At 28.0% G+C, this 57,671-nt stretch carries 52 protein-coding genes, 1 tRNA gene and 3 rRNA genes (2 of these 56 only partly in view); 35 read left to right on the top strand and 21 right to left on the bottom strand.

Annotated features, from left to right (window positions below; translation table 4 throughout):
- Nucleotides 1-529, top strand: the 3' portion of a protein-coding gene (locus NPA10_RS02555) for a RelA/SpoT family protein (protein ID WP_256547154.1). It extends 1,619 nt beyond the left edge of the window; only the last 529 of its 2,148 coding nucleotides appear in the window; the start codon falls outside the window, past its left edge; its stop codon occupies nt 527-529.
- Nucleotides 530-597: 68 nt separating this feature from the next.
- Here the strand turns inward: NPA10_RS02555 and NPA10_RS02550 are convergent.
- Nucleotides 598-672 (bottom strand) — tRNA-Trp (locus NPA10_RS02550).
- 184 nt (nt 673-856) lie between these two features.
- On the opposite strand from NPA10_RS02550, the gene NPA10_RS02545 reads away from it, so the two are divergent.
- A complete protein-coding gene (locus NPA10_RS02545; protein WP_256547153.1) occupies nt 857-1,849 on the top strand; it encodes an aspartate--ammonia ligase in 993 nt (330 codons plus the stop codon).
- Nucleotides 1,850-1,931: 82 nt separating this feature from the next.
- Here the strand turns inward: NPA10_RS02545 and NPA10_RS02540 are convergent, their stop codons facing one another.
- The gene (locus tag NPA10_RS02540; RefSeq protein WP_256547152.1) at nt 1,932-2,312 is read right to left on the bottom strand and encodes a TM2 domain-containing protein; all 381 of its coding nucleotides are present in this window, start codon (nt 2,310-2,312) and stop codon (nt 1,932-1,934) included.
- Nucleotides 2,313-2,523: 211 nt separating this feature from the next.
- Here NPA10_RS02540 and NPA10_RS02535 point away from each other — a divergent pair, with 211 nt between their 5' ends.
- The 4 genes from NPA10_RS02535 to NPA10_RS02520 are packed head-to-tail and all read left to right on the top strand — an operon-like array spanning nt 2,524 to nt 5,757.
- On the top strand, nt 2,524-4,122 hold the full coding sequence (locus NPA10_RS02535) for an ATP-binding cassette domain-containing protein (RefSeq protein WP_256547151.1): 1,599 nt from the start codon (nt 2,524-2,526) through the stop codon (nt 4,120-4,122).
- Nucleotides 4,113-4,469 (top strand): hypothetical protein, encoded by a 357-nt coding sequence (locus tag NPA10_RS02530; protein WP_256547150.1) that lies wholly within the window; start codon nt 4,113-4,115, stop codon nt 4,467-4,469. Before NPA10_RS02535 ends, NPA10_RS02530 begins: the two co-directional genes overlap by 10 nt.
- Complete coding sequence (locus tag NPA10_RS02525) at nt 4,433-5,251, top strand: ABC transporter ATP-binding protein (RefSeq protein ID WP_256547149.1); 819 nt, start codon at nt 4,433-4,435, stop codon at nt 5,249-5,251. Before NPA10_RS02530 ends, NPA10_RS02525 begins: the two co-directional genes overlap by 37 nt.
- A gap of 38 nt (nt 5,252-5,289) precedes the next feature.
- Complete coding sequence (locus NPA10_RS02520; protein ID WP_256547148.1) at nt 5,290-5,757, top strand: ATP-binding cassette domain-containing protein; 468 nt, start codon at nt 5,290-5,292, stop codon at nt 5,755-5,757.
- 64 nt (nt 5,758-5,821) lie between these two features.
- Here NPA10_RS02520 and ruvB read toward each other — a convergent pair whose 3' ends face one another.
- Both ruvB and ruvA read right to left on the bottom strand, forming a co-directional pair.
- Nucleotides 5,822-6,763, bottom strand: coding sequence for a Holliday junction branch migration DNA helicase RuvB (ruvB, locus tag NPA10_RS02515; RefSeq protein ID WP_256547147.1), 942 nt, complete (start codon nt 6,761-6,763; stop codon nt 5,822-5,824).
- Nucleotides 6,764-6,775: 12 nt separating this feature from the next.
- The gene (ruvA, locus tag NPA10_RS02510; protein ID WP_256547146.1) at nt 6,776-7,432 is read right to left on the bottom strand and encodes a Holliday junction branch migration protein RuvA; all 657 of its coding nucleotides are present in this window, start codon (nt 7,430-7,432) and stop codon (nt 6,776-6,778) included.
- A gap of 292 nt (nt 7,433-7,724) precedes the next feature.
- Between ruvA and NPA10_RS02505 the strand changes: the two genes are divergently transcribed.
- From NPA10_RS02505 to NPA10_RS02455, 11 genes are all read left to right on the top strand, one after another.
- Nucleotides 7,725-7,931 (top strand): hypothetical protein, encoded by a 207-nt coding sequence (locus tag NPA10_RS02505; protein WP_256547145.1) that lies wholly within the window; start codon nt 7,725-7,727, stop codon nt 7,929-7,931.
- Nucleotides 7,932-8,258: 327 nt separating this feature from the next.
- Entirely contained in the window at nt 8,259-9,545 is a 1,287-nt protein-coding gene (locus NPA10_RS02500; protein ID WP_256547144.1) for a class III lanthionine synthetase LanKC N-terminal domain-containing protein, read from the top strand.
- A gap of 17 nt (nt 9,546-9,562) precedes the next feature.
- Nucleotides 9,563-10,129: a glycoside hydrolase family protein gene (locus NPA10_RS02495; RefSeq protein WP_256547143.1), complete on the top strand. Its 567-nt coding sequence runs from the start codon at nt 9,563-9,565 to the stop codon at nt 10,127-10,129.
- A gap of 353 nt (nt 10,130-10,482) precedes the next feature.
- Complete coding sequence (locus NPA10_RS02490) at nt 10,483-10,947, top strand: hypothetical protein (RefSeq protein WP_256547142.1); 465 nt, start codon at nt 10,483-10,485, stop codon at nt 10,945-10,947.
- 35 nt (nt 10,948-10,982) lie between these two features.
- A complete protein-coding gene (locus tag NPA10_RS02485) occupies nt 10,983-12,077 on the top strand; it encodes an ATP-binding cassette domain-containing protein (RefSeq protein WP_256547141.1) in 1,095 nt (364 codons plus the stop codon).
- The gene (locus NPA10_RS02480) at nt 12,068-12,925 is read left to right on the top strand and encodes an ABC transporter transmembrane domain-containing protein (protein ID WP_256547140.1); all 858 of its coding nucleotides are present in this window, start codon (nt 12,068-12,070) and stop codon (nt 12,923-12,925) included. The genes NPA10_RS02485 and NPA10_RS02480 overlap by 10 nt, the downstream gene beginning before the upstream one ends.
- Before the next feature lie 24 nt (nt 12,926-12,949).
- Nucleotides 12,950-13,414: an ATP-binding cassette domain-containing protein gene (locus tag NPA10_RS02475; protein WP_256547139.1), complete on the top strand. Its 465-nt coding sequence runs from the start codon at nt 12,950-12,952 to the stop codon at nt 13,412-13,414.
- Complete coding sequence (locus NPA10_RS02470; protein WP_256547138.1) at nt 13,399-13,710, top strand: ATP-binding cassette domain-containing protein; 312 nt, start codon at nt 13,399-13,401, stop codon at nt 13,708-13,710. Before NPA10_RS02475 ends, NPA10_RS02470 begins: the two co-directional genes overlap by 16 nt.
- A 394-nt stretch (nt 13,711-14,104) precedes the next feature.
- The gene (locus tag NPA10_RS02465) at nt 14,105-14,800 is read left to right on the top strand and encodes an ABC transporter transmembrane domain-containing protein (protein WP_256547137.1); all 696 of its coding nucleotides are present in this window, start codon (nt 14,105-14,107) and stop codon (nt 14,798-14,800) included.
- 59 nt (nt 14,801-14,859) lie between these two features.
- Nucleotides 14,860-15,699 (top strand): ABC transporter ATP-binding protein, encoded by an 840-nt coding sequence (locus NPA10_RS02460; RefSeq protein WP_256547136.1) that lies wholly within the window; start codon nt 14,860-14,862, stop codon nt 15,697-15,699.
- Between the two features lie 289 nt (nt 15,700-15,988).
- Nucleotides 15,989-17,308 carry an ATP-binding cassette domain-containing protein gene (locus NPA10_RS02455; protein ID WP_256547135.1) on the top strand — a complete coding sequence of 440 codons (1,320 nt, stop codon included), beginning with the start codon at nt 15,989-15,991 and terminating at the stop codon, nt 17,306-17,308.
- A 143-nt stretch (nt 17,309-17,451) separates the two neighbouring features.
- On the opposite strand, the gene dnaG is transcribed toward NPA10_RS02455, so the two are convergent.
- From dnaG to hrcA, 12 genes are all read right to left on the bottom strand, one after another.
- Complete coding sequence (gene dnaG, locus NPA10_RS02450; RefSeq protein ID WP_256547134.1) at nt 17,452-19,641, bottom strand: DNA primase; 2,190 nt, start codon at nt 19,639-19,641, stop codon at nt 17,452-17,454.
- A gap of 5 nt (nt 19,642-19,646) precedes the next feature.
- Nucleotides 19,647-21,083, bottom strand: a complete 1,437-nt coding sequence (locus NPA10_RS02445) for a glycine--tRNA ligase (protein WP_256547133.1) — start codon at nt 21,081-21,083, stop codon at nt 19,647-19,649.
- A complete protein-coding gene (locus tag NPA10_RS02440) occupies nt 21,076-21,501 on the bottom strand; it encodes a DNA repair protein RecO C-terminal domain-containing protein (RefSeq protein WP_334304521.1) in 426 nt (141 codons plus the stop codon). The genes NPA10_RS02445 and NPA10_RS02440 overlap by 8 nt, the downstream gene beginning before the upstream one ends.
- A gap of 44 nt (nt 21,502-21,545) precedes the next feature.
- Complete coding sequence (locus NPA10_RS02435; RefSeq protein WP_256547132.1) at nt 21,546-21,779, bottom strand: recombination protein O N-terminal domain-containing protein; 234 nt, start codon at nt 21,777-21,779, stop codon at nt 21,546-21,548.
- Between the two features lie 5 nt (nt 21,780-21,784).
- On the bottom strand, nt 21,785-22,675 hold the full coding sequence (gene era, locus NPA10_RS02430) for a GTPase Era (protein ID WP_256547131.1): 891 nt from the start codon (nt 22,673-22,675) through the stop codon (nt 21,785-21,787).
- A 2-nt stretch (nt 22,676-22,677) separates the two neighbouring features.
- A complete protein-coding gene (locus tag NPA10_RS02425) occupies nt 22,678-23,067 on the bottom strand; it encodes a diacylglycerol kinase (RefSeq protein WP_256547130.1) in 390 nt (129 codons plus the stop codon).
- The gene (gene ybeY / locus NPA10_RS02420; RefSeq protein ID WP_256547129.1) at nt 23,060-23,494 is read right to left on the bottom strand and encodes an rRNA maturation RNase YbeY; all 435 of its coding nucleotides are present in this window, start codon (nt 23,492-23,494) and stop codon (nt 23,060-23,062) included. Before ybeY ends, NPA10_RS02425 begins: the two co-directional genes overlap by 8 nt.
- A gap of 39 nt (nt 23,495-23,533) precedes the next feature.
- Nucleotides 23,534-23,896 (bottom strand): hypothetical protein, encoded by a 363-nt coding sequence (locus NPA10_RS02415; RefSeq protein ID WP_256547128.1) that lies wholly within the window; start codon nt 23,894-23,896, stop codon nt 23,534-23,536.
- Entirely contained in the window at nt 23,883-24,431 is a 549-nt protein-coding gene (locus NPA10_RS02410) for an ATP-binding cassette domain-containing protein (protein WP_256547868.1), read from the bottom strand. Before NPA10_RS02410 ends, NPA10_RS02415 begins: the two co-directional genes overlap by 14 nt.
- Nucleotides 24,432-24,441: 10 nt before the next feature.
- Complete coding sequence (locus tag NPA10_RS02405) at nt 24,442-25,887, bottom strand: cysteine peptidase family C39 domain-containing protein (RefSeq protein ID WP_256547127.1); 1,446 nt, start codon at nt 25,885-25,887, stop codon at nt 24,442-24,444.
- A gap of 77 nt (nt 25,888-25,964) precedes the next feature.
- A complete protein-coding gene (locus NPA10_RS02400; RefSeq protein WP_256547126.1) occupies nt 25,965-26,522 on the bottom strand; it encodes a hypothetical protein in 558 nt (185 codons plus the stop codon).
- Complete coding sequence (gene hrcA / locus NPA10_RS02395) at nt 26,509-27,597, bottom strand: heat-inducible transcriptional repressor HrcA (protein ID WP_256547125.1); 1,089 nt, start codon at nt 27,595-27,597, stop codon at nt 26,509-26,511. Before hrcA ends, NPA10_RS02400 begins: the two co-directional genes overlap by 14 nt.
- Nucleotides 27,598-27,939: 342 nt before the next feature.
- Here hrcA and NPA10_RS02390 point away from each other — a divergent pair, with 342 nt between their 5' ends.
- The 6 genes from NPA10_RS02390 (at nt 27,940) to NPA10_RS02365 (ending at nt 34,105) form a co-directional block, all read left to right on the top strand.
- Entirely contained in the window at nt 27,940-29,133 is a 1,194-nt protein-coding gene (locus NPA10_RS02390) for an HDIG domain-containing metalloprotein (protein WP_256547124.1), read from the top strand.
- 286 nt (nt 29,134-29,419) lie between these two features.
- Nucleotides 29,420-30,658, top strand: coding sequence for an MFS transporter (locus tag NPA10_RS02385; RefSeq protein ID WP_256547123.1), 1,239 nt, complete (start codon nt 29,420-29,422; stop codon nt 30,656-30,658).
- An 877-nt stretch (nt 30,659-31,535) separates the two neighbouring features.
- Nucleotides 31,536-32,153: a 30S ribosomal protein S4 gene (gene rpsD / locus NPA10_RS02380; RefSeq protein WP_256547122.1), complete on the top strand. Its 618-nt coding sequence runs from the start codon at nt 31,536-31,538 to the stop codon at nt 32,151-32,153.
- A 76-nt stretch (nt 32,154-32,229) separates the two neighbouring features.
- Nucleotides 32,230-32,907: a tRNA (adenine(22)-N(1))-methyltransferase TrmK gene (locus NPA10_RS02375; protein ID WP_256547121.1), complete on the top strand. Its 678-nt coding sequence runs from the start codon at nt 32,230-32,232 to the stop codon at nt 32,905-32,907.
- Nucleotides 32,888-33,664: a Nif3-like dinuclear metal center hexameric protein gene (locus NPA10_RS02370; protein WP_256547120.1), complete on the top strand. Its 777-nt coding sequence runs from the start codon at nt 32,888-32,890 to the stop codon at nt 33,662-33,664. Before NPA10_RS02375 ends, NPA10_RS02370 begins: the two co-directional genes overlap by 20 nt.
- 9 nt (nt 33,665-33,673) lie before the next feature.
- Complete coding sequence (locus NPA10_RS02365; RefSeq protein ID WP_256547119.1) at nt 33,674-34,105, top strand: GNAT family N-acetyltransferase; 432 nt, start codon at nt 33,674-33,676, stop codon at nt 34,103-34,105.
- A gap of 2 nt (nt 34,106-34,107) precedes the next feature.
- On the opposite strand, the gene trmD is transcribed toward NPA10_RS02365, so the two are convergent.
- From trmD to rpsP, 4 genes are all read right to left on the bottom strand, one after another.
- Entirely contained in the window at nt 34,108-34,806 is a 699-nt protein-coding gene (gene trmD / locus NPA10_RS02360) for a tRNA (guanosine(37)-N1)-methyltransferase TrmD (RefSeq protein WP_256547118.1), read from the bottom strand.
- Nucleotides 34,807-34,812: 6 nt separating this feature from the next.
- A complete protein-coding gene (locus NPA10_RS02355; protein WP_256547117.1) occupies nt 34,813-35,985 on the bottom strand; it encodes a YitT family protein in 1,173 nt (390 codons plus the stop codon).
- 186 nt (nt 35,986-36,171) lie between these two features.
- Nucleotides 36,172-36,561, bottom strand: coding sequence for a 50S ribosomal protein L19 (rplS, locus tag NPA10_RS02350; protein WP_265745429.1), 390 nt, complete (start codon nt 36,559-36,561; stop codon nt 36,172-36,174).
- A gap of 22 nt (nt 36,562-36,583) precedes the next feature.
- Nucleotides 36,584-36,847 (bottom strand): 30S ribosomal protein S16, encoded by a 264-nt coding sequence (gene rpsP, locus NPA10_RS02345; protein WP_307291916.1) that lies wholly within the window; start codon nt 36,845-36,847, stop codon nt 36,584-36,586.
- A 516-nt stretch (nt 36,848-37,363) separates the two neighbouring features.
- Between rpsP and tsf the strand changes: the two genes are divergently transcribed.
- From tsf to NPA10_RS02320, 5 genes are read left to right on the top strand one after another with little or no spacing between them, the layout of a single operon-like run.
- On the top strand, nt 37,364-38,281 hold the full coding sequence (gene tsf / locus NPA10_RS02340; protein WP_256547116.1) for a translation elongation factor Ts: 918 nt from the start codon (nt 37,364-37,366) through the stop codon (nt 38,279-38,281).
- A gap of 30 nt (nt 38,282-38,311) precedes the next feature.
- Nucleotides 38,312-39,031, top strand: coding sequence for a UMP kinase (pyrH, locus tag NPA10_RS02335; RefSeq protein ID WP_256547115.1), 720 nt, complete (start codon nt 38,312-38,314; stop codon nt 39,029-39,031).
- A gap of 58 nt (nt 39,032-39,089) precedes the next feature.
- The gene (locus NPA10_RS02330) at nt 39,090-39,644 is read left to right on the top strand and encodes a ribosome-recycling factor (protein ID WP_256547114.1); all 555 of its coding nucleotides are present in this window, start codon (nt 39,090-39,092) and stop codon (nt 39,642-39,644) included.
- Nucleotides 39,645-39,653: 9 nt separating this feature from the next.
- Nucleotides 39,654-40,748, top strand: a complete 1,095-nt coding sequence (locus NPA10_RS02325) for a phosphatidate cytidylyltransferase (protein WP_256547113.1) — start codon at nt 39,654-39,656, stop codon at nt 40,746-40,748.
- A gap of 59 nt (nt 40,749-40,807) precedes the next feature.
- The gene (locus tag NPA10_RS02320) at nt 40,808-45,154 is read left to right on the top strand and encodes a PolC-type DNA polymerase III (RefSeq protein WP_256547112.1); all 4,347 of its coding nucleotides are present in this window, start codon (nt 40,808-40,810) and stop codon (nt 45,152-45,154) included.
- On the opposite strand, the gene NPA10_RS02315 is transcribed toward NPA10_RS02320, so the two are convergent.
- Nucleotides 45,151-46,182, bottom strand: a complete 1,032-nt coding sequence (locus NPA10_RS02315) for a hypothetical protein (protein ID WP_256547111.1) — start codon at nt 46,180-46,182, stop codon at nt 45,151-45,153. The two genes, NPA10_RS02320 and NPA10_RS02315, sit on opposite strands and share 4 nt — an antisense overlap.
- 561 nt (nt 46,183-46,743) lie before the next feature.
- On the opposite strand from NPA10_RS02315, the gene dnaE reads away from it, so the two are divergent.
- The 7 genes from dnaE to NPA10_RS02280 all read left to right on the top strand — a co-directional run.
- Nucleotides 46,744-49,713 carry a DNA polymerase III subunit alpha gene (gene dnaE / locus NPA10_RS02310; protein ID WP_256547110.1) on the top strand — a complete coding sequence of 990 codons (2,970 nt, stop codon included), beginning with the start codon at nt 46,744-46,746 and terminating at the stop codon, nt 49,711-49,713.
- A complete protein-coding gene (locus NPA10_RS02305) occupies nt 49,697-50,596 on the top strand; it encodes a 5'-3' exonuclease (protein ID WP_256547109.1) in 900 nt (299 codons plus the stop codon). The genes dnaE and NPA10_RS02305 overlap by 17 nt, the downstream gene beginning before the upstream one ends.
- Before the next feature lie 2 nt (nt 50,597-50,598).
- Nucleotides 50,599-51,456: a DNA-formamidopyrimidine glycosylase gene (gene mutM / locus NPA10_RS02300; RefSeq protein ID WP_256547108.1), complete on the top strand. Its 858-nt coding sequence runs from the start codon at nt 50,599-50,601 to the stop codon at nt 51,454-51,456.
- Nucleotides 51,457-52,008: 552 nt separating this feature from the next.
- Nucleotides 52,009-53,520: ribosomal RNA gene (locus NPA10_RS02295) — 16S ribosomal RNA — on the top strand.
- 349 nt (nt 53,521-53,869) lie between these two features.
- Nucleotides 53,870-56,790, top strand: a 23S ribosomal RNA gene (locus NPA10_RS02290).
- A 113-nt stretch (nt 56,791-56,903) separates the two neighbouring features.
- A 5S ribosomal RNA gene (gene rrf, locus NPA10_RS02285) occupies nt 56,904-56,995 on the top strand.
- Together the 16S, 23S and 5S rRNA genes form the textbook arrangement of a ribosomal RNA operon.
- 304 nt (nt 56,996-57,299) lie before the next feature.
- Nucleotides 57,300-57,671, top strand: partial view of a hypothetical protein gene (locus NPA10_RS02280; protein WP_256547107.1) — the 5' end (the start) only. The gene runs 648 nt beyond the window's last position; 372 of the gene's 1,020 nt are visible here — the first part of the coding sequence; it begins with the start codon at nt 57,300-57,302; its stop codon lies off the right edge, out of view.

The raw sequence follows: 57,671 nt of genomic DNA, 5'->3' as shown, positions 1-57,671 counted from the left end.
CAATTTATTTTCTAATAAAGAAGAAGATTGGAAAAAATCATTTCACTTCATTAAGAAAGTTTTTTCTAAAAAAATCTTTTTAAACACCTATTTCGAACCACCTAGTGGAATTTTTCCCGATAAAATTGTGATTACGGATTGTTGTTCAAAATTTCCTGATTTACAATTAATTGGGATTTTAAAAAATAACATTTTAAAGGTTCATCGTTTTGATTGTCCTAAGGCTAATGTTAACCAAGGTAAACGAGTTGTTATTAACTGAGACAAAAAAGAATTAGCTAGTGAACCCCGACTTTTTAAAGTTAAAATGAAAATTTTTGGAAAAATGACCCAAACAATTACTAATCAGATTTTGCACACAATGTTGCAACATAAAGTTTTAATTTTAAAAATTGAAGTTGAACCAGGATTAAATGATTTGGACTTTAAAGCTAATGCAATTATTAGAATTAATGACCATAATCAATTAAGCCGTTTAATTAATAATTTAAAAATTAAGGGCTTTGCTAACGAAGTTGAAATCATTTAGTTGATATATAAATAAGTGACCAAGAAAAAAGCAACAATTTTAGATTGTTGCTTTTTTAATTAATATACTGGCAGGCGTGATAGGAATCGAACCCACAACACATAGTTTTGGAGACTATTGTTCTACCATTGAACTACACGCCTATTTAATAAAATTATAAATTAAAAATAAAAACTTCAGCCTTTAATTAGTTTAAATAGTTTAAAATTTGGGTGTCTATGTAAATTTTGATTTTCATTATTATGAAATTTTTTCTTATAGTTTCTTAATAATTAAAATATTGCTCAAAATTTAGACTTTTTATTACGAATATATTTAATACATGATATGTACCATTCAAAACTAAATATCACCTTAACCCAAAAAGCCATTGGTTTTCTTAAACACCATTTTCAAATTGAATTAGCTAAAGCACTTAATTTAGTTCGGGTTACTGCACCATTATTTTTAGATCCAGAAACTGGATTAAATGATGGGTTAAACGGTGAAGCTCCGGTTCATTTTTCTGTAGTGACCCAAGAGCAAAAAAACAAAAAATTAGAAATCGTGCATTCACTTGCTAAGTGAAAACGATTTGCATTAACAGAATATTGCTTTCAAATTGGTGAAGGAATTTATGCAGATATGAATGCCATTCGAAAAGAAGAAGTGCTTTCACCTTATCATTCTTATTATGTCGATCAATGAGATTGAGAAAAAGCTATTGCTTCGTTTGAACGCACTGAAGGTTATTTAGAAAAAGTTGTTAAAACAATTTTCGAAGTTTTTAAAAGAATTGAAACTTTAGTTAACCAGGAATTTAAAGGTTTAAGTCGCAAGCTACCAGATGAAATTTTTATTATTGATTCCCAAGTTTTAGAGGATATGTTTCCTAATCAAACCCCTGAACAACGCGAATATTCAATTGTTAAACAGAAAAAAGCGGTCTTCATTAAACGAGTTGGTCATAAATTAAAATCAAATGTACCCCACTCTAAACGGGCTTTTGATTATGATGATTGAAATTTAAATGGGGATTTCATCTTTTATCATGAACCAACTGATGCGGCTTTAGAATTATCATCTATGGGCATTCGGGTTGATCGGGAAGCTTTAATCGCACAAAGTGATAAAAATTCAGAGGATCTACGTAACTTATCGCCTTATCATAAATCAGTGATTGATGAAACAATTCATTTTTCAATTGGTGGTGGTATTGGTCAAAGTCGGGTTTGTATGTTTTTTCTAGAAAAAGTACACATTGGCGAAGTTCAAATTGGTTATTGGACTAAAGAAATGCGCGAACAAGCTAAAACTAAAAATATTTATTTACTTCAATAATAAGAATTAATTTAAACAAAAAACCATACTCATTATTTGAGTATGGTTTTTTGTTTTTCTGTAATATGTTAAAAATAATAAATTAAAGTGGTTTAATTACCAATCCGTTGCCATCACGGTAAGAAGAAGTTACTAAAAGTACCAAATCTATAAGTCATCAAAGTCCAAACCCGGCTCCAGTAAACAATTTTAAAATTCCTAAAAAGATTTTGCCTGAATAAAAACGGTCAAATCCTGGTAAAAAAATTGCAAGCAAAAGAGTAACAATAAAACTTTTAGAGCTAACTTGTTCTAAAGCTTGAGTTGAATTTAAAGGTCTTGTATCATTTACAATTTGTTTGGGTTGAACAGTTGGTTCTACAACGGTTTTTGGTTCTGATTGATCGGTTGGATTAATTTCATTCTTTTGGTTTGAAGAATCTTCTTGATCATTGATGGGTAAGTTTTTATTTGTGTCTGTCATGAATAGTAAAAATGATTTTATATTTTCTAAATTTTTAATGATTCAATCCCAAAAAGATGATCATTACCAAAATTCAAAATACAATTTTTTGATACAATTAAACTTAAAAAACATTTAATAAAAAATAAATGAATAAATAATCATTCACAATATGTTTATCATGTTTTAATTTAATTTTGCAAAAAATATCTATGAATTCGGAGGGTCGAGTATGTTTTATATTAAACAACATAAAACTGTGTTTTTGTTTTATTTTTGTTTGTCAATAATAACAAGTGGAATTGTTATTTTTGAAGGTTATTTAACTTATTTGACATACCAGTACATTTTAGCAAAAGAACCCGATAAATATAACACATTAATTGTTGTTCAAGCAGTTTTATTTTTTGTGGGGTTGGTCTCCTATATTATCAAAACAAAAATAAAAAATAAAACCGCTGAACAAATAATCAAAGATTTAAAAATTAATACTATTGCTAGAATTTCTCTAGTTAAAAATTTAGAGTTTAAAACCAATAAAAAAGGATTTTATGTTGCTCAATTAACTGAAAAATTAGATTTCTTTTTTTCAAGAAGACCAGGGACCCTTTTTAGTTGAGTTGATGATTTTAACCTTTTTTGAATTTCTTTTCCAGTATTGATTTTTATGGATTGAAGAATAGGTTTGATTTCAATTGCTATTTCGATCATTAATATGATTGTGCCTTTGATAATGGGACGAGTATCCACTAAATATAATACTTCAGCAGTTAAAGAAATTGAAAAATTTAATGCTAATTTATTAATGATGGTTGATGCTTTTTCGTCTTTTTATTGTTTTAATAAAGAAGAAGAATTTAATGATCAAATTATTGAAGCAAATAATTTGTTTATTAAAAGATTCATGAAAAATATGAAGTTCACTGTAATGTCAGAACTTTTTATTAGCGGATTATCTCTTGGTGTTAAATATTTGATTATTTTCTTAATGGGTTATTTTGTTTTGTTTGTTTATAAGGGTTCACCAGAAGTTATTGGAATTATTGCTGCAGTTCCAATTATTTTAGATTTCTTAATTTCAGGAATTAGATATATTGGAATATATATATCAAACTACAAATCTGCAAAAGAACTAGCTCAAAATTATGAAACTCTTATAGCTAAAGCAAGAACAACTAGTACTACTAAACCTAGTTATGAATTTAACTCTCTAGAAATTCGCAATTTAAATTTTAGTTATGAAGATGAGAAACCTTTTTTTAAAAATTTAAATTTATCTTTTGAAAAGGGTAAAAAATATGCTCTTATTGGTCCTAGTGGTTCAGGAAAATCTACACTGTTAAATTTAATTACTAAACAATTAGAAAATTATCAGGGTGAAATTATTTTGAACGGAATCAATATTAAAAATATTGAAGATTCAGATTATAAAAATACTTTCACTTTCTTAGATTCTGAAGAATTTGTTTTTAACGATACAATTTATAACAACATTAGTTTATGAACTCCTGATCAAGAAGATAAAGCAGAAAAAGCTTTAAATTTAGCTTCTTATTCAGTTGAGGATTTAAATTTGAAATTAAACAACGAAAATTCAAATATTTCATCTGGACAAAAACAAAGAATAAATTTTGCGCGTTTCTTTTTTGATGAAAAAAACTTATTAATTTTAGATGAAGCACTTGCTAATCTTGATAAAAATAATGTTGCTAAAATTGAACAAAATTTATTTAATAATTCAGAATTAACTTTGATCAATGTAACCCACCACTTAAAAAATCCTGAAAAATATCACAGAATTTATAAAATGGAGGAGTTAACATGAAAATAGCTTGAAAATACATCAAAAAAGAAATTATTCTTTTATTTTTATCAACATTTTTTATGGTTTTTTTTGAAGCAGGAATAATTTTTCTCTCTGCAAAAATGACTCAATCTATTTTTGATGCAATTCAAATTGAATTAGAAAAGTACTATTTATTTTTTCTTTATTACTTATTGGGAATTGTTGGTTTTCTTATTTTAGATTTTATAAGTGTTTGATTTTATTATTTATCATTTAATAAAATTCATTTCATGATTTTAAATGGAGTTAGTTCCATAATTTTTGATCAATACAGAAGAACTACAAATAAGACTTTTTGCAATATGATCCAACTAATATTTATACTTTGTTAACTAAAGATGCAAATATGTATCTTAATTACAATATTTTCACTTTAAATAATATTTTCCATATTGTTTTGAATGTTGTTTTTTCAATAATTGTAGGTGCAGCTTTTAGTTGAATTTTGATTATATTTATTTTAATAGTAATTTCATTTTCTTTTATAGGATCATTTCTTTTTAAAAAAACTCAAAGGAATGCTTTTGACAAATATTCAGAAGCTAATCATCAATTCCAAACAAAAATAAATAACCTATTAGATGGTTATTCTCGATTATATTTTGCAAATAAACAAAACTTATTAAATGAACAATTAAGTAGTGAAATTAATAGTGTTTATGAAACAAGTTTAAAGAAAAATAATATTGTTTCATTTGTACAGTTGGGTTCTCAACGCATTTATGAATTTATCGGTGGAGCATTAATTATCGGTTCTGCAATTTTGATTTTTCATTTTTCAAATCAATCAACATTTTTAGGAGTTATTGATATTGCTTTTTTAACATTAATAACTGCTTTTGTTGGTAGATTAAAATCATTTGGTCCTAATTTATTAGCAAGTATTAAAAATTATTTATCTAACCGGAATATTGTAAAAAAATTCAATCTAAATTTAGAACCTGAAACTAATGCATCAACAATTGAAAGAGTTGAAAACATTAAACTTTTAAATTTAGATTTTAAATATCCTGAAAGTGATAAAAAACTTTTTCAAAATTTGAATTTAGACTTGAAAAAAGGACAAAAATATGCAATTATTGGTGAAAGTGGTTCGGGAAATCAACTTTATTAAAATTATTAAATGGTTCATACGAACCTGATAAAGGTCAAGTGTTAGTGAATGGACAAAACATTAACGCCATCAAATCAAGTTCTTTAAGAAAACATTTAACTTTCATTGATTCAAAAAATTTAGTTTTTCCAACAAATATCGCTAATAATGTTACTTTTTATGAAAAAAATTTTGATCAAGCTAAATTAGAATATGCTTTGGACAAAGTGAATTTATTGGATGAGTTAAAGGATAATTATTTGAATTCTGAATTTGATGTGACCAATAATTTATCATTAGGTCAAAAACAAAGATTAGTTTTAGCTAGATTGTTTTACTTAGATAAAAAATGAATTGTATTAGACGAATCATTATCAAATTTAGATGATCAAAATTCAACTGATATTCAAGGAAAAATTATTAACGATCCTGATTTAACTTTAGTTTTAGTAACCCATCACTTGAAAAAAGAAAATCATCATTTATTTAATCAAATAATTAATTTAGATCAAATTACAAATTTATAAAATAACAAAATAGCACAACAATTAATGTTGTGCTATTTTTATGTAATTTAAAAAAATTAATGAATTATTTTGTAAATAAATTCTGATTATTAACAATTAAACTAATTGCTTTATAACTTAAAGTTCTTCCTTTGCTTGATTTAAATAAGTACTTTGATTTAATTAAGTGAGATTCAATTTTTTCTAAAATGGTTTTTTCATCCAAATTAATTGCTTGAGAAATGGATTTTAAACCAGCAGTTCGAGTTGGAATTTCGTATAAATACTTCAAATACTTCAAATCAATTTCAGTTAAACCATCAATAAAATAACCAGAATCTTCAATAATTTGACTCACGTTTATTTTTTTATCAACCACTGAATAATTGTAGATATGATTAATGATTTTATTAGCAATTCGGGGAATACCACGAGAATTATTAATTATCATATCAATATCGGTAGAATTTAGTTTTAGTTGATAGTGCTTTAAACTTTGATTAATGATTTTTCCTAATTCTTCTTTGTTATAAGAATCAATAAAAAAATTATAAGTGAATCGATCTTCTAATGCTTTAGTGAGTAAACCTAAATTAGTAGTTGCCCCGATTAAAGTAAATTTGGCTAATTTCATTCTGATAACTTTAGAATTAAAAGATTTGCCAATAACTATATCTAAAACACCATCTTCTAAAACTGGATATAAAATTTCACAGATATTTTTATTTAAACTGTGAATTTCATCAATAAATAAAATTTCACCATCTTTAATCCCACTTAAAATTGAAATTAAATCGGCAACATTTTGCAAATTAACTGATTGAATAATTTTAATTTTAGTTTTTAATTCATTAGCAATGATTAAAGCTAATGTTGTTTTTCCAACTCCAGCTGGACCATAAAAAAGACAATGATTTAATGGTTTTTGTAATTTATGACAAGCTTGAATTGCTATTTTAATTGATTGAATGATTTTAGGTTTACCAATAAATTGATCAAGACTTTTGGGGCGTAATTTTGCATTCATCAGAGTCTTGGTTTAGATGTTGTCAGTAACATCTTCTTCAATTGGTAAAGTATTTTTATTGGCAATAATCTTGACGCATTCAGCTACAGCAGTACTAATATCAGCATTTGCAGAATTTTCGTCAGATTCAAATGCATTAATTGCATTTAAAATATCATCTTTGCTATATCCTAAAACTGATAAAGCTTCATTAAGATCACCTAAAGAATATTTACTTTCTAAATCGGGTCCATTATTTTTTTTATCATTGTTTTTAGTGTTGTAAGTTAAATAAACTTCATTTAAAGAACTACAAATAGCACTTGCTAAATTACTATTTAAACCTGGTAATCTTGATAACTCTTTATCATCATTTTGACGGATTAAGTTAATTAAATTTTTAGAACCATTTTTCAAAATATTCATTGCAGTTTTAGGGCCTACTCCAGAAACATTTTGTAGATAATTGAATAAAATTTTAGATTCTAAGTCTTTAAAACCATAATATTCTTTAGAAATGAAGGTTTGTTTATTTAATTTAATAACTTCATTAATATAAATTCGTTTTGTAGTATTAACTTCGAAATCTTGGGGATTACTAATATTAATGTGATAACCAATTCAATTAGACTCTAAAATAATGAATTTGGAATTCACATAACAAATTTTGCCAGTAATGTAATTAATCATGAATAAATGCTCCATAATATTTTTTAATAAAATTTAAGTCTTGATAAAGATTATTTACTTAATCTCTGACTCATTCATTTATTAAAAAATAAAATTTAAAAAAGAGAATTTATTTATTGATTTATTGGATATTTCACATGAAATAGATAATTTTTAAGGTAATTATTGAATTCCCATTTAATTAAATATTAAAAAATAATAAATATATTTACATTTTCATAATTTATGGTACTATATTGGAAATTTAAGAATGATTCTTAAATTTTGTAAAAATAATGGAGGTTTCAATATCATGAACCACTTATATAGTTCTTTAGATTTTGTAAATTTAAATTCAGGTCATGGAATTAATTCTTTAATTTATTCAAAAAAATCCAATAATGAATATTTTTATTATGAAAACACTGACTTTGATGTTTTACTAGCAAGTGAAGAAAATGTTCCAGATGTAGTAATTGTCAATACTTCTAAATGTAACGTTAACACAGTTGTTTGTTAATATAAATATCTTTTAATAATAAAATTTATATAATTTCTCATTATAAAAAACCACTTATTTAATTTTTTATTAAATAAGTGGTTTTTGTTATTTGGATAATAAATATTTCATAAAAATTATTATTAATCTGAAAATGACAATATAAATATTTAAATAGAAGATATTTACTTAAAATAAATAAAAATCCTTTTTAAATAATATCTAAATATATTTATGAAATGTTGCGACTTAAAAAATACAACAAAAAAATTTTTTTCAAAATCTTAATAATGATCTAAAGAAAAAAATAAAAAAATTGATAATTAAAAAGAAATATTCAATCATGTAGTGTTTGATTATGACATTCCTAGCCCTGCTTGAAAAATTCATGTTTCTTCTAATTTTTATGATTATCAAAAAATATTAGACATTGTCTGTTCTTATTGTTATTTCAATAAAATAAGTTTTAAATTTATTAATAATTATCAATTTTTTTATCAATCCATAATGGAATCTAAAAAAATAAATAATTTAACCGGGAAATTTATAACTATTTATCCTATAGATGAATCGCAAGCTAGAAAAATAATTAAAGAATTACATCAATCCCTATCATTTTTTAAAGCTCCTTCAAACTATTCTGACAGACAATACAAAAATGGTATTGTGAGTTATAGATATGGAGATAATTATTTAGATGATGAGCAAAAACAAAAATACCAAATAATTCAAAAATATAAACCAGATAATATAGAGGATTTATTTAAAAAGAGAGAACTAGAAATAAAATATCTATGTAAAGATATAATTCCTATAGGTTTAATAAAAATTAATGCTTTTGGTGCCATAATATTAGCTAAAAATTCGAATGATAAAAAATATATTTTGAAAGAAGCTAAAAAATATATGGGTAATAAAAATTTTAATCCAATTATTTTAAGAGAAAATGAAAGAAGTATAATTAGAAAATTTTCAAAATCTAATTTTTTTCCAAGAGAAATTTTAAAATTTAAGAAAAAACAAAGTATCTTTTATGTTCAAGATTATATTGAATTACCCAATTTAGATTATTATGCGAATATAAAACTACTTACTATTGAAAAACTTGAAGAAAAAATAAACTTCTATAATAATTTAACAAAAGAATTAAAAAGATTTATTTATTTTTTGAAAGAAAATAAAATTGTAATTAACGACATTAGCAAAAGTAATTTTTTATATTCTGAAAGAGAATCTAAAATTTATTTTGTGGATTTAGAATATTCCGCAATCAATAACAAAATTTTGAATTTTGTTCATTCTGAATATGAATATAAAAAATTCCATAATCATAAGTCTAATTATCAAACTGATTGTAACAAAATTGCAATGATGATTTTAGACATGGCTTTTGACATAAAAAATTATATTCACTATAAAAAAAATAATATTCAAGTTTTTAAATTTTTGAAATATATAATTTTAAATCTAAATTATTTTCCTGAAAAGCAAAAAATGTATTTAGAAACAATTAATTCTATTTTGGAAATAATTGATAAAAAAATAGGTTTAAATTTAAAATTTGATAAAAATAAATTATTAAAAATTTATGAACAATTATCTTCTTATAAAAGTAAAACAATCAAAAAAAGATAGATTTAATATGAGAAGGTTTGTTAAAAAATAAAAATATAAAAGAGCCAGATTTAACAACGAAAGTTTATGACCATATTTTGGAAATTGAAAAAGAAATTTTAAGAATAATTTTTAAAATTAAAAATGAAAACAATATTCAAAAATTAATTATTTTTTTCAAAAATTGAATAAAAAAATTTCTAGAAAAATATAAAGTTGAAAATGATACACATATATATTTGAAATTTTTAGAAAATGCTGTTTCTCCATATTTACAAAATGGAACAGCAGGCCTTTTATATGTATTATGTTTGTATTATAGAAAAACTCAAGATAAGTCATTTATAGACTTGACGAATAAATTGTTTTATTCCATAAAAATTCTCTTTACAAGAAAAATGTCATTAGGGTTTGGTATTAGTGGTATAGTCTATTGTAAAAAATTTTATTTTGATACTTTTCAGATAACTTATGATAAGAAAGAATTAATTAATCAATTAGCAATTTTAGACATTAATAAAATAAAAAATGTTTTTTACAACTATAAAAATGAAAAAATTGATGAAAGCTTTTTGTTGGGAAAAAGGTTTATTATTTGTAATTAAAGAAGTAATTTAAAAATTATAATTTCTTTATATACTAATTTTTAAATTTTTATTTTTTGTTTAAATTCAATTTTTAATATAAAAAACCATGTTTATTTATGAACATGGTTTTTTTATATCAAAATAAGATAAGTAAGAGAAAATTTAAATATATTTACTTTTAATGTTTTATTTATATTAATATACAAGTAAAAGTAATTATAAATTTAAATTGATAAGTTTTTGATAAAATTCAACTAAAAAACATTTCATTTACATATAAATAATGAATCAAATCATTTAATTATTAATAATCTTCATATGTTTTTAACTTAAGTTTTTTAAAAAGATTTCAATAAATTTAGAGGTCAGATATGTTTTATATTAAGCAACATAAAATTGCATTTCTGTTATATTTGTGTTTGTCAATAATAACAAGCGGAATTGTTATATTTGAAGCCTATTTAACGTATTTGACATATCAATACATTGCTAAAAATCAAGCAAATGAATACAATATATTAATTATTGTTCAAGTAGTTTTGTTTTTAGTTGGTTTGATCTCTTATATATTTAAGACATTACTTGAAAATAAAACATACGAACAAATAATTAAAAATTTAAGAACAAATACTATTGCCAAAATTTCATTGGTTAAAAGTTTAGAATTTAAAATTAATAAGAAAGGTTTTTATATTTCTCGATTAATAAATAAATTAGATTATTTTTTTCACGAAGACCAGGAAACCTTTTTATTTGAATTGATCGATTTAATACTTTCTGAATTTCTTTTCCGGTATTGGTTTTTATCGATTGAAAAATTGGCTTGATTTCTTTAGCTGTTTCTACTGTTAACATTATCATTCCTTTGATAATGGGTAATATTACTATCAAATACAACACTTTAGTTGGTAAAGAATTTGAAAATTTTACCGCCTATTTGTTAGTTATGATTGATTCATTTTCTTCTTTTTATTTTTTTAATAAACAAAAAGAGTTTATTCAGCAAATTATTAAAAAAAATAATGAATTCATCAAAAGATATTTAAAAAATGTCAAATTTAATTTAATGTCTGAATTTTTCATTAGTGGTGTATCTATCATAATTGACTATTTGATGATTTATTTGATGGGTTATTTTATCTTATTTATATACATCGATGGAGCATCATCAATTGGTCTAATTGCTGCAATTCCAGTAATTTTACAATCATTAATCTATAGTATTAGATGAATTGGTTTATATATTTCACAATATAAATCTGTAAAAGAACTAGCTGATGAATATGAGATTCCTGCAAAAAATATAAATACAATTAGTATCGAATCTAACTATAAATTTGATTCTTTAAAAATTTGTAATTTAAATTTTAGTTACAAAGACAATAAACCACTTTTTAAAAACTTGAATTTATCTTTTGAAAAAGGTAAAAAATATGCGCTAATTGGTCCTAGTGGTTCTGGTAAAACCACTTTACTAAATTTAATCACTAAACAATTGGATAATTATCAAGGTGAAATTATTTTGAATGGAATCAATGTGAAAGATATTGAGGATTCAAATTATAAAACCACTTTTACTTTTTTAGATTCTGAAGAATTTGTTTTCAATGACACAGTTTATAACAATATTAGTCTATGAACTCCTGATCAAGAACCTAAAGTGAAAAAAGCTTTAGATTTGGCTTCTTATTCAATTGAAGATTTAAATTTACAATTAAACAACGAAAACTCAAATATTTCATCTGGACAAAAACAAAGAATAAATTTTGCACGTTTCTTTTTTGATAATAAAAATTTATTAATTTTAGACGAAGCTCTTGCTAATTTAGATAAAGAAAATGTTGCTAAAATTGAAAAAAATTTATTTGATAATCCTGAATTAACTTTAATTAACGTAACTCATCACTTGAAAAATCCTGAAAAATACCATAAAATTTATAGAATGGAGGATTTGACATGAAAATAGCTTGAAAATATATCAGAAAAGAAATTATTTTATTAACTTTATCAATAATTTTCTTACCCCTAACAGAAGCTTTAATAAGTTTTTTTTCTGCAAAAGCGATGCAATCTGTTTTCGATGGAGCTGAATCTAGAATAAATTTAATGGAAAACTATTTATTGTTTGTTTATTGAATATTGGGAATTTTAGGTATTACTGCTGTTAGTTTTTTGTTTAGTTGAATTTACTATTGATTTGTAAATAAATTAAGTCTGTCAATTTTAAATGGATTGAGTTCTATGATTTTTGATCAATATAGAAGAGCTACAAATCAATCTTTTTTAAAATTTGATCCGGCAAATACTTATGCTATGTTAACTAATGATGCATCGATGTATCTTGATTATAATGTTCATACTATACTAGATATTATTCAAGTAGTTTTGAAAGTTATTTTTTCAATAATTATTGGAGCTGTTTTTAGTTGAATTTTAGTTTTATTTATTCTAGTAATAATTTTATTTTCTTTTTTAGGATCATTTATTTTTAAAAAAACTCAAAGCAATGCTTTTGAAAATTTTTCAAAAGCAAAACATGATTTTCAAGTAAAAATAAATAATTTATTGGATGGTTATTCTCGATTGTATTTTGCGAATAAACAAAATTTTTTAAATAAACAAATAAAAAATGATATTCATAATGTTTATAAGGTAAGTTTAAGAAAGAACAATATTACTTCATTTGTTGATCTTGGTTCGCGATATGTTTATGAACTTATTGCTAATATACTAGTTATTGGTTCTGCATTGTTGATTTTTCGTTTTAAGAATGAATCAACATTTTTAGGTTTTATCAATATCGGTTTTTTATAATTAATAACTCATTTTGTTTCTAGCTTGAGTGGGGTTGGTACTAGTTTGTTATCAAACATCAAGAAATATCTTTCTAACCGAAATATTGTTAAAACATTTGATTTAAAATTAGAATCTGATACTAATGAATTAACAATTGATGAAATCAATCAAATTGATATCAAAAATTTGAGTTTTCAATATCCTGAAACTGATAAACAAATTTTTCGGAATTTAAATTTAAAGTTTAAAAAAGGACAAAAATATGCCATTGTTGGAGAAAGTGGTTCTGGAAAATCAACTTTATTAAAGTTATTAAATGGTTTATATTTTTCTGATAGTGGTGAAATTTTAATAAATAACTATAATATTAATGCGATTAATTCTAATTCTTTGCGAGAACATTTAACTTTTATTGATTCAAAAAATTTAGTTTTTCCAACAAATATTGCTAATAATGTTACATTTTATGAAGAAAATTTTGATCAAAAAAATTGGAAATTGCTTTAAAGAAAGCTAATTTATCAAAAGAGTTAAAAGATAATTATTTGGATCCTGATTTTGATACAATTAATAATTTATCTTTAGGACAAAAACAAAGATTAGTTTTAGCTCGTTTATTTTATTTAAATAAAAAATGAATTATTTTAGACGAATCACTATCTAATTTAGATGATAAAAATGCAATTGATATACAGGAAAAAATTATAAAAGATCCTGATTTAACCCTAATTTTAGTGACTCACCACCTGAAAAAAGAAAATTATAATTTATTCAATCAAGTTATTAATTTGGATGAACTTTAAATTTTAAAATTTAGATAAAAAACAACGCAACATTATGTTGCGTTGTTTTTTATTATTAATATTTTATCTAAAATAAAATCATTAAATTATATATTAAATTATAGTTTGCTAAATTCTCAGCATAATTAACTTTTTTGTTTATATAAAATTAATTTAATTTTTTAACTACTAATTAAATAATGAATGAATTCAATGAAATTAAATCAAATTAAATAATAAATAACATTTTTTAATTATCCTTTATGAAGAAGAATTACATTTTTCAAATATAATTACTGCTTTTTCATTTCAATATAACTATAAAACTATTTATTTAATATACAATAACTTTAAAAAATATTTTTATTATTTTTTTAGTTTTATTATTTAAAAATTTTAATAAGCGGAGTTAAATATGTTTTATATAAAGCAATATAAAATAGCATTTTTGCTATACATGTTTTTGTCGTTAATAACAAGTGGAATTGTTATTTTTGAAGCATATTTAACATATTTAACTTATCAATATATTCTGATGAGTCAGCCTGATAAATATAATACATTAATTATTATTCAAGCAGTTTTGTTTTTAATTGGATTAATTTCTTATATTTTTAAGACATTAATTCAAAATAAAACTAATGAAAAAATAGTTAAAAATTTAAAAATTAATATTGTTGCTAAAATTTCGCTTACTAAAAGCTTAGAATTTCAGACCAATAAAAAAGGTTTTTATATAGCCAAATTGATTGAAAAATTAAATTATTTTTTTGAAAGAAGACCTGGAAATCTTTTTAATTGAATTGATCATTTAAATTTATTTTGAATTTCTTTTCCAGTATTAATCTTTATTGATTGAAGAGTTGGATTAATTTCATCAGCTATTTCTGTTATCAATATTATTATTCCTATAATAATGGGTCATGTTACTATCAAATACATGACTTTAGCAGGTGAAGAAATGGAAAACTTTGATGCAAATTTATTAATGATGATTGATTCTTATCCTTCTTTTTATTTCTTTAATAAACAAAAAGAATTTATTAAAGAAACCATTGATGAAAATAATAAAATTATTAAAAAATTCTTAAAAATATTAAATTTAATTTAATATCTGAATTTATTATTGCAGGTTCGCAAATTCTTGCTTATTACTTGATTATTTATGTAATGGGACATTTTATTCTACTTGTGTATGAAAAAGCATCTGCATCTGTTGGTTTAGTTGCTGCAGTACCAGTAATTTTACAATTTTTAACTCAGAGCATTAAAAACATTGGCCTTTATATTTCACAATACAAATCTGTAAAAGAATTAGCTATTGAATATGAAACTTCAGTACCAACAACAAAAATAATTAACTCTCAATCAAATTATCAATTTGATCATTTGGAAATTCGTAACTTAAATTTTAGTTACGAAGATAATAAACCACTTTTTAAAGACTTAAATTTGTTTTTTGAAAAAGGCAAAAAATATGCACTTATTGGTCCTAGTGGTTCAGGGAAATCAACTTTATTAAATTTAATCACCAAACAATTGGAAAATTATCAAGGTGAAATTATTTTGAACGGAATAAATGTTAAAAACATTGATGATTCAGATTATAAGGAAACTTTTATTTTTTTAGATTCCCAAGAATTTGTTTTTAATGACACAGTTTATAACAATGTTAGTTTGTGAACTCCTGATCAAGAACCTAGAGCAAAAAAAGCTTTAGATTTGGCTTCTTACTCAATTGAAGATTTAAATTTACAATTAAACAACGAGAACTCAAATATTTCATCTGGGCAAAAACAAAGAATAAATTTTGCACGTTTCTTTTTTACAAGGAAGAATTTATTAATTTTGGACGAAGCTCTTGCTAATTTAGATAAAGATAACGTTGCTAATATTGAAAAAAATTTATTTGATAATTCTGAATTAACTTTAATTAATGTAACTCATCATCTTACAAATCCTGAAAAATACCATAAAATCTATAAAATGGAAGATTTAGTATGAAAGTAGCTTGAAAATATACAAGAAAGGAAATTATTTTATTGATTCTATCAGTGATTTTTACATCCTTATTAGAAGCAGTGAGTAGTTTTTTTCAGCGACCATAATTCAATCTATTTTTGATGGTGTAAAAGCGACTGATTCAATAAACAATTATTGAGTGTTTATTTACTGAATATTGGGAATATTAGGAATTTTTGTATTTAGACTTGTATTTACTTGAATTTATTATTGATTTTTAAGTAAACTTAATCTTTCAATTTCGAATGCTTTTATTCCTATAATATTTGATCAATATATGAAAGCAAAAAATAAAGCTTTTTTACAATATAACTCGTCATCAACATATGCTACATTGACTCGAGATAGTGGAATGTATCTTAGTTACAATATTATTGCTATATTAGATATTATTCAAGTTATTTCAAGTATTATTTTTTCCATGATTGTTGGCGCAGTTTTCAGTTGAATTTTAGTTTTATTTATTTTAATAATAATTTTATTTTCTTTTTTGGGAACATTTATTTTTAAGAAAACCCAAAGCGATGCTTTTGAAAATTTTTCAAAAGCAAATCATGAATTTCAATCCAAAATAAATAATCTGTTAGATGGTTATCCCCGATTATATTTTGCAAACAAACAAAAACTTTTGAACGAACAAATTAGCAATGAAATTAATAATGTTTATAAGGCAAGTCTAAAGAAAACAAATGTTATTTCATTTGTAAATCTTGGATCTAGATATGTTTATGAACTTATTGGTAATATATTAATTATTGGTTCTGCATTATTAATTTTTCATTTTACAAATCAACGTACACTTTTAGGTTTTATCGATATTGGTTTTTTATGATTAATAACTCATTTTGTTTCTCAATTAAAAGGAGTTGGACCAAGCTTGATTTCAAACATTAAAGGTTATTTATCTAATCGAAATATTGTTAAATCATTTGATTTAAAATTAGCACTTGAAAATAATGAAATAGTAATTGATGAAATTAGAGAAATTAAAATCCAAAATTTAGATTTCAAATATCCTAATGAAGATAAACAAATTTTTCAGAACTTAAATTTAAAATTTAAAAAAGGAGAAAAATATGCCATCATTGGTGAGAGTGGTTCTGGTAAATCAACTTTATTAAAATTATTAAATGGTTTATATGTTTCTAATAGTGGTGAAATTTTAATAAATAATCACAATATTAATGCAATTAGAGCTAATTCTTTACGAGAAAATTTAACTTTTGTTGATTCAAAAAACTTAGTTTTTCCAACTAATATTATTAATAATGTTACATTTTATGAAAAAAATTTTGATCCAAAAAAACTAGAAAATGCTCTAGATAAAGTTAATTTGTTGAGTGAATTAAAAGATAATTATTTGAATCCAAATTTTGATGTAACAAATAATTTATCATTAGGTCAGAAACAAAGATTAGTTTTAGCTCGTTTATTTTATTTAAATAAAAAATGAATTATTTTAGATGAATCATTATCTAATTTAGATGATAAAAATACATCTGATATTCAAGAAAGAATTATTGAAGATCCGGATTTGACTTTGATTTTAGTAACCCATCATTTAAAAAAGAAAATCATCATTTATTTCATCAAGTAATTAATTTAAATCAACTTTAAATTTAAACAACAAAAAAACAACACAACAATTATGTTGTGTTATTTTTTATGCATAGAATGAAATTTTAATTAATAGCAATATAAAGCTTATTTTATAATTTCAGTTTTTTGTTCAATACAAAATTAACTTTTCTTTTGTTTTCTAAAAATTTGATTATTAATTGTTGTATCAATTTTTCGTCGAATTTCTAATTCCTTTTGAAATAAACTAGTAATTTCTTGATTATATTGAGTTACTAATTTCATTTGTTCTTCAATAGAACCATTTTTTTGAAATACTTTTTCAATTTTTGTTCTAAAAAATTGACGTTCAATTTCAATTATGCATAATAAAAAATTGAAAAGACAGTCATAAAATACGTTGTAAAGGGTTTCAGGTATGGATAGTTCTTCTAAATTACAATGTTTAAAAATCAAGAAATCACTTCTTACAAAATGTAATTTTTTTAAAAAATCAACTCTTTTTTGACCAAAAGTAATCACAGATAAATCAGAATCCAGATAATCATCTAATTGTTTTTTATTCACAATTGTTAAAGGATCTAATTCATTGGCAGGATCCATTAAAAGATTTCGAACATAAATATTAGCATACAAATTTGCTACAGGATCTTGAAATTCTTTTAAATTAATTTCGCAATCTAATTTATCTTCAAGAACTTCTTGACTAAAGCTATTTCAATTATTAATTAATAATAAAAACAAGATTTTAGTGTATTTTTGAATGGATAAATAAGGATAATGGTTATTTTTTTTGGGTAGTTTTTTTTGTAAAATTCGGGGAGAAATTCTGCTATTTAGTTCCTGAGGTTCTCAAAGTTGTTCATAACTATCTTGAAATTCTTCATTAACCGAAACGATATTTGGTGTTGAAATTGAGTTAATGAAAACGTTTTTGGGTTTTAAATAAGAATTAGTATCGTATAAAGCTTTTAAAAAAGCTGCTTTTTGATGATTTTTTTGCTCTTGTAAAATGGGATTATTAAACATTTTGAAAATATCATAAATACTTTCAATTGTTTCTTCTGCATAATGTAAGGAAACTAAATTTTTAAATCGAATTTCATTTGTTGAAATTTGAAACAAATATTCTAAAAAATTGTCACAAGCACTTACAGCATCATCAACAGTAAAATTTTCTTGGTGTTTTATTTGTTGAAGATAATATTGAAAAAAATTGACAGGATTTTTTAGTAAATGAATGTTGACAGGATTATTATCGTTAATAATATCGTCAATATCTTTTAATACTTTATCAGAACTTTGTAATTGGCTAAAATCAATGATTCGAACTTCAAAACCTTTTTCTAAAAAAGTAAACGCAGTTTTTTCACTAAAATTTTTACCAGCTTGATCATTATCAAAAGCAATTACAATTTTTTTAGGTTGCTGAGATTTTTTTTCTAAATAATCAGAAAGAGCTTTAATTTGCTGATTAGAAAAACTAGTTCCCATTGAAGCGACAACATTGAAAACATTTATTTTATAAAAAGCAATAACATCCATGAATCCTTCAACCAAAATGATTTCATCATATTTTTGATTAGATTTATAAAAATTATTTAGATTATATAAAATTTCGTGTTTTTTAAAAACAACACTTTCACTACTATTTAGATATTTAGGTAAATGGGAATTTGTTTTATAAATTCTGCCAGAAAAACCAATAACTCGATCATCTTTATTACTAATTGGAAAAATAATTCGATCACTAAAAAAATCATTAACTTTATCGTTATAAAGATTAATGAGTTTCAATTCAGCTAATTCTTCAATTTTGTAGGAATAAGAATTATTTTCATTATTACTATTAATAAGTCGTTCAAGAACAGATTGCCGATCAGGAAACTGCGGTGCAAAACCAATCTTAAAAGTTTCAAGAATTTTAGGATCCATTTGTCGAACTTTAATTAAATAATTTTTTACTTCTTGATTAGAATCAAGAAATTCAATATATTGTTGAGCTACAAAATCATTTAAATTCAATAATTTTTCAAAGGGATTTTCATTTCTTTTATTCAATAAAAATTGGTATTCAGTTTGATCAATGCCAGATAGTTCTAATGCTTGTACTAAAGCATCTCTATAGTTAATTTTTAAATGTTTCATTAAAAAACTAACTCCATCTCCTCCGACACCACATGAAAAGCATTTAAAGATGTTTTTAGTTTCAGACACATTCATAGAAGGAGCATTATCAGAATGAAAAGGGCACAATCCCAAATGATTAGTGCCGTGTTTTTTTAAGGAAACATATTTTTGCACTACATTTAAAACTTTAACACGATTACGTAAGTCATTATTAAAATTCATAGGGTCTAAATATTATTGTTTACAAAAGGATCTAATTCTTTAATTAAAAAGGTTTTTAAATCTTTATACAAAATTTTAGTTTGCTTCATACTATCACGATATCTAATAGTAACAGTTGCATTATTTAAATTGAATGTTGTTAAATCTTGTTTGGTTGCATCAAAAGTTTCAAAATCACAAGTAATGCAAAAAGGAGTTCCAATCGCATCATTTCGACGATATCTCTTACCAATACTACCAGCTAGATCATAAGTAACTGAAAAACCATATTGAATTAAATTTTGAAAAATTAAACGAGCTGCTAATTCTTGTTTTTTTGTTAAAGGCAAAATTGCAATAGAATAAGGGGCTAAATATGTTGGCAGTTTTAAAACGATTCGTTGATCGGTTTCACTTATGGTTTCTTCTTGATAACAATCAGTTACTAGTGCTAACAATAATCGATTTAATCCTACTGATGGCTCTACTACGTAAGGAATAAATTTTTCTTTGGTTGTTTCATCAAAATAAGTTAAATCCCTTCCGGATTTTTCTTGGTGGTTTTTTAAATCAAAATCCGTTCGATTTGCCAAACCTCATAATTCTGATCTGCCTTGAGCAAATTGATATTCAATATCAACTGTTCTAGAACTATAGTGGGCTAAATCTTCACTGGGAATTTCATTAAAAAAAATTTTAGATTGATCCAGTTTTAAAAAGAAAAAAAGAAAATTTTTAATTTTAGCTAATTGATCTTCAAAAATGTCATTAGCTTTTTCAGGATGACAAAATCATTCAATTTCCATTTGTTCAAATTCACGAGTTCTAAAAATTCCATTCCCAATGGTAATTTCGTTGCGGAAAGCTTTACCAATTTGTCCAATTGCAAATGGTAACTTAGTTCGCATTGTGCGTTGAACAGTTTTGTAGTTGATAAAAATATTTTGAGCAGTTTCTGGTCGTAAGTACAAACCATCATCAATTTGACTATGGTCAAATTTAGTAGCAGTTTTGTACATTAAATTAAATTTTCTAGCAGGAGTAAAATTGTGTTCTTTACATTTAAGACATTGAATTTTAGCATCAGCATTGATGATTAAATCAATTTCACTTGGACTTTTATTTTCAATATTGTTATAATGAAAATTTGCTAAAAAATGATCAACTCGAAAACGATTTTGACAATTTTTACAATCAATTAGTAAATCATTAAAGTTATCTAAATGACCTGAAGCTTGTCAGACTTTAGAATTCAACATAATAGAAGAATCCATAGGAAAAACATTTTCTTGACGTTTAATGAAGTAGTTTCACCATAAATCACGAATATTATTTTTTAATATTACTCCTAAAGGACCATAATCTCAAGAATTAGGTAAACCGCCATAAATTTCACTATTAGCAATAATAAAACCATAGGTTTTTAAATAATCAATAATGATTTCATTGAAATTTTTATTCATAATAACTAAATTTTACACCTACTAGTTTTAAATATACTTCTTGCATGAAAGCAAAAAGCAAACGACTGCCTGTTTGATACTCTAAAGCTTTTTCTAGTTCATCTCTATTTAAATATAAAAATAATAAGATGGCTTCTTTAGTTCAACTGGGATTTTGAGCTAATTGAGAACACAAATAACAAAGAATCCCATAATCATCTTTAGAAACTGAATAAATTCTTTGAGTTGATCCACATGTGCTACATTTTTGATAATTTAATTTAAACCCAAAAATAATTTGACACTTAATTAATAAATAATTTACTAAAAATAAGTCAGGATATTTTTGTGATTTAATTAATTCTAAAAATTTTTCATAAATTTTTAGTAAGTTAACATGGGATTTTTCAGTTTCAATTTTTTCAAAAACCTTATTTAAAAAAATTAAAGTTTTATTTTCTATTAAATCCTTAGATAAAGCTTCTAATAAATAAACTTTTTTAATCGAGATAATTTTTTTTCCAAGCGGGCTTCAAAAAATTGAATTTCTGTCAAATGGCCAATAAATAAATTTCTAGAATTTTTACTATTAATTTTTTTTAATCCCATGCCAATACAACTAATAATTTTTTCTTCCGTTAAAAATGTGAGAATCTTATCAAAATCTTTATAGTCATATTCAGAAATTAAATAACCATTTAAAATTTTTTCAGCCATTTTATTTATATATATTTTTTAATAAAATTTTTGTTGTTTCTTCAATCTTTAGAAACTTTAACTACTAATCCTAAATAAATTTGTGTATCAAAAATTTGATTTAGTTTCTTTCGCGAACGAATGCCAATTTCTTTAATTTTTTCACCTTTGTTACCAATAATAATTTTTTTCTTACTTTCAGATTCACAATAAATAAATGCTTCAATTGAAAATAATTTTTTGATTGGATCATAGTGTTTATCTTCAATTTGTACATGAATACCATAGGGTACTTCTTGTCTTAATAAATTTAAGGTAACACCACGAATTGTTTCACTAATTAAAAAATTATCATCATCTTCATTTTCAAAATCGATGTAATTATCAGTTAATAATCCGTATTTAATCATTGATAATAAATTGTCAATAAAATTTAAATCATCAATGGATGTGAAAAAATAATTGTTAAATTGTAAATATTGAGAAATTTCTTTGATTTTTATTTGTTGTAATTCAGATTTTTGATTAGCAGATAATAAATCATTTTTGGTAAAAATGACTGTTAATTTATTGGGAGAACGTTTATTAACTTCTTGCATGAAATAAATTGCTTCATCATTGAATTGTTTAGTGATATCACAGACATAACAAACAACATTAGCATCACGAAAATTTTTATAAATTTCTTTATTCATAAAATGATCTAATTCATTTTTAGCGAAGTGAAAACCAGGAGTATCTTTAAATAATATTTGATGGTTCTCATCAGTATAAAGAAAACGAGATTCTTTTCTGGTTGTCTGAGGTTTGCTATTAATTAAAGCAAATTCGTATTTACAAATTCTGTTAATGAGAGTTGATTTACCAGCATTCGGAATGCCACAAAAGAAAACATTTCCCGTTAATTTAGCATTCATTCTTATTGCACCACTTTAGAAATGAATAAAATTAAATAAACAATAATTGCCCCTAAAATCATTAATAAACTAGCAGCTGAAGCAATATTCTTAATTTTTTTAGCATTGATACCATACCGAAAATTAATTAAATCAACAATATTTTCGATTGCTGTATTGATTACTTCAACTACTAAAATTAAGGTTCCTGTAATGACAACCACAATTCATTCTAATGCAGTCATTTTGGTGTGTAAAATTCCAGCTGTAATGTAAGAAATAAAAATAATGATAAAAATGACAACAAAAGAATTTTCTTCTTTTAAAACAGTATACAAACCTTTAAAAGCATTAACTGCTCTAATGTAATAAGATCTAAAACTTTGGTTTTTTATTTTGTTAAATTTATTCATAAATCTTTGCTAAAACCAAATCCTGAATTTTAAACATTTTTACTTCATCTTCTTTTTCAATGTGATCATAACCTAAAAGATGAAGTAAACCATGTAAAAACATAAAAGATACTTCTCGATCTAAAGTTTTGTCATAAAGTTTAGCTTGAGTAATGCATTTGTCATAACAAATAAAGATTTCGCCTAACAAGTTTTGATTAAAAGGTTGGTCTAAAAAACTGAAACTAATAACATCAGTTATTTTATTCTTTTGACGGTAATCATTATTTAGTTTTTTAATAATGTATTTGGAAACAAAATTAACTTCAAAAAAATAATCTTGCTTTAATTTTAAAATTTTTTGGACTTCATTACTAATAATTTGAAAATTCTTTTTCATCTTATTGGTAATGAAATAATTGTTTTTATTGTTAATGACAAACTTCATGATTGAATAGACTTTTTATGCTTAGTATATTATAAAGGTTTAGCTAAAAATTTCTTTTCAATAATAGTGTTGATATAAGTAATATTTGATTTCATTAAAAACAGGATCGGTTTTCATACTTTCAATTCTAAAAAATAATTCAACTCCTTTTTCATTATTAATTTTGCGAATAATTTTAGCTTGATGATTTTCGTTATTCCTTTTGTAATAAAAAATATTTTTATCAATGGCATTTTTTAAATACTCATATGATTCATTACTAATCATCACTTTTTGAAAAGTTTTATAGTTTTGAATAATATTATTTTCATATTTTTTCACTTTTAAAATAAAACCTGATCCAATTAGTAAACCTAAAAATAATAAAAAAATAACAAAAACATTAATTTTAATATTTCGCATATTGATGCTCTTTCAAAATAATTGTCTCTCTAAAAAAATCAGCAATATCTAAATCGTGTTCGGTACAAATTAAAAAATTATTTTCACCAATTTTAGCAATGATTGTTTGATAGAGAATATTTTTGATTTGCTTGTCGATGTGACTGGTTGCTTCATCTAAAATAATTAATTTATTATGATATTCAAGTAGTAATAATAAGTTAAGAAACTGAGCTTGGCCAGAACTTAATTGTTGAATTTTTAAATTATCTTTTAACTCTAAATTCATAAGTTCAGCAACAGCAATAATAGTGTCTTTTTCTTTTTGGTTTAAATTTCTCAAAATTTTCTTTCAACTATAATCAGGAATATAACTAATATTTTTTTGATAAATAACGTTTACATTAAATTCATTCATATTGAAAAAATCAGTATTAATGTTGTTGAATTTAATTAAACCCTGACTAGGAATTAAAGTTCGACAAATTAATTTATATAAAGTTGATTTTCCTGATCCTGAAGGACCTTGGATGAAAGTATTATTTTTGATCTTTAAATTTAAATTTTTAAATACTTTTTATCATCATTAAAAAAGCAATATTTTCTAATTTAATTTCTTTAATATTTTCTCATGCTAATCCTTGATTATTGTTATTTGCTACTGATAGAAAATTTAAATAAATTTTTTGAGAAAAATTAAAGTCAACAGTATAAAAATAAAAATCAACTAGTTTAGCAAATGAATTATTAATATAACCATAAAATGTGGTAGCCATAATTAGATTACTAAACTTAATTTCACTTCTTATTAATAAATAAGCACCAAGAGAATACAACATTAAATTAATTAGACTAGTAAAAAAATTGTTCACCTTATCAAAATAACCATTATATAAAGATCACTTATAGTTAAAAGCCGCTTGATGAGCGGCATTATTTTGAATTTTTTGTAACAAGAGAATCAATTTTTTATTATTAATTTCATCTTGCATGAATTTTTTTAAATTAAAGTAATTTTCTTTACTTTGATCAATTAAAAATTTAATTTTAGGATATTGTTTCTTATTAAATTTATATGCAAAAAAAGTATAACCCATTTGCACTACAACTGATGTAAGAATGATTGAAATGATTCTTCAATCTAAAATTAAAACAAAAATAAACAGAACAATAACATTCAATAAGTTGACAAAAAAAGAATGAAAGTAACGACTGTAATATTTACTAATAATCTCAACATGATAATTCAACATGACAAATTGATGTTGTGAAATCTTATGAAAGAAATTATTGTTTTTGTGAGCTAATCGATTAAGTAATTCATGTGATAATTGCTTGTAATATTTTTGTAACTGATTGGCTTCTAGAATTTCAATTAGAAAATTACCAAAATTATTGGTCAAATATCCAAAAACAGCAATAAAAATGATGATTCCTAAATTGGATATTTCATTTGAAGCAATCACGCTATCAAAAATTGTTTTAATAAAATAACCAGAAATAACAGTTAAACTTAAAACAATAATATTGATAATAAAAATTTTAGAAAAAGCAACCCAGTCAATTTGAATTTTTTGTTCTAGTTGTTGGTTAATTAATTTAAGACTAGTTGTTTGTTTTTTAATTTCAATAAAAATATTGGCATAATAAGGTTTGAGCTGTGCATAACTTAACTTCTTTTTTCCAGCTACTGAATCAAACATTACAATCCCATCGTGAACTTTTTTAGCAATCACATAATGATTGCCTGATTGCAAATCTAATAATAAAATGAAATAATCTTTAGTTTTATATTCGATGAATTCTTCAAAACTTAATTCATATGAGTCTAAGAGAATGCCATATTTTTGATTGATTTTTTCTAAATCTAAGATACTCATGCCATCTTGGGAAACATTAGCATTAGAAATCAATTCTTCACGGGAAATTTCTTTTTTATAAAAGAAATTAATTAATGATTGAGTAACACAAATACCACAATCAAAAATCTCTTGTTGCTTGTAAATTTTCATTCTAGTTACCTTTCTCAATAAGTAATTAAATGAAAATTAGCAAAAAAGAGATTTATTTTGTAAATTTAGAGCAAAAATTATGATTGATGAAATAAATTCATGAAATAAATATAGACTAAGTAATTAGTGGAATGAACAAATAAATTTTCTAGAATACTTTTCAATTCATCAACTTGGGTAACCAAAGATAATACTTCTTGTTTATTATCTTTAATACGTTCAGCTAAAATTAAATTGATTTCATCAATGATTGGTAATAATGGTTCATATTCTAAATATTGGTTTTTGACGCTAGGAAAAAGAATGTGTCGTTCTTCAAAAGTATTCAGAATTGAACGATAAAACTGTTTGCGTTCGGAATATTGAGATAAATAAATTAATACAGTTAGATAACTGCTGTTAATTAATTTTGGTTTTAATAATTTTCAGAAAATTTTAGGATTTCGTAAAATTTCTTCAGAACGATTTTGTTTTTTTTGCTCAAGTTTGCGAAAAGCAAAAATAATTGAAGTGAATAGAACTAAATTCAATAACTTATTATCATCACTGCCATCTTCAAATGCACATTGTTTTAATTGTTTGCTTAAAAAAATTTTGATAAATGATTTAATGAGTTTTAAATTATTTCTTTTCATGAATAGAACGTTTTTTGACTTCTTTACCAGATAATTTTTCGCCTAAAAATCCTAAAATTTGATTCAATAATTTATAGTCCATTCGGACTGGTCCTAAAAATCCAATTTGATGTCGCATTCCACTGGCATCTTCAATCTCTGTTGCAGCAATCGATAATCCTTCAACTGAATTATCAAAGTTTATTAAGGTTTTTCCAATTCGTTCGTGATTAAAATTAATTTGATCAAAAATAGAAGTTTTTTCCAAAATTTCCATAATTTTTTCTAAATTAATATTATTATTTTGCACTTCTGGTTTGTTAATCAAAGAACGCATATTATAAACTTTGGGTTTGGAATTACGGTAATTTGCTTCAACCTTTAAAATTAATTGATTAATAATGTGTTGAAACACAAATTCGTACTCATGAACTTTAGAACGAATTAAGTCGGTTAATTGTTCAATTTGTTGGGTAATTTGATTAACGGGAACATTAATTAATTTCTCATTAAAAATTTTGATACATGCAGCAATATCTTGGTATTGATTTTTATTTTCAATTTCAAAAAAGTGCTTAATAACATTTGTATATGAAGTAATTAAAAACAACATATACTGATTAGCAACAATTTCAACGATATCGATTCTTTTTAACAATTCATTGTCATCAGCAACTTTGGCAATGACAATTGGTAGTTCCACAAATTTTTCCAAGATTTTAACCGTACTATCAATGGTTTCATCAATAGAATCTAATCTTTTTTTAAATAATTGGTTAATTTCATTGTGAATTTTTTGAAATTCTTCACTGGTAGTTTCATCCATCAAATTATTTACATAATATTGATAGCCCATTTTGGTAGGAATTCTTCCTGAAGAACTATGTTCTTTAGTTAAAAAACCAGCTTTTTCTAAAGAAACCAGTTCGTTACGAATTGTGGCTGAAGAAACTTCGTTTAAAACCTTTTCTTTTAATTGATTACTAGCAACAGCTTCAGGATTTTCAGTGTGTGATTCAATGATATACTTCAAAATTTTTTTCTGACGTTCTGAAAGAATCTTAACAGATAGATCATTTTTGCAATTTTCAGTCATATGAAGCAGTTATTTCTAATAATCAATTTAAATGTTTTAATTATATAATAATAACATTTATACTAGATAACATTTCCAATTCTGTTGTTTTCGTACTGAATTGGCTATTTGAATTTGGAAATGATTTTTGGAGTGAAAATGGTTGATTTTCAGCCGTTTTTACCCATTAATTTTGAAGGTATAGGGTCAATTTTAGAAAGTTTGATTAATTAGTTAATGCGAGATAAAATAAAATCTAAATCTATCCAAAATCATAAAAATCCTAAAAAAGCTTCCAAAAAAATTAGAAGTTTTTTAACCCAAAAGATTTTGAATTTTTTCGGGGATGAAATCGTTTTTCACTTGAGTCGAAAATATGTTCAACAACTGAATGCCATTAAGGCTGAAAAATTTAAAGAACTAATGATTCAAGCAGCGTATAACATTCGTCGCAATGATGTTGATCAAATCATTATTAAAAATTGAAGGAATCCACTTTTTTTAAATCAAATTCCTAATTTTGATTCTCGCACCACAGTTGGTAAGCTTTTAGGAAAACACAATACAACCATTTCGTTAATTGCTGCTGCATTTGATTTGAAATCAATCAAAGTTTTTACTAAAGGTGATCAAGGTAGTGAATTAGTTTTTTTGTTATTTAATCGAATTCCAGGCAATCAACACTGATTAAATGTCCAAGCCGCTAAAATTTTTATTTATGAAATTATTGCCAATAAAAAAAGTTATGTTGATTTAGATTCTTTAGAACAAAATCGTAAACGAATTCATGATCATTTAAACAAACTGATTTTAAGTTATGGGCAAAATTATTTGAAACGTTATTTAAAATATGATCAAGTTGATGATGAATTAGCCATGAAAGTTGGTAATCTAGTTTTTTGTTCTTCGTATGATCAAAATATTTTGGAACATTCTGATGAAATGGGACAAATGGCAGCTTATATTGCTGAAAAATTAGGTTTAAATCCCTTAACTGCAAAACGTTCAGCTTTTTTTCATGACATTGGTAAAGCAATTGGAGAGCCAATTGATCATGTCAAACACGGATTAGAAATTGCTAAAAAATTTGATTTAGATGAAGAAATTTACCGAACGATCCGGTTTTCGCATTCACATAAAAAATTGCATCATAACGAAATTTTAGATTATGCTTATCCAATTATTTCTCGCGCTTTAGATAAATTTTCGGCATTTAATAACCGAATTGAAGAAACTGAATTTTGAAATAACATTAGAAAGTTTATTCAAGACCGTATCCAGCAAATCCAGTGAATTAAAAGCTTTCATATTTCTGTTGGCGAATGTTTATTAGATATTCATGTTGACCCTAATTCACCTAAATTTAGAAACAAACAAAATGCTCGTAGACCAATTATTCAAATTTTGGATGAACTAGGAATTCAGAAAGATTTTGTTCGAAAATTTCAGATTAATTTTTATTACCGATTACCTCGCAATAAAAAGCATTTATTAGTTTTAGATTCATTCCAATATGAATTTCAATCTTCCAAAAAAACCAATAAGAATTATTCATAATTCTACAGAAGCTAAAAATTTCACCATTTTCTTTATTATTAAATGACGCTAAAAATTAATTTTTAGCGTCATTTTTTTATTAATAATCATTTAACAAAAAATCTTGTAATTTATTATTCTGCACGAATCAAGTGTTTGGTATAATCAAAATATCGGTATTTGAGTTGCAACTAATTTTGATTCAAAATTTTAAGCCAATATGAACAAATTATTAAGACCTAGAATTAGTAAAAATCAAGCTATAACCATGTGTTTGGTTTTGTTATTTTCTTATGTATTGTTCATTTTGAATTGATTCGCTTTAGGACGTTTACAAGGGAATGAATTAATTGGTTGAATTAGTCATTTTTTTGGAGTTCAGGGTACTTCTATCATTGTTACTCAAGCAATTAATTATGGGTCAACTTTTATCAGGGGTATCGTCACCATTTTAGCTTCTTGGCTTCTAGTTAAATTAACTCACCGTTATGCTTCGCTAATTTCATTACTTTTAATGATGTCCAGTTTAGTTGCGGTTTATTTACCTAATTTTGTGCTTTTTGTTATTGGAATTATGGTTATGGCCATGGGTGGGACAACAACAATTATGTTTGTGAAACCAATTATGGCTCAATTTTTACCCAAAAAGACTCAGTCAATTATTTCCTTATTCATGCCCTGAGCATATTCATCTGGGGCCTTAGTTGCGTTTGGTTTATTTGTTTATGAGCCATGAGAAACAGTTTTAATTCAAAACTGACAAATCACAGCCGGAATAATTGCAGCTTTAAATTTTATTCCTTTGGTCTTATACTTTTTTTTGGGACGAAATTTTAGCATTAAAAAAACAGAAATGGAATTAGAAGATCCTAATTTAAAACCATCAAGTTATTTGGCAATTATTAAAGAAAAACAAACATGGATTTGAATTTTGTTGTATGGGTTATGATTAGTTTTAGCTGTTTTGTTAGTTTTTTTAATTTTTCCAACTTTAACAGACTGAAAAAGTGATTTAAATGGCGATCATTTAAATAATTTAGATTGAAAAAATTTGGTTGCTGTTAGCTTTTTTGTTGGTTCATTTTTTGGAATCTGAGTTGGGTTTTGATCATGAACTTCAAATAAATTTAAACATTATTTATCTTTAATCATTTTATTGATTCTAATTAGTTTTATTGGCATGGTTCTATCGGTTCATTATGGCATCATTTGATTAAGTATTGTAATGGCGTTTCTTCTGGGAAACTTAATTATTGGAGTTCAAGCAATTTTGTTGTATATTCCTTATTTGTACAAAAATTGAACTTCAAAACGTTTGAGCATTTTCTTTGGATATTTGTGAGGTTTTGGTTATATTCTTTATTCGTTTATTAACATTTTTTCAGTTTTAATTATCACTAATTGGGGCTATTTAGCAATCATTGTTTTTGTTGGTATTTTAATTCTTTTGTTCTTAGGTTGCTCTTTAGTGATTAAAGAACCCCGTCCCCAAGGTAATAATTGAAAATTAAGCTGATCCGAAATCAAAAGTTTTTTAACAAAATAAAACCCTTTCTTTCTTCAACATTTTTACAAAAGTTGAAAAATAAGAAAGGGCTTTTTATTTTTACATGATCTTAACTTATTGACATGAATGGCAACAAGCTTTGTGATCGTTGTTGTGTAAGTTACATTGACAATGTATTTCATCGCTTACACTAGATTCAGTTTTGCAACTGTTAGTAGCTTTACTTGCGCAAGTACATGCTGCTTCTTGTTTAGAAACACATGTACAATTAGCGCAGGTACAAGTATCGCAACATTTTTTGTTCACTTGTGAATCTCCTTTCTTATTATATTTGTTTGATAAAAGGGTTGTTCTTGCAATTAGATTAGTTTGTGATCTATTACAAGAACAATTGGAATTATAAAACAATTTCAACTAGATTTAACAGTAGAAATTTTTTGAAAATTCCTATTTTATTTTTTCTAAAAATGTAAACTTATTTTCTGGGTTTTCAGCAAAAATGCCTAATTTTATTTATATTATTTCTATCACGAACCCAAAGTTTAACTGTGTCAGATTTAAGTTTCAAAATTAATTTTTAATCAATTTCAGTTGTTTTTATCAAATTTTTGGTCTATAAGCTGAATCAGTAATAATAAGTTTTTAAGTTAAAAATTCCACCAGTTTTTGGTGTTTATGGAGTATAATAAATCAACACATCAGCGCGTTAGTTGCTGTTTAGTCTCTTATCTAGTTGAGTATTTTTAAGAAGTAAGATTAGCTGATTAATCCGAACACTAGATAACCTAAGCAAAAACTAATATTCATAAAAATATTAAAACTAATTTCTTCTAGTTTTAACTGCATATGTGTCCAAAAACAAATTTTAAAAAATTTGTTTTTTTTATTGTTATAAACAAATTAGATTGGAAAAATTATGTCAAGATATACTGGTAGTATTTATCGAAAGTCCCGTCGTTATGGAATTTCTTTATTAGAAAATAACAAAGAATTTTCTAAAGGTAAAAAACGTACCACAATCCCTGGTCAACATGGTCCAGCTCAAATTCGTCGTAAGAAATTAACTGGTTATGGAGAGCAATTACAAGAAAAACAAAAAATGGCTTTTATGTATGGTTTAAACGATCGACAATTTCGTCGTTTCTTTAAAATTGCTTTGCAAATGGAGGGAGCGTTATCTTTAAACTTATTTTGAATTTTAGAAAGTCGTTTAGATTCTTTAGTTTATCGAATGGGTTTTGCTCCAACTCGTCGTGCAGCGCGTCAATTAGTTAACCATGGTCATGTTCTAGTGAATGGAAAAAAAGCCACCATTTCTTCCATGATTCTATCCTTGAATGATGAAATTTCACTAAAGCCAAAAGCGAGTGAAATGAAATTAGTCAAAGAATCTATCACTAATCGCTATCCGGATTTTGTAAAAATGGATCGATCAGCTAAAAAAGGAATTTTTTTACGTTATCCTAACCGCGATGAATTATCACCAGACATTAACGAAGTTTATGTTGTAGAGTGATACAAACGTTTGGTTTAATTTTTCATATTTTTAATAAAAAGTTTAGTTTCGCACTAAACTTTTTATTTTTTTATTTTTCTACAGGATGGTAGGCGTGAAACGATTAACCAAAATATTAGACTTGATGTTAACCAATCAATTACTGATTGATGTCGGCGCTGATCATGGTTATTTGGGAATTGAAGCATTAAAACAGCAGAAAACCAAATTTGTTTGAAATGTGGAAATCACTAAAGGCCCATTACTAAATGCCCAAAATAATTTCATTCGTGCAGGTTATGTTGATCAAGCAACCTTTTGAACAAGTGATGGATTTATTAAACTACCTCAAACTAATGCAACTTCAGCTACAGCAGTTTGTGCAGGGATGGGAACCCAAACAATTCTTAAAATTTTAAAACATTTACCAATTTATGTTGATCAAATTATTTTACTTACTCATACTTTAGGGTATAAATTACGAAAATGAGCATCTGAAAATCGGTGGTATGTTTTGGCTGAAAATTATGTTGCTAGCAACCATAAAATTTATGAGTTAATTTATTTAGTGCGAGATAATAGATTAAGTACTAAACAATATCAATCAGAGACTGATTATTGACTGGGATTAAAAGAGTTTTATGAAACAGCTGATAATCAACTATATTTTCAGCAATATTGATCAGAATATTTAGCTAAATTTTCTAAAATTCCCGCCGAAAAACGTTCAGATTATCAAACTGAATTAATTAAATTAATTGAAAACCTTATTAATGAAAAACCCATTAACTAACTGAGTCATCTATAAAAATTTAATTAAAATCTATCCTTTGCATTTACAAGCAGAATGGGATATGTCTAAATTTATTTGTCCCCTAAAATCACGTAAACAAGTTTGTCGCAGAATTTTTATTATGTTGGATTTAGAATATGATTGATTTAAAAAACAAAAATTCAGTTCCACGGATTTAATCATTATGCATCATCCAATTATTTTTTCTAAAACACCAACTGATTTGTTGATGTTAAGAGAATTGAAAAAAAGTGGTACACCATTATTGTTTTTTCATACAAACTTTGATTTCAATCCAATTGGAATGAATTTTCAGATGGGCCAAATTTTTAATAGTAGTAAAATAATTGACTATCAAGAACATGGTTATTTTGTGCAACTGCAAAAACGGCTCACAGTTAAAGAAATTGCAACTGAAATTGATCAAAAATATCAGTGCACGCAATTGATTTATGATCAAAAGTTTGCTAACCAAAAAATTCAGAATTTACAAATCCTTTTAGGATCAGCAGCTTCTGAGATTGATTTCATCAACAAAAACCGCAATCAAACTAAAGTGGAGTTATTTATTACTGGTGATATGAAATGACACGATTGACAAAAAGCTCGTCACACTAATTTGGCTGTAATTGATTGTCATCATTCAACTGAAAAGTTATTTATTAATGTAATTTATCAAATCCTGAAAGATGTTGTTAAACCAACTGCTCAAATAATTAAGGTTAAATCTTCACTACAATTGGTTTATCAAAAATAGCAAATCAGTATGATTGTTTTTTTAACTCAACAAGAGTGATTAAAATTGCTTCATCAAGAACAAATTAATAATTTTTTTGATGATCAAATAGATTACCAACCTTATCTTGAAACTACTTATGATTTGATTTTAGCTTATCAACTTGATCAGAAAATCATTGGTTTTTTACTAGCTAAGAAAAATGTAACAGACTGAGAAATTATTTGGTTATTTGTACAAAAAAAATATCGCAACCAAGGAGTTGCGATTAATTTAGTTACAGCTTTTTTAGGAATATTAAAACAAACTAACCAATTAGTTGCAGTTTGATTAGAAGTAAAAATTCATAATCAGGCTGCTTTAAATCTTTATCAGAAAGTTGGATTTGTAAAAAACCGCTTACGCAAAAATTATTATGGTAACAATTTAAATGCCTGAGAAATGAAATACCAAATTAATTAAGACTACTTCAGCAATTTATTATTTTTCAAATATAACTCGTATAGATCAGGTCGATATTTTTGGGTTAATCGAATTCGTTCGTTTAAACGATATGTAGCAATATTAGCGTGATGACCAGATAATAAAATATCTGGAACTGCTTGATTCTCGAAAATTTGGGGTTTAGTATAAACAGGATGATCTAATAAATAATCATTAAATGATTCAGAAACTAAACTATCAGAATTAATCACGCTAGGAATTAAACGAACAATCGCATCTAAACAAATCAGTCCAGCCAATCCACCACTTGTTAAAACAAAATCACCAACTGATAAATACTCATTAACATAATGGTTAATTCGTTCATCAAAGCCTTCATAATGACCACATAAAAAAACCAAATCTTTATTTAGTTGGGCCAATTCAATGGCTTTTTTTTGATCAAATCTTTGACCTCGTGGACTTAATAAAATTACGTGTTGATTAGTACTGGGAATAGCTTGTAAAGTTTTGGCAATAGGTTCGGGCATTAAAACCATCCCTGCTCCTCCACCATACTGATAATCATCTACTTGTCGGTAGTTACCGTTGGTAAAATCGCGAAAATCCAAAGTATGTACTGCAATTAATTCTTTGTATTGGGCTTGTTTAATGATGGATGTAGAAGCATAATTTTGAATAATCTCGGGAAATAAAGTACAAAAATAAAACCGCTTCATGAAGTGCTAATCGATTCTTTCTAAAATATTCATTGAACCTTTAATATGAGAGATTAAGGTTACAGAAATTAAAGCATTTTTATCAATTTCAGCAATCTTTTTCATGATTTGGGGAATTTCAATGTATTGGCAAATTGTTTCAGCAGTTGTTGATTCTTTTCCACTAAAAGCTCCAACTGATTTATGAAAAGTAAAAGAATGAGTGTAGTCACCACTTAACAAACTATCAACAATCTCTTGACTATTAGAAGAATAAATTTTCAATTTAGCCATTTTACTTTTAGGAAAAATGATATTAATAATCATCCCAGAAACCGCAGCCCCAATTGCTGAAACAATTAAATTAGGTGATAATAATAATTCCAAGCCTCAAGGGTGATAAATCCCATGTGGATCATCAGCAGGATTAATATTAATTAAGCTGGCAGATAAATAAGAACCTAAAAAAGTACCAATAAATAATGAAACAATGTTAAATAATACTAGGATTGTCCCCAGTGGTTTATGTTTTTTGATAGAGTAGTAATAAGAAATAAAATCAGTTCCTCCAGTTGAACTACCCACAATATAAATTAAACTATAGGCAATTGGAATTAAGATGGAACCAATAACCGTGTAAAACACTAATGGAATAATGTGAATTAAATCATGCACCCCAGCTTCTGGTTCAAATTTTCAGAATAAAATTTGCACACCTTGATCTCTTAGTGGTTGGAAACTAGATAAAGAATCACCAAAAATTAAGACAATTTTTTCTGAATCAGGAATAAAACCTAGTCCTAAACCAAACAAATCACCAATAACAAATGAAATCACAGTCATTTTAGTGAAGTTTTTACCCACTTTAAAATAAGAGAAAACAGCTAAAGGAATGTTTAGAATAATAAAAGTTAATCAGAATAAAACATTACCAACCAGTCGAGCATTAGCCGCATTATTAGCGTCAGCACGAATCATCAACACTGTTGTTAAGCGACTTAATCCTTGGGAAAAAGAAGAAAGTCCAGAAGAATAAACACCAGTGAATTGTAAGAATAATCAAGCTAAAAAAGCAATTAAAATACTTGCAGCGATAGAAATTAAATATCGTTTTCATCGAGTGGTAATTGTATAAAAATTACCAAAAAGTAATTTAACTGAAGGCAATTCTGCTTTTCGATAATATTTGCGGTTGTACATAAATTAATAATCTAAATGCACTTATTTTGAATGTAAATAATTGTTTATTAAATCGTTAAAAAAAGAAAATAACATCAAAAAAAGGCGCTTAAAATAAGCACCTTTTTTCATTTAACTAATGCTCATTCTTTAAAAAATAGTTAGTCAAATGGTAATTATATATTAATTTTAATATCAAAAAATTAATTAAGCAAACCGACGATTTGTTTTGCGTTTATCTTCTTTAATTCGCGCAGATTTACCAGATCGTTGGCGCATATATGAAATATAAGCGCGACGTACTTTTCCGTAACGGTTAACCTCAATTTTTTCAATTAATGGAGAATTAATTGGGAAAGTTTTCTCAACATTCACCCCGTTTACAGATTCTTTACGAACTAAAACATTGGCTACAACACCACTACCACTGCGTTTTAAAACTACGCCTTGGAATTTTTGAATTCGGGATTTTTTGCCATCAAAAATCTTTTCACTAACAGTAATTAAATCACCAGCGCCAAAATCGGGGTGTTGATTAACTTGTTTTTCAGAAATCATTTTAACTAGTGTTTGTTGATTCGGAATTTTAACATTCATATTGATATTATCCTTTTAATTTCTAATTGGCAATTTTTCCGTCTTTAAAAGTTTTTCAAATGCCATTTTTAGATAATAGAGAACGAACAACATCGGTTGGTTGTGCTCCATTGTTCAAATGTTTCAAAATTGCTTCTTCTTTTAAAGATACTTTATCTTTCATTGGATCATATGTTCCCAAAAGTTCAAGATAAGCGCCATCCCGGCGATTTCTGGAATCGGTCACAACTACACGATAGAACGGTAATTTTTTACGACCAAACCGAGTTAATCGAATTTTTAACAAAATAACCTCTTAATTATTGGTATGAAATATTTTTCTAATTAAGCAATGCTGCTTGATTTATTTTTGATATTAAATTGAGAATGTAAACCCATTCTTAATATATGTCTTTAATCAGTTTAGTAGGCATAAGAACCCCTAGTAGATTAATCCAAATTAACATTATACTGATAAATCCTGAAAAATTAACAAAAATATGAGCATTTTTGTTTAAGAAACTAAATTTTTAGCAGGATTTTTATCAAAATGAAACTGATTACGATTATTGTTAATTAGACAAATAAAAAGCCATTTTTTATTGATTTAATTCGGTTTATTTAGGTTGAATTTTCTTGCATAAAGAAGAATTTTAAACACTTTTTTAACTTTAAAGAAAGATTAGAAAGGGATTAATCAAAAAATAAAAATTAAATCCATGGATAAAAAAGTTAAAATTATACGAGAATTTCCCTTAAAAATACCTAATTCTTAAAAACTTTTTTAAGTGGAAACATTACATATTTTCACAAGGAAACATAAATGAATTCTGTTACTAACTTACTAAAAGAATTACGAAACGCGACACAAGCGGGTTTTATGGATTGTAAAAAGGCTTTAGAAGCAACTGCTGAAGAAATTACAAAATTAGGCAAGGGCGCCAAGGAACATTTAGAATTAGCAATCAAATGATTGCGTGAGAATGGCATGGCTAAAGCCGCTAACAAAAATGCAGCTAAAGTAGCGGCTGAAGGGTTAGCTCTAGCTGCTGCTGATGAAAAAGGTGTTGCTTTATTTGAATTAAACACCCAAACTGATTTTACCGCTGCTTCAGCCGATGTTGTTAAATTAGCTGAGCAAATTTTAGCAGCAATGTTATCAGCAAAAGTTTCAAGTTTAGAAGAAGTGAAAGATTTAAAACTAGCCGATGGTCATACTGTTAATGAAGAATGTTTAGAATTAAGTTCAAAAACAGGTGAAAAAATTGAATTACGTCGAGTGATTTACTATTCATTACAACCCAACCAAAGTGTTGGATTATATGTTCATAACAACAAAAAAATTGCTTCATTCATTGTTTTTGAAAACACAGCTGATGCTGAAAAATTAAAGGGGATGGCAATGCATTTAACAGCCATGGATCCACGATTTTTAGATGAAACTCAAGTTGATCAACAATGATTAAATAATGAAAAAGCTATTTTAGAATCCCAATTAGCTCAAGAAGGCAAGCCCAAAGAATTTGCGGGAAAAATCATTGAAGGTCGAATCAAAAAATTATTAGCAGAAGTTTGCTTAGTTTCCCAACCATATATTCTTGATGATGCTAAAACTGTTGGCGAATATGCGCAAAGTTTGAATGTTAAACCCGTATTAATGCACCGTTTTAAAGTTGGAGATGGAATTGAAGTAGCAGAAGTTGATTTTGCTTCTGAAGTTGCTGCTCAAATGCGCAAATAATTAATTAGTGAACTAAAAAGGAAAAATTCAATGGTTTCTCAGCCGAAAAAACGAATTTTAATCAAAATTAGTGGCGGATGCTTACAAGCAAGCAATTCCAGTGAGTTTTTTGACCACGATAAATTAATTGATCTTTGTCTGCAAATTAAAGAAATCAGTAAAACTTACCAAGTTGGTCTAGTCGTTGGTGGGGGGAATTTGTGACGGGGTAAATCTAATTATTTACAAGAATTACATGATCAAACATCTCATTACATCGGTATGTTAGCTACTGTTATGAATGGTTTAGTTTTTCACGATTTTTTGGCTGCGGTTGGAGTAAAATCCAAAGTTTATTCTTCATTACAATGTGGCCAAGTAGCTAACCAAATTAATATTTTGAATTTACGTGAAGAATTGGGAACTGATCAAGTGTTAATTTTTACTGGTGGTGCTGGTATTCCTTATGTTTCAACTGATACAGGTTCAGCAATTCGTGCTATTGAAATTGGCGCTGATATTATATTGATGGGTAAGGATAATGTTGACGGGGTTTACAGTGATGATCCAAAGAAAAACCCTGATGCTGTTTTTTATGACAAAATGTCATATGATCAAATTATTCAGAATAAATTATCTGTCATGGATAATGCCTCAGTTAACATTTGTAAAGAAAATAATATTAAAATCTTGGTCTTTAATCAATCCAGTAAAAATGCTTTTGTTCGCGCATTAAATGATGATATTGTAATGACTAAAATTTCATCATAATGATTTAAATAGAAACTTAATTTAATAATCCTAATTCAAACAAGAAAGTCATATTTTTATGAATCAAGAATGAAAAGATTTTGAAGCTAAATTTAATAATGAAATTAGTTCTAGCTTTGAATGGTTAAAAAACGAATACAAAAAAATTCGGGTTGGCCGAGCTAATCCGGCATTAGTGGAAGGAGTTCGGGTTGAAGCATATGGTCAATTTACTCCTTTAAATCAATTAGCTAATGTTCAAGTGCAAGATGCTACGAATTTAATTATTAAACCTTATGATCCGGGTACTTGTAATGATGTTGTTAAAGCGATCATTAAGTTTAATAATGATTTGAATCCAATTGTTGACAATAAATTAATTCGTATTACTATTGCTCCACCTAATGAAGAAAGTCGTAAAAAATCAGTTAAAGTGATTAAAGAAATTTTCGAAAAAAATAAAATTGCAATTCGTAATGCCCGTAAAAATGTTATGCAAACAATTAAGGGATTAAAATTGCAAGAAGGGCTGGAAGCTAGTTATTTAGAGAATCTAGAAAAAGCAGTTAAAAAAGCTAACGAGGAAGCTGAAGCAATTTTCAAAGCCAAAGAAAAAGATTTATTAACAATTTAGTTTTTCAATATGAATTTACTCACTGAAAAATTAGATAAAATCAGCAATAAAAAAATCAAAGTCGGGGTTTATCGAACCCTGACTTCGTTTGTTATTATGTTTGTTGTAGCAATTATTATTGTCTTTTCAGTGATCGGTGCTTATCCATTTTATTCAAATACGATTCCGCCAACCCAGTGGTTAAGCATTACTAACACAACTAAAATCATCATTAATATTTGCTTATTAATTCTGATTAGTTTTTTATCTTTTTTAGGGATAATTGAAACATTCCGGATTCTTAATCAAAACCAATTTCAAGGAATTCGAAATCACAAGTTTTTTCTGTTTGGTTTAGTGCATTATGCCATCGGATTTATTCCGAGTATTTTTATTTTACATAGCATTTCAGCTGGAGCAATCACTGATCAAAAAACTTTTTTTATTAAAATTTTTTTGATCTTTATTTTCATGGGATTAATTTATTTTTCAGTTATTTTTTTGTATTTGAAAAAAATTAATTACACTCCAGTTCGTAATGAACGTGTGATTTTTTTAATTTTGCAAATGGTTGCTTATTTCTTCTGAAATGCTATTTTTTATATCAGTGTTATTAACGGTTGAGTAAGTGTTTTCATTTTATTAGTAATTGCTTCAGCTAATGATACATTTGCTTATATTTTTGGAACATTATTTGGAAAACGTAAAATATTTGTCAGAATTAGTCCCAATAAAACTTTAGCTGGTTTTGTTTGGGGAACAAGTTTATCAGTTGTATTATCAGTTGGAATTTTAGTTCTAATTGCTTGACAGGCGCGAACAATTGATTTAAGTTATCAAGTTCTTAATGGTTTTTGATTCACAATGAATTTTACTGATAATAATTTGTTTAACAAAACGGGATGATGGTGATTATTTACGATTATTGTTTTTGTTTTATTAAGTTTAATCGGAACTTTTGGCGATTTATTTTATAGCAAGATGAAACGCTTATTAAATATTAAGGACTTCAGTCGCTTATTACCTGGTCATGGGGGACTATTTGATCGTTTAGATTCGGTTAGTTTTATTTATGTTTTTTTCTTAATTATCAATTTAGTTGACAACATGATTTTTGTGAATTAAAACGTTGAAATGGCATTAATTAATTGGTTTAATTTATAACAAATAACTACAGGAGCAATATGAAACATTTTTTTAACCAAAATAATACTTCTTTATCAACCAGTCAATATAACGGGGTTATTTGTAAATACCTTACAGATAAATTAGGAATTTTTAAACCATTTGATTTTGACCATTTATTAGATGTTGCAACTGTAGAATTTAATTACGAATTACCGAATAAAATTTATTTTCACATTAATTTTAGTGCTGTTCCTAAATTACATATCTTTAATTGTTTATTAAACAATCAATCATTTGAACATTCTGATGGAACACAAATTGTTTTTAGTTGAAATACTGATTTTTTATATGAACAAGTTGCAATTAGCCGAATTTTAGAAGTTTTCTTATTGAATCAATTTCCCCAAAACCCGTTTACCCAACGGTTTGGAAATCACTTAGTTCAAATCAGTCATGATGTAATTACTTTTATATTAGAAAATGAAATTGCTTATAACGGATTTCAGATTATTCATCGTGATATCTTAAAATTTTTAAAAACTTTTTTTAACAAAAATGATTTAAAAATCGATTTATTGCAAGAATTTGAAGAATTATTAGAGCCACAATTTATTGCTGATTTACCCACCATAAATCATGTTGAAACAAAAGTTAAACCTAAACAAACTTCTAGCTCCCAAGTGAAAAAAGCAACAATCCAAAATGAAGTTTTTTGAATTTGGCAAAAGGGTGTAAAAGAAGTTCAAAACAAAAAGAAAGCAACATCAATTAAAATCCGTAATGAACAACAATATTACACTGTTTTTATTGATAAAAAATTATCTGATAAACCCCTGTTTCAAAAACTGAAAATTAATGATCACATCAGAATTTTAGATATCAACGAAATTGATTCTAAACGTAGTCGTTATTTTGATTTTGCTCTTGTGGATTTTGAAATTGTGACCGATCAAAACCACGAAACTAGAATAGAATCTCGTCCTGGTGAATTTGCTAATTTGTATTTACATACTAAATCTTCAACTTATGATGGGTTATTTAATTACAAAGATTTTTTAGAAGTAGCTAAAAAATTTGGCCATAAAGCTTTAGCAATTTCGGATTGAAATTCCGTGTTTTCTTATCCAATGGTTGAAGCTGATGTGAAAAATTCAGGAATTAAACCAATTTATGGAGTTGAATTTGAATTATTAGATTTACCCATTGTATTAGCTTTAAATGCTAATGGCAAACAAACTAACTTTATTGATGCTACTTATTGTGTATTTGATATCGAAACTACTGGGTTAAATGCTTTATTTGATGACATTATTGAAATTGCTGTTCATAAATTTGCTAATGGAACTGAAATTGACAGCTATCAGATGTTTGTGAAAACTGATCAAAAATTAAAACCATTTATTAAAGATTTAACTAACATTACTGATGAATTGTTAGCTGAGCAAGGTGTTGAAATCAAAACGGCTTTACAAAAATTTGTTGATTTTGTTGGTGATGATGTTTTAATTGCTCATAATGGAATTAGTTTTGATTATCGTTTCTTAAATTCTAAATTAGTGCAACATAATTTTGCGCCTTTATCTAACATCTTAATTGATACTTTACAATTATCTCGGGCTTTTTTTAGTGAAGAACGTTCTCATAATTTGGGAGCTTTTTGTCGACGATTAGAAGTAACTTATGAAGAGTTATCAGCTCACCGTGCCGATTATGACGTGAAAGTGTTAAAAGAAGCTTATCTAAAATTATTTGATTACTTTGACAAATTTGGTATTAATTTGTATGATTCCATTAGTCAATTGAATGAGAAATTGCAATCAGTAAGTTTAATTAAAAAGAACTTTAGTTTTACAATTTGTGCTTATGCCAGAAATCAAGAAGGAATTCGTGATATTTATAAATTATTATCAACTGCTCACATTGACAATTTTTATCGTACAGCTTCATTAACTTGAGAATTAATTAACAGTAAACGTGAAAATTTAATTATTGTCAATTCGATTGATAATAGCGATTTATGAGAAGAAGTTTTAATGAATGAACAAGTTGCATTTGAAACTAAAGTGAAAAATTATGACTATGTTTTCATTCCTTCCCCAAAATTATTTCGTCATGAAGTTAATCGTTTAAATTATGATCAAAAACAACTAGAACAAGCGATTAAAAACTTTTATGAATTAACTATCAAAAATAATAAAAAACCAATTGGCTCAGGCGCAGTTAAATATATTGACACGCTTAATGAAGATCAGTACAGTACAATTGTGCATGCAAAACAGATTGGCAATGTTTCCCACCGGTTATTCAGTTATCAAAAACCAAATAACATTTTGCCAGATTACCAATTTCGAACATCAGATTTATTACGTGAAGAATTTGGGTTTTTAAACTTAAACCCAACCGCAGAAACTGAATTTATTTTCAAGAATAATCAAGCATTTGTTAATGATGTTGATGACGATATTGTCATTATTCCTAAAAAATTATCACCACCGAATTTACCCGAAACAGAAGAAAATTTTGTTCGGGTTACAAAGGAAAATTTTTATAAAAAATACGGATCAAATCCCAATGATTTCTTAGTTAAACGCCTTGATCGGGAGTTAAATGCGATTATTAAACACAACTTTTCCATTGTTTATTGAGCTAGTTATTTATTAGTTAAAAAATCAAATGAAGATGGTTATTTAGTTGCTTCACGAGGATCAGTGGGCTCAAGCTTAGTTGCTTATTTATTAAACATTAGTGAGGTTAATCCTTTACCGCCTCACTACTTTTGTGCTGATTGTCAATATTTGGAATTTGATCATGAATTTGGTGATTCTGGTTTTGATTTAAAACCTAAGCCATGTCCACATTGTCAAAAGAAAATGTTTGGGGATGGACAAAATATTCCGTTTGAAACTTTTATGGGCTTTAATGCTGATAAAATTCCTGATATTGACCTAAATTTTTCGGGTTTATACCAACCTCGTGCCCATAATTTTTTACGGGAATTATTTGGTCATGAAGCTTGTTTTCGTGCGGGAACTATGAGTAAAATTGCTGATAAAACCGCTTATGGTTTGGCAAAGAACTACTTTGAAATCGTTGATGAAAATAATTTAACAATCGGTCGGTTAGATTGAATTGTGGATCAAATTACTAACGTGCGTCGGACTTCGAGTCAACACCCGGGAGGAATTTTAGTAATCCCGAAAGAATTATCAGTTTATAATTTTTCTCCGATTAACTACCCAGCTGATGATGTAAGCAGTGACTGAAAAACAACCCACTTTGACTACAATTTCTTGCATGATTGTTTGCTTAAATTTGATGTTTTGGGCCATGATGATCCTACCATTTTACGAATGTTACAGAATTTAACTAAAATTGATCCTTACTCAATCCCTAACCATGATCCTAAGATTTTACAAATGTTTAGTGACTGTCGGGTGATGGGAATTCAACCCAACGACATTTTAGGTGAAACAACCGGAGCTTTTGGCTTACCTGAATTTGGCACTGATTTTGTTCGGGGGATGTTAAAAGTTGCCAACCCCCAAAGTTTTGGTGACTTAATTCGAATTTCTGGTTTGAGCCATGGAACCGATGTCTGACGAGGCAATGCAGAATTATTAATTAAGAAAAATAATTTGAAATTAAGTGAGGTAATTAACTGTCGTGATGACATTATGATTTACTTAATTAAAAAAGGCATCGATCCTTTAGTTGCTTTTAACATTATGGAAATCGTCCGCAAAGAAAACCGCACTATTCCTCCAGAAATGATTGAGATTTTATTAGAACATAAAATTCCGAAATGATACATTGATTCAGCCAACTTAATTCAGTACATGTTTCCCAAAGCTCATGCTGCAGCTTATGTATTAATGGCTTGACGAGTAGCTTTTTTCAAACTGTATTATCCTAAAGAATATTACGCCACTTATTTCAGTATTCGTAGTGATTACTTTGATGTTGAAACTTTGATTCAAAATGATATTGCTTTAATCAAAGCTAAATATTTAGATATTCGCAACCGAATGAATTCTAAAGTATTTGCTGAACGCGACACTGTTAAAAATAAAGAAAAAAAATTGTTAACAATTTATGAAGTGGCAATTGAAATGTTATCACGCAATATTCAATTTGAGAATATTCGATTAATGGAGTCACACAGTTTAAATTTCATTCCTTTACCGAATGAAAATAAAATTTTGATTCCGTTTATTGCGATTGATGGTTTAGGCGCTGTTTTAGCTGAAAAAATTGTTAGCGAACGCGAAATTAAACCGTTTCTTTCTAAAAAAGATTTAAAAGAACGTACCCGCTTATCTGGAACTTTATTGTTTGTTTTTGAAAAATTAGATATTGTTGGTGAACTTGGGGAAACTAACCAAATTTCAATTTTTGACGTTTAATTTAATGTATGCATTAAACAATTCAATAATTGGTTTTTAAAATTATTCTGTTCATAGCCAGAATTTAAAATCAAGATTTCTGCATCATAAAACAAAATATGTTTTAATCGTACACCATTTCGATCGAAGCGATTTTGCAAAATGCGAGGCATGATTATAAGATCGAATTTATCACCTAATTTTTCCATGATTCGATCGACATCTCTAGCTAAAAAATGAAAAACTTTGGCTTTAGGTAATTCGCGTCGAAGTGTGCGTTTTATCTGTGAAATTCCAGTATAAAACCGATCACTTAAATAAACTATTTTTATACGTTTATTACCAAAATGTTCCATTAATAATTCGCTTAAAAATTTAGTTAATAAATTTTTAATTAAAGTATTGTAACGGATTAAATTTTCTGATCAATCCATACAAATGAAATGATCAATATTTAATTTGATTAGATCATATAAAATTTCAAGCCCTTCTGAACTTTCGGATTGTAACATGTCTAATTTATTACTAGTTAACAAGCATCAAAAATAACTACTTAAGATTTTGTCTAAATAAGCAAATTCTTCACGATAATGTTCAGAAGACTTATTTAAGGCGCAATTTTGGTAAAATTCACCAATGAAATTACCGCCAAATGATTTTGGTTCAATTGAAACAGGTTGACGATTGGAAAAATATTCACTAGCAGTTTTATATTTAAACTCAAGAATTTCGTTTTTTTCGCCATCAATAATTTCTAATTCTTCTAATATTGGTCGAATAAAACTGTGAGACTTTTTATAATTAGATTGATTTGGATCCTGATTTAGTTTAATTAAATAATCAAATTTATTATAAGGATACCAACTTGGTTGTTGGGCTTCAGAGTCAATGACAATAATGTCATTGTGGAATTTATTGCATGAAAGAAATAATCAAACCGAAAGAAAATTTCAGTATTCAGTATAGGTTAGCTTTCTTTGATCATCAAAGCTAAAGCCTCTTTTATCACTAAAAATAACTTTAATTTTATTTCAAACCCGACTATGCAAAGAAGTGGATTTCCGAAAATTAGTAATTCATTTTTTTGATAGGTTCAATTATATGAAAGCAAATAATAATAAATTTCAGAAGCATCAAAATTATTAAAATTTTTAAAATGAATTTTAATTTCTTTCAACCGTTTCAAATTGAAAAGCATTTTCTCAAAATGTTTTTGAATTTTTATCAGTTGATTTCTTTTAGGTTTTGAACTAGTTGGAAGGTTCATATGTGAAATAAAACCTCAAATACTTATTCAATTTATCAACTAAAAGTAATTGAGCTATTTATTTGTTTATTTTTGATGAATTTGAATAAATATCTCAAAAACTTAAATAAAAATAGAAAATAATTTTCATTATTTCTTCACAAATCAAATTAATTCGTTGTTTTCCAAACTAATTGAATTTGATTTAACATTCTAAATTTTATTACTAAAAATCAAATTTTTGCTTTTTAGTTTCGTGACCTATTTGGATTTTAGATAATATAATTCTAAATAATCGATTTCGGCCCATCTGCTGGATTTTGCTTGTTACACACATTTATTAGTCCATTTTCTTCTTAATTTCATGAAAAATCATCAATATTTACCCCAAATTTACAATCAAACGGTCTATACACTCCTTCAAGCAACCCTAAAAATTGATGATTTGATTGCTCATGCCAAAAAACATAATCATAAAACAGTAGTTATTACTGACTTTAAACACATGTTTGGATATGTCGAGTTTTACAAGAAAGCAATTGCCAATAACTTAAAGCCAGTATTTGGACTTTCATTAATTTATAAACAACAAGCTGAGTTAGTTTTATTAGCTAAAAATAAAAATGGCTTTAATAATCTTGTTAAAATTTCTAGTTTCATTACCACTCAGCCTACTGATACTCAAACTAGTGCAGCTGAAGCGCATTTAGATCGGACTCTTTTTGAAGATCTGATTGTAATTGTTTATCAGGGTATTTTTGATTTAGATTTATCTGATGTTTATTATTTTGAAACTAACGATCCTGCTAAAGCAATTTATTTACGTAAAAATTTATTTCAAGAAGAAGCCGATTATGAAATTTTTTGTGCTTTAAATGCAATTAAAGACAACAAACAATTAACCGATGTCATTGCTGATAACAATCATTTTCGCAGTAACTATTTAAATCAACCTGATCCAGTTGAATTAACTGATCCAGGAGTAAAAAATCTTTTTTGAATTTTAGAACAATGTACTGATTATGATTTGAGTAATGAAACTGAAATCATTGATTTTCCAACGGTTAATGGAGTTGATCCAAATGATAAATTACGCAGTTTAGCTAAATTAGGACTTCAGAAACTAGTTGAAACCCAAAAAATTAATGTCAAATTATTAAAGCAATATTCAGATCGTTTAATTTATGAATTAAATGTCATTAGCAAAATGAATTTTGCTAATTATTTTTTAATTGTTCAAGACTATATTACATGAGCTAAACGGAACGGGATTTTTGTCGGGCCGGGTCGGGGTTCGGTTGCGGGCTCGTTAGTAGCATATGTAATTGGTATCACCATGGTTGATCCGCTAGTTTATGATTTATATTTCGAACGTTTTTTAAATCCAGCCCGAGCAAACATGCCAGATATTGATATTGATTTCATGGATTCACGTCGGGAAGAAGTGATTAACTATATTTATGAAAAATATTCAGCTGATCATGTTGCTCAAATTGTTATTTTCCAAACGATTAAAGCCCGTAGTGTAATTCGGGATGTGGGTCGAATTTTAGGTATTGAGTTAAGCATAGTTGATAAAATCGCTAAAAATATTCCGACAGTTCACAATGAAAATTTGGAATTAGCAATTCAAGAAAATCCCCAACTAGCTAAATTTGAACAAACCTATCCACAATTGTTTGCGATTGCTCGTAAAATTATTGGCATTCCGCGTCAGGTGGGGATTCATCCTGCTGGACTAGTTTTATCCAAACAAAAATTAGGTCAAGTTTTCCCTGTGACCAAAAATAATGCTAACTTAATAATTACCCAGTTTAGTATGGATTATTTAGAGGACATGGGGTTGTTAAAAATGGATTTATTGGGGTTACGAAATTTAACCCTGATTTCTGAAGTTTTTAAACTAATTTATCAACATCAAAATAAAACAATCAGTACTGAAGACATTAAATTAAATGATCCATTAGTTTTTTCACATTTAGCAACAGGTGATACTACAGGCATTTTTCAGCTAGAAAGTGCGGGAATGACTGATTTAACCCGAAAATTTAAACCACGAAATATTGAAGATATTTCTTTAATTTCTGCGCTTTATCGACCCGGACCCCAAAAACACATTCCGTATTATTTAAAGTGTCGGTTTAATGAAATGAAGCCCAATTCTTTACACGATAGTTTAAAAGACATTATTGATCCAACTTATGGTGTAATTGTTTATCAAGAACAATTAATTGCTGTTGTTGTACGGGTAACTAATTTATCATTAGCTGCAGCCGATATTTTTCGACGGGCAGTTTCTAAAAAAGAGCGGGAAAAGTTTGCTAGTTTGTATAATGATTTTGTCGCTAAAGGCTTAGAAAATAACTATTCTGAAGCTGATTTAGTCAAAATTTGGGATTGTATTTGCGAGTTTGCCAACTACAGTTTTAACCATTCTCACTCCATTTCTTACGCAATTATTTCTTATTGATTAGTTTGATTACGAACTTATTATCCGTTAGAATTTTATTGTGTTTTATTATCAACCACAGGTAATTTAGCCGTTTATATTAATAAAATTCGGGCTTTAGGTTTTGTTGTTAACCAACCATCAATCAATTATTCTGAAGCTGATTTTACAATTCATCAAAACCAAATCTATTTTGGCTTAGGAACAATTAAGGGTTTAGGTAAAGAAGCAATTAAAAAACTATTAAAAGTTCGGCAATTCCGAAAAAATAAAAAATACACTGATTTGACCGAATGTTTATTAATTCTTTATAAAAATGGAATTAAAAACAACCTATTAAAGATTATGAACCATGCGGGTTGTTTTGATGAATTGTTTAGTTTTGAGCAACTAAATCGGTTGTATGTGGACGAATTAATTGAAAAAATGAGTAAACCCGCTTTTGTTTTGATGCTTGAAAACAATTTATTAGAACCACCAATTTTTCCTGAGTGAACCCCAGAATTAACCGAACAATACCGCAAATACCAAACAGAATTACTCGGTTTTGATTTTAGTGTTGTTCGTAGTTCCAACCCATTAAAAGCCCAATTAGGCTTAGAAACCACTGTTCAAACTATTCCCCAACAAACTGCAGGCTTAACTGATTATTTAGTAACAATTGAAACGATTCGGGAAACCAAAACCAAATTTAATCACCCGATGTTATGGGTGAAAGTGAGTGATGAGACCGGTACTTCACGGGATTATCCGTATTTTGGCAAAAATTTAGCATTATTTATGGAATTACATAAGTCCAAACAACCCTGTGTGGTAGTATTTGAATCTAATCGGGGTCAAATTCGTATTAAGGATATTAAGATTATTAATGAACAACAGCAATAATTACCGTTTAGACACTAAAAAAGCCATTGTGATTGATGGTTTATCCCTGATTTATCGGGCTTATTTTGCGACTTTTTCCCAATTGAGTTATTATTTGAAAAATGATTTAAAACCAGCTAACGCAGTGCGAATGATGATTATCATGATGAGTGCACTATTGAAGTTGAAAAAATACGATTATGCTTTAGTTGCTTTTGATGTTAGTCGAAAATCATTTCGCACCGAAATGTTTGAAGATTATAAAGCTAATCGTAAACCAATGGAAGAGCATTTAAGTGACCAGTTACCAGTGATTATTGAGGCCTTAGAACTAATGGGGTTTCAAATTGTTTCCTTACCTGGATTTGAAGCTGATGATATTATTGGCACCTTCAGCCATTTATGCAACCAACAAGGGATTAGTGTTGATGTTTTCAGTTCAGATAATGATTTATTGCAGTTAGTTAATGATTTGACAACGGTTAATATCATTAAAAAAGGGGTTTCAGACATTAAAACTTATCATGCTGATAATTTTACGGATTTAAGTGATGGAATTAATCCCTCCCAAATCATTGATGTAAAAGGTTTATCAGGTGATACAAGTGATAATTACCGAGGAATTGAGGGCATCGGCCCTAAAACAGCGTTAAAATTGGTAAAAACATTTGGTTCAATCTCCCAAATGTTTGCCCAAATTGACCAACTTCCTCCTAAAATAGCTAAAGCCTTGACCCAAGAACGTGATCAAGTGGAATTATTTTTAAAATTAGCAACAATTTTAACTGATGTGGCAATCCCTCAAGACTTAAACCACTACCAATACCGCCCCCAATCTTTAGCATTAGTTGAACAATTTTTAGCTAAAACCGGGTTAAATAATTTAAGAAAATACTTTGAATAACCATGCCAGAACTACCAGAAGTCCAAACTTTTATCAACCATTTAAAACCTTTAGTGACCAATCACTTAATTATTGGAGTTGAAGTCAATAATGACAAAATCCTGAAAAATACCACTGCAGAAGCGTTACATGCAGCTTTGGTGGGGCAACAATTCACTAATTTAACCCGAATTGGTAAATATCTAATCTTTCATTTAAATTCTGATCAAGTCCTAGTTTTACACTTACGGATGGAAGGGAAACCTTATTATCAGCATAAAAATGATCCGTATGAATACCAACATGTTCTGTTTCGCATTAAATTTAGTAATGATCACGAACTTCGTTATCATGATACTCGTCGGTTTGGAACTGTACACTTATTTAATGCTGCTGATTTTTTGGAACAAAAAGAATTAGCTAAACTGGGTTGAGATCCAATTGATCCCCGCTTTAATGTCGATTATGTGAAAAAGCAATTATTAACTTCGCCTAATCGGGTTATTAAAACAACTTTATTGGATCAAACTAAAATTTCAGGAATCGGTAATATTTACGCGGATGAAATTTTATTTGCAGCCCAAATCCACCCCTTAACTTTAGTGAAAAATTTATCAGATCGCGATTTTGCTGCAATTACTACTGCAGCAACCGCAATCATTAAAACGGCAATTAAACACCATGGCACCACAATTTTAAGCTTTAAATATAAACACGGGGAAATGGGTCAGTTCCAAAATAAACTAAAAGTACACACTTTAAAAGGTTTAGCTTGTCAGATTTGTAATACAACAATTATCAAAACCAAAGTCAATGGCAGAGGAACTTATTTATGTCCCGAATGCCAGATAATTAAAGAACCTTCAACAAAGAAAAAATAAGGAGTTAATTTTAATGCCCCAACCCATTTTAATTTTGGCTAAAAAAGCATTTTAATTGCTTTTTTAGCTTGATTTTGAGTTAAATTAGAACTAAAAAAGGCCTTAAAAACAGCAAAAAAGCCCGAAAAAGCAGGGTTTTCAAACAAATTACTAAAAAATTTTAAAAAAAATAAAAAAAATTAATTTTTTTGTATTTTTCCGAAGTTTTATGTATAATTTATCCCAGTTTATGTAACAGAATGTGCATAAGTAACAGCAGCTAAATTAATTTAGTTCGACCAAATATTTTTTAAAATTCAATTCTTGTTATTTTTCAAAATATTCAAAGAAAAGAATTTTCTTTTTTGGTTATTTTTTAGTTAATTTTCTTAAATTTTTAAATTTTTGAAAAATTAATTAATTTTTTGTAAAAAATTTATTTTTTTATGTATAATTAATTCCTGTTGTGTTAAAACATTTAGAAATTAACATAAACTTTTTCGCAAATAATTAGTAAGATTTTTAATCATATTAATTAGTAAGCTTTTTGAAATCTGAAGACTATCCGTTAATTTTTTTGAGAGTTTGATCCTGGCTCAGGATTAACGCTGGCGGCATGCCTAATACATGCAAGTTGAACGAGAGTAGCAATATTCTAGTAGCGAACGGGTGAGTAACACGTATCCAACCTACCCTTATGTAAAGAATAACTAGATGAAAATCTAGCTAATACTTTATAGGAGCATTTAACATAAGTTTTTTGTTTTAAAGGCGCGTTTGCGTCGCTTAAGGATGGGGGTGCGGTGCATTAGATAGTTGGCGGGGTAATGGCCCACCAAGTCGATGATGCATAGCTGTACTGAGAGGTAGAACAGCCACAATGGGACTGAGACACGGCCCATATTCCTACGGGAAGCAGCAGTAGGGAATTTTCCACAATGGGCGAAAGCCTGATGGAGCAATGCCGCGTGAGTGATGACGGCCCTTTGGGTTGTAAAACTCTTTTATTAGGAAAAAATGAACAGAAGAGGAAATGCTTCTGTTTTGATTGTACCTTTTGAATAAGCAACGGCTAACTATGTGCCAGCAGCCGCGGTAATACATAGGTTGCAAGCGTTATCCGGATTTATTGGGCGTAAAGCAAGCGCAGGTTGATTAACAAGTCTGGTGTGAAAGGCAGTAGCTTAACTATTGTTTGCATTAGAAACTGTTAATCTAGAATACAGTAGGGAGTTCTGGAATTCAATGTGGAGCGGTGAAATGCGTAGATATATTGAAGAACACCAGTGGCGAAGGCGAGAACTTGGGCTGTTATTGACGCTTAGGCTTGAAAGTGTGGGGAGCAAATAGGATTAGATACCCTAGTAGTCCACACTGTAAACGATGGATATTAGTTGTTGGGACTAGAGTCTCGGTGACGCAGCTAACGCATTAAATATCCCGCCTGGGTAGTACACTCGCAAGAGTGAAACTCAAAGGAATTGACGGGGACCTGCACAAGTGGTGGAGCATGTTGCTTAATTCGACAATACACGAAAAACCTTACCCAGGTTTGACATCCCTTGCAAAGCTATGGAAACATAGTGGAGGCTATCAAGGTGACAGGTGGTGCATGGTTGTCGTCAGCTCGTGTCGTGAGATGTTTGGTTAAGTCCCGCAACGAGCGCAACCCCTGTCTGTAGTTAAGTATCTACAGAGACTGAAGCGAAAGCTATAGGAAGGTGGGGATGACGTCAAATCATCATGCCCCTTATGCCTGGGGCTGCAAACGTGCTACAATGGTTGGTACAAAGTGGGCGATACAGCGATGTAAAGCTTAATCACAAAAGCCAATCTCAGTTCGGATTGAAGGCTGCAACTCGCCTTCATGAAGTTGGAATCACTAGTAATCGCGTGTCAGCTATATCGCGGTGAATACGTTCTCAGGTCTTGTACACACCGCCCGTCAAACTACGAGAGGTAAGTATATCTAAAACCGCAAAATTAACCTGCAAAGTGGAATATGCGTCTAGGATAGATTTGCTGATTGGAGTTAAGTCGTAACAAGGTACCCCTACGAGAACGTGGGGGTGGATCACCTCCTTTCTTTGGAATCGATAATTAAATGACTTTTTAGTTGTTTAATCTTTTGACATTACAATTTAATAAATAGTGTACTTTTTTTAACAAATCTTGATAATTATGGGTTAGTGAATAGATGAAAATCTGATTGAGCTAACTTTTTTAATGTTTACAAACGTAATATTAATGTTATTGAGTCGGATAGTCTTCAGATTTGAGAAAGCTTTTGCGATTCTCACGTGCTTGCTTTTTGACAACTGAAAACAGACAATCTTTCTGATCTATAATCAAATATTGTAAAATGTTTGGTTTGTAGTGATGATTAAAACCGAGTAATTAACTAATTAAAATTTTTATTAGATCAATACAAACGTTATAAATTAATAAGAGTTAGTGGTGGATTTCTTGGGAATGGAAGGCGATGAAGGACGTGTTAATCTGCGATAAGTGTTGGGGAGCTGATAAAAAGCGATTGATCCAGCAATTTCCGAATGGGGAAACCCAATAGTCAGAGATGACTATTATTATTAACTGAATACATAGGTTATTAAAGCGATACCTTGCGAAGTGAAACATCTCAGTAGCAAGAGGAAAAGAAAACGAAGTGATTTCCTAAGTAGCGGCGAGCGAACCGGGAACAGGCCAAACCGAAATTTATTTCGGGGTTGTAGGACACCAGAACGGACTTAAAATTGATAGCAGAAGTTGTTGGGAAGCAACGCCATAGCGGGTGATAGCCCCGTATGCGAAATCTTTTTTATACCAAGGTGGATCCTGAGTAGGGCGGGGCACGTGGAATCCTGTCTGAATCTGCCCAGACCATTGGGTAAGCCTAAATACTAACCATTCTCCGATAGTGAACCAGTACCGTGAGGGAAAGATGAAAAGAACCCAGAGATGGGAGTGAAATAGACCATGAAACCATTAACTTACAAAGAGTCAGAGCCCGTTAATGGGTGATGGCGTGCGTTTTGAAGTATGAGCCGGCGAGTTATTGTAGCATGCAAGGTTAAGCTGTAGAAGCGGAGCCGTAGCGAAAGCGAATCTGAACAGGGTGTTTAGTATGTTGCAATAGACCCGAAACGGGGTGATCTAACCATGGGCAGGTTGAAGTTTGGGTAATACCAAATGGAGGACCGAACCGACTTTCGTTGAAATGACAGCGGATGACCTGTGGTTAGGGGTGAAATTCCAATCGAACTCCGTGATAGCTGGTTCTCGTCGAAATAGTTCTAGGACTAGCGTTGAATTATTTGGGTTGGTGGGGGTAAAGCTCTGAATTCATGATGGCGCGGCCTTCGTGTACTGAATGAAATTAAACTATGAATACCATCAATCCTATTTCAGCAGTCAGACAGTGGGGGATAAGCTTCATTGTCACAAGGGAAAGAGCCCAGATCGTCGAATAAGGTCCCCAAGTTAAGCTAAGTGGAGAAGGATGTTGGAAAACACAAACAGCTAGAATGTTGGCTTAGAAGCAGCCATCGTTTAAAGAGTGCGTAACAGCTCACTAGTCGAGTTTTCCTGCGCCGAAGGTGTAACGGGGCTAAGCTTAACACCGAATTCGCGGGTTATGTAGCAATACATAGCGGTAGACGAGTGTTGTATACTGGGACGAAGCATGAGTGTGAACACATGTGGACTGTATACAAGTAAGAATGCCGGCGTGAGTAACGTATGAAAGTGAAAATCTTTCTAGCCGTATTGACCAAGGTTTCCTGGGGCAGGGTCATCCGCCCAGGGTGAGTCGGATCCTAAGGCGAGGCCGAAAGGCGTAGTCGATGGACAATGAGTTAAAATTCTTATACTAACATAGTTGGTGATGGAGTGACAGAAGAGGTTAGCACAAGCAGATTATTGGATTTCTGTTTAAATATTTAGTGCATAAAGTAGGCAAATCCGCTTTATTTCAAACCGAAAAGCATGATGTATGAATACGAGCGAAAGCTTCGGCAAGTAGCGAAGTTGTGTGACACCAAATTCTCAAGAAAAGCTTCTAAACTTAACAATTATGTTATCCGTACCGAGAACGAACACACGTGGTCAAGGAGAATATCCTAAGGCTATCGAGTTAATTACAGCTAAGGAACTCTGCAAATTGATCCCGTAAGTTAGCGATAAGGGATGCCTACAGTAATGTAGGCCACAGTAAAGAGCGAGGGGGGACTGTTTATCAAAAACACAGCTTTATGCTAAGGCGCAAGCCGATGTATATGAGGTGACACCTGCCCAGTGCCAGAAGGTCAATGAAGGGGGTTAGCAGCAATGCGAAGCTCTTAACTTAAGCCCTGGTGAACGGCGGCCGTAACTATAACGGTCCTAAGGTAGCGAAATGCCTTGTCGGGTAAATTCCGTCCCGCTTGAATGGTGTAACCATCTCTTGACTGTCTCGGCTGTAAGCTCGGTGAAATCCTGGTGAGAGTGAAGACACTCTCTAGCCACTACGGGACGGAAAGACCCCATGAAGCTTTACTGTAGCTTAATATTGAAAACGTCCATTGGATGTAGAGAATAAGTGGGAGACTATGAGATTATGCCGCTAGGTGTAATGGAGTCACCAATGGAATACCACTCTTCTTTTGTATTTTTTCTAACCCATGCTGGTAATCACGGCAGGAGAAAGTGTTAGGTGGGCAGTTTGACTGGGGCGGTCGCCTCCCAAAAAGTAACGGAGGCGCGCAAAGGTACCTTCAACACGGTTGGAAATCGTGTTTTGAGTGTAATGGTATAAGGGTGCTTGACTGTGAGACTTACACGTCGAACAGGTAGGAAACTAGGTCATAGTGATCCGGTGGTTCGGAATGGAACGGCCATCGCTCAACGGATAAAAGCTACTCTGGGGATAACAGGCTGATAGTGTCCAAGAGTTCATATCGACGACACTGTTTGGCACCTCGATGTCGACTCATCTCATCCTGGAGCTGAAGCAGGTTCCAAGGGTTCGGCTGTTCGCCGATTAAAGAGATACGTGAGTTGGGTTCAAACCGTCGTGAGACAGGTTGGTCCCTATCTATAGTGGCTGTAGGAAGATTGCGAAGATTTGACCCTAGTACGAGAGGACCGGGTTGAACATACCTCTAGTGTACCAGTTGTCACGCCCGTGGCACGGCTGGGTAGCTATGTATGGCATAGATAAACGCTGAAAGCATCTAAGTGTGAAACTAACTTCTAAAATAATCTTCCCACCTCGCAAGAGGGTAAGAATCGTTGTCGATAACAACGTTGATAGGTTGTAAGTGTAAGTGCAGTAATGTATTGAGCTGAACAATACTAATAATTCGAGGATTTATAACCAATAATTTGGATTGATGAACAAAATAGATTTTTTAATTTTGTGAAAACTCGGTGGCAATCATCACCATCAAAAAAGATTTGTCTGTAATCAGTTGCCAGAAAGCAAGCAAGCGTGCGGTGACGATACGATGCTGGAAACACCTATTCCCATCCCGAACATAGCAGTTAAGCAGCATTGGGTTATCATTGGATAATATCGCCGCGCAAAAATAAAAACCCCTTCAGAAAAAAATTCTGAAGGGGTTTTTTGTCGTTTATTAACCATATTTTTGTGATTTTTCATCACAAAAATATGGGGTTTTAAGAACTTATGATTATTTTTGTATACCAGATTTTTGTTAAAAAAAGAGTAAAAAAAGTTACCATTTTTGGGTTCTAAACTAAAAAATGGTCTTTTTTATTTGTAAATTTTGTTAAATTTTTGCTTAAACTATAAACCAAGGATCTAAATGCTAAAGCATTTAATCGTATTAAAAAATTATAATTATTAATCAGATATTTATCCAACTATGAAGGACATTTATATCTTAAATAAAAATAAAATTGATTTTGATCAAGTAATTGAAATTAAGCAATTTAACGAATTTGAAACTATTTTTCGTAAATGAAGTAAAAAAATTGAAACAAACAATTTTTTAGTGGATGCTGAATACTTATATTGCAAAATTCTTGAAGAATTGGAAACTAAATCATTACTAAAAGCTGCAATGACTTATATTCGTAGTCATTATTCAGTTGTTACTGAATTGAATCAAGAATTTCAGATTTCTAAAACCCAAATTCAACAAGCCCAAGATTTACTGATTATTCGTGATTTAATCGCCACACATGATATTGTGGTTAATGAAAATAAACTAAATTTAGTTACTGATATGATTAGT

Origin of the sequence: Mycoplasmoides fastidiosum, assembly GCF_024498275.1 — a bacterium.
Taxonomy (GTDB): domain Bacteria; phylum Bacillota_I; class Bacilli_A; order Mycoplasmatales; family Mycoplasmoidaceae; genus Mycoplasma_N; species Mycoplasma_N fastidiosum.
Note: the sequence above shows the minus strand (reverse complement) of the source record. Positions and strands in the feature narration are given on the sequence as shown.